Genomic DNA, 57,281 nt, shown 5'->3' with positions numbered 1-57,281 from the left:
GACTGCTCAGTCCCTGCAGCACTGGGTCTTCCCTTGGTGCCATTTGGTGAAGGAACCCAGCGTTTCCTTGACGGTCCGTCCTGCCCGGATGGGTTCATCTATGCCCTCCAGATGTTGCCCTTTCTACAGACGACTGCTGCGCCATCCGCCAAGTGGCCACGAAAGTGTAAGGCCGAATCGTCAGGCCGAGAATCCGCAACGCGCCTCCTCAAAACGAAGCGGGGAACGCGCTCAGGGGCAGCTGCCTGTCCGAACCCTGATGTTGGCTGAATCACTCACAGCAATACCGCGCCGCGCCAATGAGGGCAAGGTCCACGACCTGATGAAGAGGTTTGGACAGCTGCGCAAGGGGCAGGACGGTGTTGAGCCTGAGCCGAGGCAGGAAGGCCGGCCCGTTCCGCAACAACACCCAGTACCTCTAGAGCGCCGGCAACTGAGCGCGAGCTGGCGGGTCAGACCTTGCTGGCTGCCCCGTCTTCGCCAAAGCGAAAAAGGAAGATGATCACCATGAACAGCATTGCGCGACTTGCCACTCTGACTGAAGTTCTGGAAGGGTGGGCAGACGGAATTCGAAGACACCAACCAGAACGAGTTGCCTCCTACTTCACCCAGGATGCACTGTTCCAAGGTTTCGACAAGAAGCACACGATCGGCAGGCCTGGCATCGTCAGGTATTACGACAAGCAGCCCGTGGGCGTCCGTCCCCAGTTCCAGATTATGGAACACCGGCAGCTCGGGGATGATGCTCTCATCGCTTATGTCGATGTCGTCTTCATTCGTCCTGAGGGCATCATCGTTCCGGTACATCTAACGGTTGTCCTGCAGCAGGTTGAGGGTTTGTGGCTGATACGCCATTACCACGTTTCGAAAATTGACTAGCAACTGCCGCCTGATCGCAGGGGGCAGCAATGCCCCCGGTTGTGTTCTGGCGATCGAGCGGACCCTTGGGTACTCGTTCGAGAAGCTGGTTGTCGGATACGTGACCCGTTATGGCACCCACTCCGCGGGCCGGAGGAGATCACTGCGGCAATCCTGTTCCTTGCCTCCAACGACGCTGCTGGCTCCGTCAAGGAGAAGAAGTGTGAGTCCTCGGATCCCGGTGTACTAAGCGAGCCGGCTCCAGTGCCTGCAAGACCCGGCCTGTCCGGAATCTGACCGGGAGGGCTATCTGTTGAACTCTTCAGGAAAGCGCTGTCTCGAGCGTCATGACAATGTCATCCACGCCCAGAGAGGTAGTCAGTACTTCCCGGAAGTTCCCCGGGACAAGCTCAAGCCCGACAGAGGCAGAAGCCAGTTGTGACCTGAGGCTGACTCGATACCTGCTGAAGGGGATACCCGCAGGCCGTCTGCCTACAGCCAATCGGGAGATCGATCCAACAGCGTCACCAGTAAACCCAAGTTCGGCCCCATGGAAAGCGACACTTCCGATCTGCTTTCCGTCGACCTTGATAGATCACGTTTCGGGCACCGGATTCGGGAACTACCGGAGCCTTCAACTATTAACGAGAGCATGAATGGAGCGAGCATGAAAACGTTTGTCCTCGGCGGAGGCTGCTTCTGGTGTCTCGACGCCGTCTACCGGAAAACCAAGGGTGTCAGCTCGGTCGTATCGGGTTATACCGGCGGCCATGACCCCAACCCCAACTACCACTCCCTGTCCTCCGGGACCACCGGCCATGCCGAGGTGGTGGCCGTAACGTTCGACGAGGATGTAATCCCGGCGGCAGTGATTCTGGACATGTTCTTCGCCCTCCACGACCCCACGACCCTCAACCGCCAGGGCTACGACGTCGGAACGCAGTACCGCTCCTCGTTTTTCTACGAAACGACGGAGGAAAAAATCCTCTTTGAGGAAGCAATCGAGCGTAACCAGGCACTCTGGTCGCACCCGATCGTGACCGAGGTCAGCCAGCTGTCGACGTTCCATGTCGCGGATGACGTCCACCAGGACTACTACGCCAAGTACCCGGAACAAGGCTACTGCCAGGTGATCATCAACCCGAAGCTCGCCAAGGCCAGGAAATATTTCTCTGCATGGCTTGCTTAGCTCGGTCTGCGCCCGCTCTTTAGGCTAGCCTCAATGTCCCACTTGGGAGACGGGACCGCACCCGTTTGCAGTGGATACCGACGGCAGGGCGGTGGGAGTCCTGACGCTTCAATCCGAAGCGGCGCCTTTGGCCGATTAGCCAAACGAGGACTCGGTCTGGCTTCTCCGCGGTTTCCTGATCGACCGCTGGCAGCAGGGCAAGGGCTTCGGGACGCTGGCCGCACCCGCTGCCGGCGGGCGGGGCAAAAACTCGCGGCGGCGCTGGCGGGGAACAGACCGGCGTCGTGCTCTCGGTCAATGAAACCAAACCGGCCGGGCTCTCCGCTTACTGGAAAGCCAGCTGCGAGGACCGCGGGCTGTACCTCGGCGGCGACGCCGGGCACCAGTGGACCTGTTCCGGGCATTCTGACCGAACATCAAAGTGTCAGGCTGCTCAGCTGCGCCGTGCTGACCACGACGGCCCACGACATCTTGGGCCACGGAACGCGTCCTGACGGAGTTGATTTGGCAGTGGCCAAATCAACTCCGTCAGTTACAACGGCCCTGAACTCGTGCAGCAGCAGCGGTAACGGTCCCGCAGCCGGCCACCGCCGGAGGATGGTGCTCGTACTCGTTCCAGTGTTTGCAGCGGAGACTTCGGCGTAGGCAGAGAGGTCAACCGGACCTGCTCGTTGGGTAGTCGCCCCATGGCCTGGGGTTTTGCGCGTCTCTCCGCCCGGCAGATGGCCCATGCCGCGTTGGTAAGCCCGATGTGGCTGAAGGCCTGGCGAACTCTGGCCGGCCAGGGCCGAGACTTGGGCGGGCCAGAATGTGCACAGAGGAAAGCTTCCCTACTCGCCGCCCAGACCTGCACCACCTCCCAGCATGCGCGCGAAAACGGAGGGACTTTCAAACCGGGGAAAACACAGTCACTCAATGGACCCGGCGCTGTTGACCAGGGCCGGGTCAGTGCCTGTGGAGAGGAGCGCGTAGTCCGAAATGGGTAAGCTGCTCACCGCAACAAACCTCAGGTCCGGCCGTATGGCCTCAGGTGGTTGTCCGGCATCGCAGGTCACCGCGCCGGTGCCGGGCAACGACGTTCTTGAATCGGGCATCACTTGGACCTCCTCATCATCAGCACGTCCCGCTAATCACAAAACGCCTTCTGATGACCTGCACGCCCGTACACTCCGGCGGGCCGGGTCCAGCAGGGGATTTTGCCTGGTTTTGGGCATTTAGCGAAGAGACCGGAAGCCTTTGCGCATTTCTTCTACGAAGATTTTCGGTTGCTCCCAAGGCGCGTAGTGTCCGCCCTTATCGACCTTGTTGTAGTGGATGAGGTTGGGAAACCCCTGCTCTGTCCAGCTTCTGGGGGCTGTATATATCTCGTCGGGAAAGACGCTCACGGCAACCGGAATGGAGATGCCTTTGACAGCGAAGAAAGGGGACCGGTTTTCAGCGTAGAGGCGGGCGGAAGAAATCGCCGTGTTCGTCAGCCAGTAAAGCGTGACGTTATCGAGGACATCATCCCGCGTGAGGCCTTCGGACCCTCCGGCAAAGGCCCGGGAAATCATCTCCAAGCTGCGCTCCTCAAGGTCCATCTGAAATGCTGCCAGACCCACAGGTGAATCGGAGAGTGCCATGAGCGCCTGCGGCCGCGACGCCATTATGTATGCGTAGTAGACGTGATCGAAAACGTTTCTCAGCTGTTCAACTGCGTGGCTTTCCTCATCCGAGAGTGCAGGACCCTCCGGCAGCCGGTTGCCGGACGCGAGTGCCTGGTAGATGTCGGGGGGAACTACCGCCGGCATGTTGGAGTGCATGCCAACGAGTTCCGGAGGTGCCAGCAGGGCCATGTGTTCTGTGATGATCGCACCCCAGTCACCGCCCTGGGCCACATACCGCGTGTATCCAAGCCGCTTCATCAGCTCGATCTGGGCAGTTGCGATGCGCTCGGGTCCCCAGCCGGTCGTGGTTGGCTTGCCCGAGAACCCGTAACCGGGCAATGACGGAAAGACCAGGTCGAAGGCGTCCGATGCGTCGGCACCATGTGCGGTGGGATCAGTGAGCGGTCCGATGATTTTCAGCAGCCCGATAATCGAATAGGGCCATCCGTGCGTAACGATGAGCGGCAGGGCATCTTCATGCTTGGATCGGACATGGATGAAGTGGATGTCGAGTCCGTCGATCTCAGTGATGAAATGCGGCAAAGCCTTCAGCGTCGCCTCGGTCTTGCGCCAGTCATAATCTGACGCCCAATAACGCGCGACCTCCTGCATCGTCGCCAGGGGCGGGCCCTGGGACAGATCCTGGACCGTCTCCCTCTCGGGCCAGCGCGTGGCTCTGATCCTCGCACGCAGGTCCTCAAGTTCCGCGTCCGAAAACTCGAAAGTAAATGGCCGAACCATGGACTTTTCGGTTAATACAGACATGGGAATATCCTCTTTATCAGCTTACGGCGTCGTGGTCTGGACGGCGCGGAGCATGTGCTTTCGTAAGAGAGAGCCGCTCTGTTCAGATGCTGCGTTGAGGGCTGCAATGGAGGGCACGCTTTCCTGCATTGACCGGCTTATCAACGTCCGCCGCCGGCGCCTTCCTCTGGATCGGTCGCTGCCACCCCGGTCATTCCCGGCAGGCCGAGTGGCTCCGAGTTGAGCCACCCGGCCCCGTCCCAAAGCCATGGGCAACTAGACCCCGCCCTGGAACACGGATATTTAGCGAAGCGACCGGAAACCTGTGCGCAACTCATCCACGAAAATCTGCGGCTGCTCCCATGCCGCAAAGTGCCCGCCCTTGTCGACCTTGTTGTAGTGAATGAGGTTAGGATACGCCTGCTCTGTCCAGCTTCTGGGGGCTGTATATATCTCGTCAGGAAAGACGCTGACCGCGACAGGGATGGTTACTCCTTTGACGTCAAAGAAGGGGAACGTGTTTTCCCCGTAGAGGCGGCCCGAAGAAACAGCCGTCGTAGTCAGCCACGTGAGCGTGGTGTTGTCAAGGAAATCGTCCCGCGTGAGGCCTTCGGGCTCTCCTGCAAAAGACCGGGAGATCATGGCCAAGCTGGCCGCATCATGGTCCATCAGGAACGCCGCCAGACCGACTGGTGAATCCGTGAGTGCCATCAGCGACTGCGGCCGCGTGGCCATGATGTAGGCGTAGTAGACGTGGCTGAACAGGAATTTCAGCTGTTCGATCGTCTCCTGTTCCTCGTTCGAGAATGAGAGGCCCTCCGGCAGCGGATTGCCCTGAGCGAGCGACTGATAGACGTCTGGTGGAACGACCCCGGGCATGTTGGTGTGGATGCCGACAAGTTCCGGAGGCGCCTGCACGGCCATCAGGTCCACGATGAGCGCACCCCAGTCACCGCCCTGGGCCACATACCGCGTGTATCCAAGCCGCTTCATCAGCTCGATCTGGGCGCCTGCGATGTGGTCTGATCCCCAGCCTTTCGTGGTTGGCTTGCCCGAGAACCCGTAACCGGGCATCGATGGAATGACAACGTGGAAAGCGTCCGATGCGTCGCCGCCATGTGCGGTGGGGTCGGTGAGCGGCTCGACGATTTTCAGCTGCTCGATGACCGATCCAGGCCATCCGTGGGTAACGATGAGCGGCAGGGCGTCTTCATGCTTGGAACGAACGTGAATGAAGTGGATGTCGAGCCCGTCGATCTCCGTGATGAAATGCGGCAAAGCCTTCAGCGTCGCCTCGATCTTGCGCCAGTCATAATCTGACGCCCAATAACGCGCGACCTCCTGCATCGTCGCGAGCTGCGGGCCTTGGGACTGATCCTGGACCGTCTCCCTCTCGGGCCAGCGCGTGGCTCTGATCCGCGCACGCAGGTCCTCAAGTTCCGCGTCCGAAAACTCGAAAGTAAATGGCCGAACCGTGGACTTTTCGGTTGATACAGACATGGGGCATTTCCTTGTTATCAGCTTCCGGCGTCGTGGTCTGGACGGCGCGGAGCATGTGCTTTCGTAAGAGAGAGCCCCTCTGTTCAGATGCTGCATTGAGGGCCGCACCTCACAGCGCAGTGGCCCCTGTTTTTAGGGCAAAGTTGCGGGGAATCAGAAGGCTGTACTTGCTTTTGACAGCCAGTCCCTCTGTTCTCAAGGCCCGCCCCACAATCGGAGGGAGGCGAGCCCCTGCTCAGAGAAGCAAAAAATTGAGGGCTATATCTCGTCTGAGCTGCTTGTGCGCCGAAATGGTAATTGGCCCTCGTTTATTAAGTTCAGACGCCTCAATGCCGCGCCGCACCTCGCAATTCTAACGCCGAAAAATCACCAATTCCAGAGGCCGCCAAACGACCGACATTTCAGTCTTGGGGCCCGCTCTGTAATTACTGGCGGATAAGTCGAGCGCTACATAAGGCAGGCTAGCGGCAGTAGCACAGCAAGTTGCTAGGCAATTAGGAACCGCGCTGAAAGGGCGGTTCCCTGCCGCGGCGCAGCTTCTTGATTAAACCTTGAGCTTGGCGCTGCTGAGGCGCGCTTCTTCCGCTGCGGCGATGACCCGTTTCAGCCCCGCGAGGACCTCGTGCTCGGGGGCACCGGCGTTAACAATAGTGAAGTCAGCGAACTCGGGAAGGGAACGGTAGGCGTCCCGCAGCGAGGTGAGATCGGCCAGGGATTCCTCATCGGTGCCGCGAGCCACGATTCTGTCATGGGCCTGCTGCGGGTCGATGTCGAGGTGAATCACGAGGTCAGGAGTCGGCAGCTTCCGCAGAAGCCAGGGGAGTAGGCGGCCGCGCGGCAGGCCCCTGGCCTCCCGCAGTGCCAGCTGGCAGTGCAGGTGGCGGTCCATCACCGTCAGGCCGCGGAAGCGCCGGGCCCGGACATGGGAGATCAGGACGTTGGCAACACGGATGGTGGTTTCGACGGCGTCGGCCAGCCGCGGCGGAAGCTGCACGCCGAACCGGGCGGCGAGCAGCGACATCCGGCGCCGGCCGGCGTAATTGCTCAGAAGCAGTGCATTTTTGCCGTCGGCAAGGGACGACGACGCCAGCGCCTTGGCGGCGGACGTCTTGCCGGAGCCGTCGATACCTGTCAGCACAATCAGCACGTTGCCCTCCTTCCGTTTCCATCGCCGGTTTCAACATCGGGCGGCCCCCACCACCGGGGGGCCCTGCGATCGCCCCGGCGCGGGCTGGTGGCCTTCGAGCCTGCGCAACATCGCTGGACAAAAGCTGAAAGTACAAAGAGGAGGACGACGGCGGCACTCAGCTCCCGCCGTCGTCCTCCGTCCTGCTGGAGGCTCCCGGCAGCCTAGCCGCGGCGGGTGTAGCTGCCTTCGGTCTCGTCCAGGGGCGTGGTGTGAAGCGTCACGTACCGGCCCCGGACTTTTTCCCCGTTGCCGGAATGCCCGCCGGGCAGCGAGACGTAGGCCCCCTCGGTGCCGGGTGCGTCGTCCCGGTTTCCGGGCACGGTGACGTAGCTGCCGCCGCGCGGTGCCCTGGTGGTGAGCGTGGCGGTGCTGTTGGTGAGTGTTGCGGCGCCCTCGCGGGTCGCAGTGTGTTCGGTCTGCAGGGTCATGATGTTCTCCTGTTGTTGGTCGAGATGGATGGGGCTGTACCGGTTGGTACCTGCTTATTGCCGCCAGCGACTGCTGGCAATTCCTTGCTGGGATTCCGGCCGCGGATCGCGAGGAGCTGAATGCATGGCAGTGGACTAATGCACGGCAGTGGACTGCGGAGGCAACACGACTGCTCTGCTGAAGCCGGAATACGTGGAACTGGGCCGGAGACGGTGGGACTGCTTGGGGAGGGAGCGCGTTCACGCCCGCGGGGTCGCGGCAAGTGCCGGTCGCGGGGCAATTCGGCGTCCCGTCCGCCGCCGCCTCGCCCGCAGCTGGGTTTTTCACCCGTGCGGCACCCAAAGGGCCTGTTGGGCAACTGCCTAATGCCTGGCGAGTGCTTCGATGACGATCCTTTGAACTCGCGTCCGGTCTTGGAGGTGATCCAGTCGATAACGTCCTGCCGGTCGGCGCGGGGGAGGAGAAACCCGGTTCCCTTGCATGCCTAGCTGGTTAGAAGGCGGGGATGGTGAGGCCAAGGAGCGGCGGCCGAGGGGGCTGCGGCCTGCGTGCACCAGTATCGCGTCCACGGCCAGGGTTGGGTGTTGAGCAGAACGCTTACGAAGCGCTGAATCCGGCGGAGGGATGCCGGTGGGCGTCCCTCCCGATTAATGTCCTCCATGGTGGTGCCCGGAATGCGGCGGAGCCGCTCGGTTTCCTCCGTCCGCTCCCGCAAGCGGAGAATGAGGGCGTCTGCACGGGCGAGCATTTCCTCATGGTCTGGGGTAACCGCTAAGGGGTGCAGGGCTGAGGTTGACGGCGCAGGCGAGGCCGTCCAGGAAGATCATCATGCGGGGGTCCTGTCGCGTTAGGCCGAGGTGGGGAGGTTCAGCGTGTGCGCGGTGTGGTCGCGCTTGGCGGCGAGGTAGCGGTGGTTGGCTGGAGACAGGTGCAGTCCAGTGGGGATCTGCTCGGTGACGTCGATGCCCAGGGCGGTGAGCTGCGCCGTTTTGTCCGGGTTGTTGCTCAGCAGGCGGACTGACGTGGCCCCCAGTGTGCTCAGCATCTGGGCAGCAGCAGTGTAGTCGCGCTCGTCCTCGCCGTGGCCCAGGGCCACGTTGGCTTCATAGGTGTCCAGGCCGGCGTCCTGCAGGGCGTAGGCATCAAGCTTGGGGTACAGGCCGATGCCCCGGCCTTCCTGGCGCAGGTAGAGCAGGAACCCACCGGTTGCCGCGATCTCCTGCACCCCTTCGCGCAGCTGCGGCCCGCAGTCGCAGCGCTGGCTGCCGAACACGTCTCCGGTCAGGCATTCGCTGTGCAGCCGGACCAGCGGTGCCGGATGCTCCGGCCCCTGCTGGAGCGCCCGTTCCCACTCGCCCAGGGCAAGCACCAGGTGCTCCTTGCCGTCAGTCAGCCCATGGAAAGTCAGCACGTCAGCTGCAACCGTGAAGCCATCTGGGAAGAGCAGCGGGACGCTGACCTGGCTGCGGACGCTAGCGGTGTCAACAGCGGCGTTGACAAGTCTCTCAGATACAACGGTCATTTCGGGTCCTCATGGTATTCGATAGTGGGCGGCGGGCGGCGGACAGGAACTGTGTAGGCTTCGGCGTCACCGGTTCAACTGGTAACGATATTGGCATGCTCTACTGTCACCTGTCAAGGAGGTGACCAAGCCGTTCGGACCGTTGGTGGATCTCGCATGCCCGTCGACGGCAACGCCGGGAGTGGCAGGGGCCCATGACGGCATAGGGCATCCTGACACATTTGTAGTAAGCCCGAGTCTTCTAACTACTAAAGTTGGAAGTCAGAAGGTAGGGCTGGATTGGCAAAACAGTCTCGACGTCTCATTCGAACTAGCCCCGCCGTCGTGTCTTTCACATGCGGTGGCAGTCCAGGCCGGCACCCCGTTCCTGCGGGCAGACGAAGCTGTGACGGAAGCGGTGCATCGGGCCGCCCTCTCCTCTGCTGCGTCTACGACGGGCCGTCACGAAGGCCTTCTCCGGGAGGTAAGCGCGGAGGCCCGTATAACGACTTCACGAGGCAGCACGACCTCGGGGCGCCTTCGGATACGGAAATTCATCACCTGACCCGTCCTGCGGGCCGCGGCAGCCCGGGCGGGTGATACCCATCGGGTTACCCTCTGGGCGGGTACCGGATTTGATCGCTCCATCGTCGGTTCAGCCCGATCCATCCTCGCCCGGCTCGCCACCGAGCGCAGGAAGCGTTTCGGATCCCTTTGCGTCGGTGCCTTAGCTTCGGTGCTTCCTCCGCTGAAGCGTGGCCGCTATTTGCCGGCCGCAGGAACCAGCTTCTCTTCTCGTTTTCGGGCACGATAGGCGGCCGCTTTCATCCTGTTGCCGCACGGGTCCATAGCGCACCACTCCCGACGTTCTCCCCGGGACCGATCGATGTAGATGCGGCTGCACTCGTGGTTCGCGCACTTCTTGAGCAGCGGCGCGTCGGGTCCGCTGAGGAGCTCGATGGCGTGACGTGCCACTGTCGACAGCGCCTGGGCCGGGGTCGCTTCGGTCTGTCGACCGTCCGGTGTGAGCTGCTGAAGGACGGGCGGTGTGCGGGCCGCATCGTTCACGATGGAAAGAGCGTCCCCGTCGTAGGCACTCCCGGTCATCTTGGCGTGGACGAGTGAGTAGATGGCATCCCGTATCCGGATTGCCTTTTCATGGTCTGCCGGTCGAAATTTAGTGTCCCCGTCCACGATCCCGGACTCTCGGAACCAGGAGTCCAGACTCTCCGGTGACGGGAACAGTTCGACAGGCACCCCAAGCCGTGAGCCAAATGTTCCAGCGAAATCGAGGGCCGGATTGCCGCAGACAAATGAATGTTTCATATCACCAGTTTGACAGGTGACGACTTTTAGGGCAACCTGCTAAACCGCTAACAGATACAAGCAACGTTCGCCACCGTTGGCGTCTCCACCAGTGATGGTTGACGAGAGTCCCCAATGGCCTGGGAGCTTCATGGGCCGTCCCGCGAAGGCCTGCGCTTGACGACCATCGGATCCCCGTTTCGCTTCACCCCTTCCACGAAAGGCAGCAATGCTTACCGTGCAACTTGACGCCCGGTGAGATCAATCTCCGCGACCTGCCCACACCAGTACCTGGCCCCGGCATGGTACTTATTCGATTCGAGGCATCGGCCATCAATCCTGCCGACTGAAAGATCCGTAACGGCTATCGTTCCGCTAAGCGGCGGCTATCCCTTCATTTTGGGCTGGTACCTGGTCGGCAGGTCGGGGGACTGGATGCAGAAACGGTGGGCCCGCCGAAGCCACTCGGTGCTGGGCATGCCCAACATGGCAACACCGCCCGAGGCGCCTGGTCGTAGTATGGCGTTCGCCAGCTTCGACCATAACCCCGGTCCCCGAGGGCAATGAACCGACCGTGCTTGCCCAGTTGCCCGTGTCAGAGTTACTGCACTCAAGGCTGTAGAGGAGTTTGGCCCCCGCCGCAGGACATCGGATTTTTGGTGGTCGGAGCGGCAGGGGCCGTGGGTAGGATTGTCGTTCAACTTCTCCGGAACCGGGCCTTCAGGCTCACGGTCGTGCCCAATGAGGCACAGGTGGAGCGCCTGCGTACCGGTGAGGTCAGCGACGACCCTGTGGACGATGTGCCCTCGAATTCCTTCAACCGGATCGTTGACACTGCCGGCATTCACACCGCCAAGGCGCTTCCCCCAGACGGAATCTAGGTTTCGGTTAGCGCCGGGGACAGACCGGGAGCCGCCGCGATAGAAGGCACGACGGGAACAGTGGCAGAACGCGCAAGGATTCAGGGCAGGACGAACGCCTGGCAGGCTCCAGCGAAAACATCAGGGCCGCTCAGTTTCACGCAGAAGCCGAACTCGAAGACAAAGTCGGCGCCGCGACGTGGAAGCCGACAACCTCCGGCCCGCGCAGCAGACCGAGGAAGCAGGCGCTACTTGCGATTCCGCAGAAGCCGGGAGGCCATGGCTAAGATGCTTGACGATATTGCAGACCGGGAAGCAGCGCAGGCCAGACTCAATGCCGACCGGAACCAGGCAACCCGCCGGCGGCGGCCGTGGCATCAACACACAGCAAGGCCCCCAAGGCCCGAAAACCCGCACTGCCTAAGGAGCCTCTCGACACCTACGCAGAGAGGAGACCTGACTCGCTGCTGAGAGCCGATGCCCGTCTAGGTTCCGACGGCTCCGTTGAGCCGTCCATCCTAGGGAGGGCTGGCGACCAAAGGATGCTGCTCCGCGATGCAGCGGTAAGCCGCTGGGGCGCGAGGTCTTCCTCCAAACGGATGTGACTTATATAGTCAACGCGCATCGACGACATCACCAACGCGCGCGGCGAAAAATTTCACAATTGAGTAACCCTGACAAAAAGCCCGGGGATAGTGAGGCATAGCACTTGTGCATCACTGATCCAGAGTGGAGCACCAGCGATAGGGTCTCTGGCGGCTAGGCTCACCTCCTGCCCACCGACTAGCAGGAGAAAGACCATTGAACGATAATCAGCATGTGGATATATCCAACAGTCCTCATGCCGGCACTCCCGGCATGCTGCTCTCCCTGGAAACCAGCTGGGCTCAGGTGTTCGGTTGCAGGTGCCGGAAGTCGTCACCTGCACCGGTCCCAGCCGTGCCCGGACCCTGGTCATCGACGGCCCGTCCGCTGGCGTTCCACGATGGTGGCACCGGCCCGACAGCTCATCTCTCTCCTTCGGCATCCCCATCACACTCCCCGGAAGGATCGCTTCATGTCCCAGACGCCCGGATATATCTATGGAGATCGAAATCTGGCTAAGAGTCCTGTGTCACTGGAGGACCTCGCCAAGCTCAAGGCCACGGTGCTGTGGAGCGATAAGGACCATGCACTGCTGAAGCGGGCAGGGGAAGTTCTCGTTCCACGTACCGACCGCGTTCTTGACGTCTGGTATGGCTTTGTTGGAAATTTGGACCATCTTCTTGTGAGCTTCTCCGACCACCAGGGCACTCCCAATGCCGACTACCTTGCCGCTGTGCGGCGGCGGTTCGCGGTGTGGATTGCCGATTTGTGTGCGCGCGAGTATGACCAGGAATGGCTCGATTACCAGAACGAGATTGCCCTCAGGCACACCGCGGCTAAGAAGAACGAAACTGACGGAGTCGACTCAACCAGTGAGATTAATCTTCGTTACATTGTGGCCTTTATCGTTCCGCTGACGATCACCATCCGTCCATTTCTCGCTGAAGAGATAAGCGACCCGGATGAGTTGGATGCGGTGTACCACGCATGGCTGAAAGCCGTAACCCTGACCGCCACGCTGTGGGCCCAGCCGTACAGCCCTTCCTGGTAGTCGTGCGGGACGGCACACCGCCGTCGTCCGATGGTGCCAACAGTTAGGCAAGCCCGGGAATGGCCGAAGCCATGATTGAGTTTCAGAGCGTCACCAAGCAGTACCAGGGCGGACAGCCGGCGGTGGATAACCTCAGCATGTCCATCGACCAAGGCTGCATCACGGTGCTGGTGGGACCGTCAGGCTGCGGCAAAACCACATCGCTGCGCATGATCAACCGGATGGTGGAGCCGACGTCCGGAGCCATCACGGTGGCCGGCAAGGACGTCACCACGGTGCCGGCCGCGGAGCTCCGGCGGTCCATGGGCTACGTCATGCAGTCCTCCGGACTCATGCCCCACCGTTCGGTGCTGGACAACATCGCCACGGTGCCGCGCCTGAATGGCGTTCCCAAGGGGCAGGCACGGAAGCGCGCCGCGGAACTGCTTGACGTCGTCGGGCTGGACCCGGCGCTGGGCAAGCGGTATCCGTCCCAGCTCTCGGGCGGCCAGCAGCAGCGCGTCGGTGTGGCGCGGGCACTGGCCGCGGATCCTCCGGTGCTGCTCATGGACGAGCCCTTCAGCGCCGTTGACCCCGTGGTGCGCGAGGAACTCCAGCAGGAGCTCCTCCGGCTGCAGCGGGACCTGGCCAAGACGATCGTTTTCGTCACGCATGACATTGACGAGGCCACCGTGCTGGGGGACAAGGTGGCGGTCTTCGCCGTCGGCGGCAAGCTGGCGCAGTACGCCACCCCCGAGGAGATCCTGCGGGCTCCGGCGAACGAGTTCGTGGCATCCTTCGTGGGCCGTGACCGGGGGTTCCGCCACCTTGGGTTTACCGCGGCCGACGGCGTGACCATCCATCCCGTCAAGACCGTCACCAGGGGCGGTGCCGCCGATACGGGCATGTCCGATCACGGCGACGGCTGGCGCCTCGCTGTGGACGGGGAGTCACGGCCGCTGGGATGGGGGGCCCCCGGCCCACATTCCGGACTGGTTCCCGGCGGCTCACTGTTCCGGCCCGGAGATACCCTGCGCCGCGCCCTTGACTCAGCACTGTCCTCCCCCTCAGGGCTGGGAGTCGCGGTGGACAGCGACGGCAGGGTACTCGGCGTGGTGCGGGCAGCGGAAGTGCTTGCCGTCATCGAATCGGCCCGCCGGGTGCGGCAGGGTGCCCTCTGATGGACTGGTTCCTGGCCAACATCGGCATGGTTGCCGGGCTCGCGGCGCAACACATGGTGCTCGCGCTGATCCCGATGATCCTGGGACTGCTGATCTCCATCCCGCTGGCGCAGGCCTCCCGCCGCCACCCAGCGCTGAGGTCCCTTGTCGCCACCGTCAGTTCGCTGCTCTATACCATCCCGTCACTGGCGCTCTTCATCATCCTGCCTCCCTTGCTGGGAACCCGGATCCTTGACCCTCTGAACGTCATCATCGCCCTGACCATCTACGCGGTGGCGCTGCTGGTGAGGGCGGCCATGGACGCCTTCGACTCCGTGGACGATGACCTCAGGCAGGCGGCGGTGGCAATGGGCTACAAACCCGCGGCCCGCTTTTTGCACATCGACCTGCCCCTCTCCCTGCCGGTCCTGTTCGCCGGCCTGCGCGTGGTGTCCGTCAGCAACATCTCGCTGGTGAGCGTCGCCGCGCTGCTCGGCGTGGGCAACCTGGGGATCCTCTTCACTGACGGGCTGCAGCGGACCTTTGTCACGGAGGTGGTGGTGGGCATCCTCGCGATCCTGCTGCTGGCACTGCTGATGGACGGCGTGCTCGTCCTCATGGAGCGGCTGCTCACGCCCTGGACCCGGGCGACTGCAGGATCAAGCCGGGCCGAGTCGGTGACGAGCGCGGAATACATCGCCGACACCCACGTCCATGCGGGGGCGCAGCCATGAACCTCTTCACCGAAACATTCGCCTGGCTCGCTGACCCGGCCCGCTGGCGGGGGAGTTCCGGCATCGCCGCCCGGCTGCTCGAGCACCTGCAATACAGCGGCCTGGTCCTGCTCATTGCCGCCGCCCTCGCCGTGCCCGTGGGGCTCTACATCGGACACACCGGGCGGGGGAGGGTTGCGGCCGTGGCCGTGGCCGGTGCCCTGCGCGCGCTGCCCACCCTGGGCCTGCTGGTGCTCTTCGCGCTGATCGCCGGCAGCGGCCTCATGCCGCCGGTGTGGGCACTGGTGATCCTCACGGTTCCGCCGCTGCTGGCAGGGACGTACGCAGGCATCTCCAGCGTGAACGAAACGGTGGTTGACGCCGCACGGGCCATGGGCATGAAGGAACTGCAGATCCTGTTTCGTGTAGAACTTCCCAACGGCCTTCAGGTGATGTTCGGCGGCCTGCGCACCGCCGTGCTGCAGGTAATCGCGACCGTGTCCGTGGTGGCCTACCTGCCGCTTGGCGGTCTCGGCCGCTACCTCTTCGACGGGCTGGTCCTTCAGGACTTCCCCCGCATGCTGGCAGGCTCGCTCCTCATCGCCGCCCTGGCGATCGCCGTCGACCTCGTCCTTGCGGCCGCGCAGAGGCTGCTCGTTTCCCCCGGGCTTACCACCGGTCCCAGGGGCGGCCGCAAGGCCGCCGCCGATCTCTCAGCTGCCGCTGTTCAAGGAGGCACCTCATGAAGCATCCCACCCACTCGACTGTCACCCGCCGCAGCCTCGGCGGCCTCGCCGCAGGCGTCGGCATCGCCCTGGCGATTTCCGCCTGCGGTGGCGGCGGCGACCCGCTGTCGGGCCCGACCACCAGCGCTGGAAGCCCGGCGGCCGGGGGCTCCCTGGTTGTCGGGTCCGCGGACTTCCCGGAAAGCCAGACCATCGCCGAGATCTACGCCGGTGCCCTCGCCGCGGTGGGCATCACGGCCACCACCAAGCCGAACATCGGCTCCCGTGAGATCTACTTCAAGGCCGTGCAGGACGGTTCCGTGGACGTTGTTCCGGACTACTCCGGCAACCTGCTCTCGCATGTGGACCCGGAGGCGCCCGAGGTCTCCGCAGACGATGTCTACAAGGCACTGCCAGAGAAGCTCCCCGAGGGCCTCGGAGTACTGGAGCCGGCCAAGGCCGAGAATAAGGACGCCATGGTGGTCACCAAGGCCACCGCCGAGAAGCACCAGCTCAAGTCCATCGAGGACCTTGCCAAGGTGTGCAAGGACTTCACCATCGCGGCGCCGGCCACCTTCGAAACACGTTCCGCCGGTTTCCCCGGCCTCAAAAAAAATTACGGCTGCGAGCTCAAGGCCCTCAAGCCCTTTAGCGACGGCGGAGGCAACCTGACCCTGCAGGCACTCCTGAAGGACGAGGTCCAGGTCGCCGACATCTACACCACCACGCCCTCCATTGCGGACAACGACCTGGTGGTGCTGGAAGACCCGAAGAGTAACTTCAAGGCACAGCAGGTGCTGCCCCTCTACAACAGCGCCAAGATGACGGACAAGGCCAAGGAAGCCCTGAACAACGTGTCCAGGATCCTGACAACGGAGGACCTCATCAGCCTCAACCGGGCAGTCAGCGGCGATCAGAAGCAGAGCGCGAAGGACGCCGCCGCAGGGTGGCTCAAGGAAAAGGGCATCGTCAAGTAAGGCCGGCTGGATAACTTCGGGAAACCCGCGGCGCAAGAAAGTTTGGATAATTCCAGGCCACTTCTCGGTGATTCTTAATGCCGGTAACCGCGATTCCGTAAAGCTAACCCCTGCGCCTGGCGTAGGGGCAGCGGCAGAGCGGAAACCCTAAGTCGGCTGCCTGGATATTGAAAAAGGCTGCGAAGATGGGCTCGAATCGACCGCGGCGATGATGATGGAGGACCTGGCGGTCCCGACAAACGAGCCATCGGGCAGCGTCGCCGCTGAGCCTGTTCCCGGAAGGTCCTGCGGTTGTCGACAATCCTTGATGCTGCCACCTACTACAGGCGTCGCGATCTCCCTTCCTAGGCGAGGTCGTCTCATCCATTCGTCTGCGAACATCTTCAAGTACGCCCGCCAGAATCGGGGACGAGGAAGTCGTTTTCGAGGAGCTGAAAACTCATCCGAACGGCTTCGCCTCCTCAGTGAGGAAATTGATTCGGAGAGTGGCGAACAGCTCGGCAACTTCCCCCAAGCTTTCAGCCACATCGGGCTCGTCAACGCGGCATGGACCACTCATCAGGCGGAGGGACGCATTAAGCGCCAGGCGCTCAGTGGCCAGCGGCTGGCACGTGACTGATAGCCCCTTCTGCAATCTTCAAGCCTGGCTCGCGGTAGGCATGCGCGAAGCTCTAGATCGCTGGCAGGGATGCCTCCCGCCGCGTCTACAGGGAAACTTGCCGTTCTTTTCTCTTGCGGGCCCGGTAGGCGGCCGCCTTCATCCTGTTGCCGCATGGCTCCATGCTGCACCACTCACGGCGGCCTCCACGGGAGCTGTCGATGAAAACCCGCCTGCACTCAGGGTCAGCGCACTCCTTGAGCAGCGGTGCATCCGCTCCGCTGAGAACCTCGATCGCGTGGCGGACAACAGTGGACAATGCCTGGGACGAAGTCGCTTCGATATGCCGGCCGCCAGGCCTGAGCTGCGGGACGGCAGGCGGGGTACGGGCCGCGTCATTCACCGTCGAGAGGGCCTCGCTGCTGTACTCTTCTCCACCCATTCGGGCGAGAACCAGAGAGTAGATGGCCTCCCGGACCGACACCGCCTGCCGAACGTCCGCTGGTTTACATCGGGTGCTTTCATTGACGATCCCGGACTCGAGAAACCAGGAATCAAGGCTTTCCGCGGAGGTCAGCATCTCAAAAGGTGCCCCGCGCCGTGAGCGGAGCGTCGCGGCGAAATCAAGCGCCGGGTTACCGCTGAGGAAGGAATGCTTCATGTCACCACTTTGACAGGTGATGCATTGATATGCAAAAATCATAACCTGCTTAACAGGTGACGAGTTGGCTGCCGAAACTTAGCCCGTTCCGGCAGGCCCTGAAGGCCGCGACGTTCCGACGCCCGCTTCTGCACCATCCGTCCCCTCGGGTGTGCACGTGATTCCCTGGACCGGATTGCCTGAACGATGCCCTCTTCGGGAGTTCACCCCCACGAATAAAGGATGATCAATGACTCAGCACGTAGAAAAGGACGACCGCATGTTCGAACGCGGTTTAGAACCGCATTCCGGCCGTCCAGGCCTTTGTTTCATGGCGGTCATGGGAGGGCTGGCCTTGCTGATCCTTCTGTTGGATTTGTGGCAGCAGGTTCAGCTGCAAAACATCCTGATCATTGCATTGGGCCTTGCCGTGATCATGTCAGGAGTCCGGTATCCAGCGATACGCGGCGTACTGAGCCGAAGGAGGAAGCCGGCCAAGACACCCGTCGTATCCAGGGCTCGCCAACTCAGCACCAGAATGGTTGAGCAGCCACATAGGCTCCGAAACGGCGAAGGTACTCCCCACTCCCACCTGTGGTGGTTTTAGCTACCCTGCTTCGGCTCCGGGCATGACTCTGCCGTCGCTCCTAGAACTGCAAGCCCGGGGTGAGGCTCAGTGACTTGGACGTACGCCGGTACAAACCCGGGGGAATGCCAATGGCATGGATAGCTTTTGTGGTGCGGGTGAGGCGGTACCTGTCCCATCGGTGCTGCATGCCAGCGCCAGTCCGGAGATCTGGGATGCCAAGATCTGGAACCTGAGAGCGTACGCACCCTCTTGCGTATTGAAAACGACCGGTCGACTCAAGTGTCCCTCTTGACCCAATACACAACATGGCCCCTCCTTCGCTGGCGACGGGTAGCTCGTCACCGCGAACCAGCCTGGCCCGACCATGGCACCCATAACCGAACAACCACCAGAAATTAGGAACATTCCCATGGCATTTCTTAACCGTTTCCTCGGCCGCGCAACCGTGCGCGATCGCGAAACCCCAGCCCGCACGGAGGATGAAGTCGCCGTCGAGCGGTACCAGCAAGTGCTAAGTAACGCACCGACCGAAAAAATCGAGCAGGTGCACGTTGAGGCGTTCAGCAAGCTCACACCGGCCCAGCTCGATGTCCTCTTCGAGCGCTTCACGCAGAACGCTCCCACAACGGACGATCGCCCTGCGGATGCCCAGCCCGCAACCCTGGCCAAGACAGCGGCCCGGGCTGAACGACACCAGCCCGGCGCGCTCACCCGCACCTTGGGGGAGGGCGGGAGCGGAGCCGACTCCCGCTCGGTTCTCGGAACCGTCGCCGGGTACGTCATAGCCTCGGAAATCGTTAGCGCCTACCTTTGGAGCGGTTTGTACGCTGAGGCTGCCGGTGACGGCTCGACCGAGGCCTTTGGCGGAAGCTCGGCCGAGGAGACCACCAGACACTACGACGGAGGCGACTACGCCTACTAACATGCCAGGCGAGTCAGCTGGGAGGCCCTGCGCAGCGTGATCAGAAAGGGACAAACAAATGCAAAACGGTTCCGAGCGAGAAACTGCGGCAGCACTCCGCTACCGCCAACGAAACGAGCACCGCAGTTGAGAAAAACTAGTACCCGGGCCAGCGTGGGCGCGCTTGCCACCGCCCCGCGGTAGCTCCGCCGCCGTGAAGGCGCAAACGATTACCGGAGCGACCCCCGAAGCCCTCGTAACTGCTGTGGCGCGACGCCCAGGGGCTGCTGCGTCTGTCATGGCCTAGGTGTGTACTGAGTCAGAACGTTCGTTACACCTTCCTGGACCCGTACCGAGCGGCCGTTCCTCAGGCATTCAACGGGGAAAGAATCCCTATGCCGGACTACCCGGAAGAAGGAGTACTGCGTAGCGGTCCCATTCCCCCGCCCGGAACGTTCCCTAGGCTTGCGTCGACGCCGAAGATGCACCTTCAAGTCCCGCACCGAGCTCGAAACGCTGTACTTGAACGAAGTCACACGTTGGAACTGCCCCTATCGCCGGCACCACCTTCGTCAATTCATACGACTCCCATAGGTGACGACGCCCTGACAGCCGTAGCCCTGCTTTGGCTTGGAGGGACCGGATGACGGGTGGCGGAGAGACCGACATTTCCCGCACGCACACCCTCAGTCCTGAGACGCCCCATCCATCCAGGAAGGGCACTGCCTGATAAGGCCACTGCAAACCAATTCAAACTACTCGCCGCAGCGGACTTGCGGTTAGCGAAAGAAGGACCAGATGCCCGATCTTGTTAAATTCGTTCTCGCCAAGAACTGCGGCGCTGGGCCGTGGGAAGAGGCCACGACTAACTCCCCCAAGGATACTGATACGCCAAAAGCCACGATCCGGGGACTGCCGGATGACGACGCGGCCTCGTCAGCCACCGAGATGACCGCACTCGTAACCGGGTCGCGTGGCCACTTCGGCGGTCCTCGGCGACCCCGGGCAGCAAGGGCGGCTGTTGCATTGGCTGGGGTTCCCGTCGCACACACGGACCCTAAGTATCCAGAGCAGGAGGAACAAGGGCCGGTAGGCCCCAACGGCGGCGGTGACCATCGCTTTGGATCCATGCTTGCGGCCGGTTTTGAACCATTCCTGCTCCAGGGCATTGCGTCCTGATGGATCCTTCTCTTGCCCTGGTGGGCCTGCTCGGAGGACTTATCACAGGCATTTCCCCATGCATACTGCCGGTTCTCCCCGTGCTTTTCCTGTCCGGTGGCGCCCGCGGAGCTCGTCTTGCCCAAGAAGGAAACGAGCCGGCAAGTGGCGGCCGCCGACCGTATCTCGTCGTCGCCGGCCTAGTGCTCAGTTTCAGTGTCTTCACCCTGGTGGGTACGTTGGTATTGTCTGCGCTCCCCATCCCAGAAACGGTCATCCGCTGGTCAGGCATCATCGCATTGGCCCTGCTTGGAATCGGAATGATCTTTCCCAGATTCGAGACAATTCTGGAAAAGCCCTTTTCTCGGATCCCTCAACGTCAAGTTGGAACCGATCGAGGCGGGTTCGTGCTCGGACTCGTACTGGGTGCCGTATATGTGCCATGCGCGGGACCGGTGATTGCAGCCATTACGATCGCCGGGGCAACCGGAAGCATTGGCTTCGATACCGTGGTCCTGACCACATCATTCGCCGTTGGAACAGCGATTCCCCTTCTGGTCTTCGCCTTAGCCGGCCGCGCCGTTGCCGAACGCACGGCGGCTTTCCGCCGCAAACGGCGAGCCTTGAACGTGGGGGCTGGCATTGCAGCCATCACGCTGGCCGGCGGGCTGACATTCAATCTGACCGATGCACTTCAGCGCGCCATCCCCGACTACACCACAGCCATCAGTGAGAGCATCGAGAAAACGATCCCCGCCCCTGTCATCGCCCCGGACGGCGCGGCAGTCAGCCAACGCCTTACATCATGCGTAGAAGATGCCTGGACTGGACAATCCGGCGAGCAGGACTGCGGGCCCGCGCCACAGCTTACGGGTATTCAGCAATGGCTCAACACGCCTGGTAACACCAGTCTTGACCTGCAGTCGCTGCGGGGAAAAGTGGTGCTCGTCGATTTCTGGGCCTTTTCCTGCATCAACTGCCAGCGGACCATCGAACACATCACCGCTTGGCACGACACTTACCAGGCTCAGGGATTCGAAGTGATCGGAGTGCACACCCCTGAATACACGTTCGAACGCGACACCGGAAATGTGATGGATGGAGCCGGACGACTAAACGTCGACTATCCCATAGCACTCGACAACAATTATTCAACCTGGACCGACTATGGCGTTTCAGCTTGGCCCACCAGCTTCCTGATCGACGCCAATGGCACAGTCCGGCAAGTCACCATCGGCGAAGGCGGTTACGAGACGACCGAAGAGCTCATCCAGACCCTGCTCGACGAAGCCGCCGCCAAGGACCCGGGGCGAAAGCATTCCTGAACGGTTAACAATCACTGTGCGGACCCTATCCCAACTTTGGTAGCACTATGCCCAAGCAGTGGAAGCAGATGGTTTAACCGCGCGCAAAACAGGCAGCTCTGAATGATCGTGTGGGCAACGTATCAACAGTTCGGGACTTTGGGTGTTGGACGGTGTCGCATGATCCGCCCATGCCACCGGCTTTGAGACCCCGCTCATTTTCAAACGCCGATAAGGGATCTTATGACAAGCTAGGATTCAGAAGGGGCCGGCATCCTGCGTGTCCTGGCCCGGACCGCCAGCGTCAGGCGGGACGCAAACCCAAGACAGCGGATGAACCGCGGTCCAATCCGGTTCAGCGTGTCCGGTCGGCACTCTGTGAGTCTGCAAGCGGGAATTCGCCAGATCGCCTGGGGTAGGTCGAAACGGGCGCCCCGACGGCGCTGCCGCCCGCGTTGCGGCCTGACATCACCTCTTTCCGCCATTGATTTGATTTTTAAGCACATTCGAATGTCTCAATTGATTGGAGTTGTTCCCGAATTAGTTAAAGCCGATACCGGATTTGACTCCCTCAGCAAGTGGTAATCTGTCCCGTATGGCAAAACGAGTAATAACCACACTTGAAGATGATCTTGACGGTTCCGAAGCGACTGAAACAATCACTTTCTCTATCGACGGTGCTGAATATGAGATTGATCTCAATAATGCCCACGCCAGCGAACTGCGTGAGGCGATGAACAGATTCACTGCCGTTGCGCGCAAGGCGGCGGGACGCGCCAGGTCAGCAGGACGACCCAGCGCGGGCGTCAGCGATACAAAGGCTGTCCGCGCCTGGGCGATTGAGAACGGAATTCCTATCAGCACTCGTGGCCGGATTCAGGCTGACGTGATGGAGCGCTACTCAGCAGCACACTAGGCAATGAGGTCAGGAGTAGTTCCTCCCGTATAGCGTCAGAGCATCCCTCAGCCCTAACAATAGGAATAAACACAATCAGGACTGGAAGCTAATCTGCTTCCAGTCCTGACTATTTTTCAATTGAGCGGTACTTAAGGCCAAGCCAAGGGTTTAGAGAGCGACGTGGACGTGGATCATTTGTTCTGCGGTGGATCCCACGGAATGTACTCCACATTCCGCCGCATTGGCGGCACTCCCCCGGTGCTCAAGAAGCGTCCCAAGGTTCCCGCTCGTCGGTGGCGTGCAAACCCAAAAATGGAGCCGTATCCGCTCCAACCAAATCAGGGGTTGTGCCGGACCTCTGACGAGTCTGCCTCAGCGTTCCAGGCTGACCAGTCGTCGGGGTCCACGGAGGGCCGGCCCAGCAGGTAGCCCTGGCCCATGACCATGCCCATGTCTATCGCCGCCGCGAGTTGCTCACGGCTTTCGATGCCCTCGGCGGACAGCACCGCCCCGGCCTGCCGGGCAAGATCGAGCATGTCCGGAAGTGGGTCCGTCGGCTCTGTTGGTTCCAGGACACTGTCGAGAAAGTTGCGGTCGAGCTTGATGATGTCCGGAACAAGCTGAAGAAGCTGCTTGGCTGAAACGGCGGCGGGGCCCGAACCGTCCACGGCTAGGCGCAGACCCCGCCGGCGCAATGATTTCATGGCGTCCGTAAGGGCGTTCAGTTCCCCGGCCGGTATCTTGCCCATGATCTCGACGATGATCCTGTCCGGGGCGACGCTCCCCTCAAGGAGGAGCGGTGCAACACGGGGGTCTGCGCAGGTGGCCGGGCTGAGGTTGAACGCCACGAACAGGTGCGGCGGGATCTGGCCTGCTGCCGAAAGAGCACAATGCAGGGCGGCGACTTCAAGGTCCGGACCCAGTCCCATGGCTGCGGCCCCCTGAAACCAGGCGTCAGTGCTGGCCCGCTCCCCCGTGACGAACCGTGCCAGCGCCTCAAATCCGGCCACCTTGCCGGCCGGAAGTTCCCTGATGGGCTGGAAGGCGGTCAGCAGCATCCTGTCATCCAAGGCGGCTTCGATGGGCTTCTCGCCCGACCGGTCAACCAATACGGGCAAGCTCTGAGGTGTTGCGTGGTGGTCGCCTCCGACGGACCAGGCACTGCCGGCAGCCGATGGATCATCGTGCGGGTCGTCCGTGAGGTTCCTGCTGGCCATCAGGTGCTGGAGCAGGGCCTGTTCTGGCTCGTTCGGCTGAGCCGCGAGCAGGGCATGCAGCTGGGCCCTGGCCCGCGCCTTTTGCGGATCGGAATCTGCCAGGACATCGCTGATGATCTCCAGCACCTGACGCCGGAGAGTGACACCGTCCACTGCTTCATCCGGCGCCACGTGTGCCGGTTCGGCGGGACTGGCTGCTGGAAGAAATGTCTCGTCCTCGGGCATCGGATCTTCCTTCACTGGCGGGGTATCGGCTGAGTCCCGTACCCGTCATGAGCACGTATCCGCCTCGCGGGTGCGCCCTGACCTGCAAAAGACTACATGGAGCGGTCCCCTCGGAGCACGAAAACTCACCGATAGCCGGCGTTATGTAAAGCTACGGTCAGAAGGGGTGGAAAGAGGGCTCGAAGAAGAGTGTGTATTTGCAGGACAAAAGCTGATGAAGGTGCCTTAGCCTTCGCACTCGGGCAGTATGAATGGCCGTTGCTCTCCCGCGCTACCTGCGACCTGTGCCGGACGAGGAAACAGGAATAGCAGGTGAACTCGTCCGCGGCCTGGGGAATCACTTGGACGATGAGCTCGTCGGAGATGATTTCGCCGCCAGGTGTCAGTCCCTCATCGAGGGCATCGGCCTCGTCCAGCTCGGTGAGAACAACAGACAAGACGTTTTAGATCCCAGCACACCAACGATAGTTTTTCCGGGGCTCGTTAGACTCCTCCCTGTCGCGCCCGGGGCTGTTGACGGTCAGTTGTCAGTCTGCTCGCGATAGAGGCCGTCCGCGGAGGATCTCAAGCGCTGTATGGCCTCCGCAAGAACCTGCGAATTGTCTCGCGATTTCCATGTAACAATTTCCGCCCCCGCCTTACGAGCTTCCGCGACGAAAGACTCCTTTAGCCGAATGGGGGTAACGATGAGAAGAGGCGTGTCAGGGCTCTTCCTCCTGAACCGTCCGAGGATCGACCGCATCCTATTATGGGCATCAGCCTGTTTCACGGACAAAAGCATCCAACTCACTTCGACTGCCACTCTCCTGCCCTCAAGCGTCATTGATATATCACCACGGTCGGCGGCTGAATCCCTCGATCCTCGCCAAATGGCACAACCCGCAGGCAGCACTTCCTTCAACCCGTTGTAGACCGACTTTTCGTAGGATTCTGCCATCGACAGTGTTCGCCCTTGAGCCGAGATGTACTCTTCGCCTGCCTCTGACTTTGCCGGCGTATTCGACGTCGCCTTAACATAATCACCGAGGGCCTTTTCGGCTTCCTGGCGCGTAATCTCTCTTAGAATGAACCCTTCAATCAAAGCACCGTTGGTCTCTGACGACCATCGCCGCCTGGGCTTCTGCTCGTTAGTATCGGCAGGAGGTTGTGCTGATTCTTCTACGGATTCCTTTTCTTCTTGATCGCTATCTTCAACCTCTATAGGCGTACCTTCCTTAGCGGTGGCTGCAACGGAACCCGCAGTGTCCAAGGCAGCGGATAGTTTCGCCGTAAGCATCGTAACGAACCCCCCACATGCCCTCTGCTGCAGCTCGTTGTCGGCCGTCTCTTGAAGTGAGTTCAGAATGTTAATCGACAACGCGAGCGGGAGAGCCTCATCCTCTGCTTTCGAAGGGACGGCCCTCTCAGCGACCCATTCAAAGCTATCCCACCATGACTGTGTCTTATCTTTCATCTTGGTGTGAGCTAATTGCACATATAAGGCTCGTGCTGCAATGCTCGCCGCGCAGATGGCCGCGATACCCGCTCCTCCCGGGCTGGAGAGGAAGCGCCCTACCTCCGGGGCCCACATTTTGGCGTCAAAAGTCGAGAACAATATCAGCGCAAGCAGTACACCTGTTGCAGTGACGGTGACCAATTGGATAAACCGCGATAGGGAAGCCCGATTTTGATTCACGAGACAATGTTGACATGTCGGCAACAGGCGGGCTTACGCGACACTTCCAGAACACTGCATTAGGTGAGAGGGCTTGAGTCGCGAAAGATCAACCCTGGCTTCTCTGCCAGGCCAAACTCGCGGAGGCCCGCCTCGCTCTGACCTGCGATGCGACACACAATCGATGAGAATGCGTCAGATGTAGTGAATCTGCGTCAACTTAGTTGGAAGCGGACAATAACGGAGAGGCCTAATATTGGCCTCTCCCCCGCCCATTTTAAAGAGCCGATAACGGATCTTACTTCAAGTAGGTAACTTGAAGCTTCAACCAATCCGTTGTTTTGAGTTCACTACGCCGATGCATGTGCGGTCTTACGATATCGACAGCTTTCTCATCAAGCTGTCAGGGTGCGGATTTGCGAGTCCGTCTCACATGTAAGATTCGGGTGATGCCGGCGGTTCCTCGCAGGGTCAATTGAGCACGCCGAAATCCCAAGGAGCTCCAGTTCTAGAGTGGAGAAACCGCGGACTAATTTCGGCGTGCTGTGCACACAATGAGCTGGCAGGGGGGCAGCATGGGCGACGAGACAACCACGGCTATAACGACCGTGATGGAGGAGCTTCGTACTCTTGAATCTTTTGGTCCAAAGGCCGTCGATCTCCTCCTGAAAGTCGCCCGTGAGGAGCTCACCCGGTTTCCTTCCCTCACCTCCGACCCTGCGTCGACGCACGAGGATTACGCATACGACTTCTTCCTGGACCGTGGCAAGGCGCTGACGACGGCGGCCCAGCTTCAAGCGGAAGACGACGATGCATTGGGGCGCATGATCCGCCGATGGTTGCGCAACTGGCTTGTTGACCTCCACGCCCGTTCAGCTGTGGGTTCGCTGCGGGATCGCTTGGAAAAGCGGCTGGAACGTGATGGGAGATTCGATCGTGCGCCGGCCCAGCATTTCTGGCGTCTTACCGACGGCGCCGCACAAGCAGGGGCTGCCGATCCGGCTGCGTTGGCTGCGGTGGCGCGACGAGTGCATGTTACGTACTATCCGGAGCCTCCGGGAGGAACGCGTCGTGCGCAACTTGGGAGGTCCGGCGAGCTTGAGGCCTTGCTTGAGGAGCTCCTCCGCACAGCAAAGGGGAGCCTGCACATCGCTACTCTGGTCCACGTTGTTGCAAACCGGTTCCCGCACATCCTGGACCCCCTGACGGTCTCGACTGAAGAGGAAACAGCCGACGAAGTTCCGGCATGTGCGCCGTCTCCTCTCGAGGAGATCCTCGGGGACGAGGATCAACAGCATTTCGAGACGCTTTCCCAGGAAGTCTTCGATGCGCTGTCCGCCGAGGAACGCAGTCTCGTCCTTGTTCTCGATGACCCCAAGGCGGCAGCGAATATGCTAGGTCTTGGCAGGAGTGCAACAGCCTTACGAATTCGCTCCCTCAAATCGAAGCTCATTGAAATCTCTGGTGATGAGATGACTGCTCCTGAGGTAGTGCGCCGAGTACTCGCCCGCTGCCAGGGAGAGCTTAGAAGGGCCACTGAACCAGTGGCTGAGGACGGGCCAGGCTTAGTCCCGTCAGTCAAGGATGGAGGACAAAACCAATGACCAAGACCCATCCTGGAAAACGAGCCCGACTGCTGGAACTGGCAAGCCAGACCAAAACGCCAACCGCGGTACGCTTCGGGGCGATGAAGGCCTCAGATGTGGATTCGCCGGACTTCGATGTCCGGAAGAACTGCCTCTGGACGGCGCGATGGTCAGGATCCACCATCTTGCTCCTCATCATTCACGAGTCCTCCGACCCTCAAAAAGTCTTGGCCGCACCAGTGACCATCGAACCTGGATTGCAGGATCAGGAATCAGTCGTGGTCGATGCCTCAGCCAATGACCTCGGAGTACCGGTCACGGTCTGGCTCGGAATCACGCGAGAGGTGCCAATCCAGACGCTTGAGCGCCCACTCGGCGGGCTCCCACCCGAGACGCTCGAGACGGCGAGCCGCGCAAGCAGGTCACATCCCCTCCCCGATGCCGAGCATGCTATCCAGCAATTGACATCTACAAGTGCCGAGCAGCGGGCGGAGATGGAGGACATCCTGGACCGCTGGATCGAGGATCTCCAGCCTTTGCCTTCCGAGACCTCAGAACAAGTAACAACTCAGGGACCAATTCAAGGAAAGCCCTCAATCACCCTGAAGCAGGTGATGGACGCACTCCATGTCCCTCAGCGCATGGCGATGAACATCGTTCGGGGCAACTATCAGCTCAGCCCCGGGGAAGCCAGGCAACTAGCCCTGCATATCGGATCTTCTCCGGATGCCCTAAGTTCCATCGCCGAACCCTTGCCGAACGAATTGCTGCTTGAGCTCCAAAAGCCCCGCTGGAGACTCCTCGTTCGCTCAGAGGCGGAGCGACTGAAAACCGACGAGCCCGCGGCACGGCTCAGCGTTGCCCGCGAGGCGTTCGGTTTGGCGGCGCGACAAAGCGGCCGTGACGAGGATATGTGGAGACAGCGGCTGCGGACCATTGCCCTAGGACGCCTCAGCGGCGGCACGAGCGAAGGAAGATAGCCAATGCCCAAGCTATTCGAGGGGACGGCTAGGCAAGTTGAGGGCATGCTGTCCGTCCTCGAACAACGCTGGCCCGGAGCTGCGGCGCGGCTGGCGCAAGACCCCTTCTCCGAGATCGGTTCCTGGAAAGATCTGACTATCGCGCCGGTCCCCGAAGAGAGCAATGTCCCCGACGGCTCCAAACGAGGATGCTCAGTCGCCGGCGGCTACCTCTGGCAGACCGAGCCTCCGACGCTTGTTGTCGCGGAGTCCCTCTCAGCACGCCGCCAACGCTTCACCCTGCTGCACGAACTCGGTCACCACATCCAGAGCATCAACCTCGAACTCGGGGACGCCCTTATGCAGGCCGAGGACTCCGAAGAATTTGAAGACGCCGCGTGCGATGCTTTCGCAGCCGATCTGCTCCTACCCTCGACGCTCGTCCGGCAAGTGGTACGAGCTGGGCCAACCGTCGAGAGCGCGCTGGAGCTGTTCCGTCGATCCAAGGCCTCCCGTGCCGCAATCTGCGTTCGCCTCGCCGAAGAGCTCAGGAGTCCAGGCACGGTTGCCGTCTTGGACTCCGAAGGAACCGTGAGCTTCGCGGCTTCGCGGGGGCGAATTTTTCCCCCAGCCCGCGGTTCAGACCAGTCCGCAAACCCCCTGGTTGCGGCATCGTTGGCCGAATCTCGCGCAGACCGCGTCATCCAACGTGACGACAGTCGGATTCAATACTCCACCGGGCACACGTCGGACCGGCTCTATGGCCAGATCGCCTGGTGCGACGGGCTCTATGTCGCGGTGATGGTCGAGTACGGCGCCGCATGGAAGCGCTTCTCCCCGCCCCAGGACGGGACAGCACTGTCCTCATCGGCAAGCAGATGGGAGGACTGCGAGACATGCGAAACCAATTTCGTTGTCAAGAGCATATGTTCCCGCTGCCGGGAGCCCCGCTGCCCCAGAGGACACTGCGGATGCACGAGAGCCGCGGAACGTCAGTGCCAGCACTGCTTTTATCTCAAGGCCCCATCCCAGTTTAAAGACGCCTCCAAGGTCTGCATCGAGTGCTCCTCCTGACCGCCGGACAGATCGGACGTTGTCCCGTCAAACCTAAGTGAGACAGGAAAAGGTCCTGTCCTTAGCACTTAGGAGAATGCCCGTGAACAGTCACGAGACCCCAGCCGAAAAAGACCACAGCCGCAACATCAAGGTTATCGTTGTCCACGAGGACAGCGGGCGAGAAGTCGAACTCCAAGCCGGTCCTGGCACCCCGGTGAGAACGATGATCGAACGAGCCTACTCGGAACTTGGACTCGGGCGGAATCCGGCCGATCGCCTGCGCGTGGAGTCCACAGGAACGAATGTCTTCGAGCACCAGGACCAGCATCTCGGAGACTTCCTGAAGCTCGCCGGCAACGACACTGTCTGGCTTCTGGCCGGCCCCACAGGAGGTGCGTAGAGTGCCCGCGGTTCCGCTTGCCGACGCCGAGTACGCTGCTCTGACCTTCGCTGCGCACCTGGACACTTTCTGGGCAAGTGGTCGGCCAGAACGCTGGGGATGGAGCTACACCAAGCTCGACCCGCTCCACGCGTGCATTCACGCGGCAGCCGTTGCGGCGAATGGATCGGTCGACGACTACTGCATCCTGCTCGACGCTCGGAGCTACGATGAACTGCCTCCCGGGGTCTACTTCGTTTCGCCAACAGATCCGCAAGGTCCCAAGCCCCAGCCGGGGAGCCGATGGCTGCCCTCCTACACCAATGTCCCCTTCGGGTTCGCCATCCATCCATCATTCAGCTACCCCGACGGCTCGGCTGACCAATTGGTCTGCTTTTCGCAGTCCCGCGACTACTACATCTCCAACCACACTCCCCTTCCGGGCGAGAAGTGGCAGCCGGGAGCTCATACCCTGGCCGCAACACTGAACCGTCTGCATGAGATCCTCAGTCCGCCCTACTACCTAGGTCGAGCCGGTGCTTTGGATTCCTGAAACCGTCTGGCAAGGGCTCCTGGAGAATTTCAGTCGCGCCCCCGAAGGCGTCGAGAGGGTCGCTTACTTGGACGGAGTGCCCGTACCGCCCGGTCGTGGCGGCGTGGTCACCACGCTCACCGTTCCAGCCGCAGCCCTCTCCCCCGGCAGCTACCGAATCGGTGCAGACGAAATGAGCGCCGCGGGCAAGCACCTGAGGTGCCATCGCCTGCAGCGGCTCGCCCAAGTGCACACGCACGGAGGCACTTGCACGACCCACTCAGCTACCGACGATGCCATGGCCTACTCACAGCACGTTGGAGCAATCTCCGTGGTGCTCCCTGAGCATGCCCGAAGGGATCCAAACCCATGGGATGGGACAGTTCATATCCGGGGGGCGGCCGGATGGACAAAGCTGAGCCGCGACGAAGCCATCTCATTGATCCGCATAGTTCCACTTCAAATCGACCAGAGCCAATATCCTAGGGAGGCTGCAAAATGGAAGCCATCGCGAACCGGCATTCCGGCACGGCTGGAGGCACTTTGGTCGCGCATGACCAAAGCAAGCCCTTGAACGTTCATGTGTCGATTTCTGCTTCGGCCGCCTCCACAGCGGCCGGCCAGAGGGCCCTGTGGATGCTGGTCAACCTTCTCGCACGATCGGTCGGCGCAGTCGCCCGAATCACGGTGGCCTGCCCGGAGGCAAAGCTGCATCCCGCCGTGGCGCCGGGCTACAGCGCCGGGTCATCACTTGTGGCGGCGATTCTCGAATCTGCGAAGGCAATCGGGGCGATACCCCCAAGGCTCGCCGCGGGGACACCGGAACAGAGCTTCGTCCTCGGCATCGGTCGCGTCGATGACGCCGATCTGACCCTGGTCTTCGGTGACTGGTGGGGCGGGCTTGACTACACCACGTCCGATGCCGGGACGGAGGTTACCCTTCCCTTCGGTCCATACATCGCGGCAGCCCACGCCGCCGGTCATGTCTTCCGGGTATCCCGTGGACTCGTCGAATTCGTTCCCTTCGTCTACGACGCCTGGAAGCATGTCACGGCCAGCGAAATTCCGCCCAATCCCCCGCCAATGCCAAAAAAGCTCGCAGGCGACTTCCTTCTCGCCGGAGTGGGCGCAGTCGGAACAGCCACGATGCTCACTCTCTGGGCAACGCCAGGGCTCAAGGGCAGGGCCCAGATCGCAGACGCGGATACCGTCGACCTGACGAACCTCAACCGATGCGTTCTCTTTGACGCGTCCACGGTTGGTCTGCCGAAGGCGAGCACGGCGGCCGAAGTCCTTCAGACCGGAGGAGCGGGGTCTCTGGTGTGGGACCCCCACGACGGTATTGCCCAGGAGCACCCTCGACGCCAGCAACCCTTGCAGCTCCTGTTATCAGCCGTGGACAAGAACCGTTCGCGGCTGGCGATCCAGCGGCTGATCCCAACGATGGCGCTAGGTGCATCAACCTACAATCTCCGCTCCAGTCTCATGCGTGCGGGCCCCCTTGGTGCGAGAGCCTGCCTCGTGTGCCACAATCCGCTGGAGCCGGAGATTAGCGACCCCGAATTACGTGAACGCTATTTGGCAGCAAACCAGGAAACACAGGCGCGGCTCGCCGAATCCCTCCAAATATCGAGATCGGAGCTTGATTCCTGGGCGCGCACAGCACGTTGCGGAGAACTGGACAACCGTGCGCTCCCGCTTTTGGCAGAGGAACTTGATGCCAAGCCGCACCAGTTCTCGGTCGGCTACCTGAGTGTACTGGCTGGGGTGCTCCTTGCGGCTGAAGCCGTCAAAGAGAGAACTTCCTCGACTAGGGCGCTGGACGACGACAAGAATCATGTGAGCATCCAAACGCTCACCCCGTGGTCATCGCGTAACAACGCGACAAGATACCTGAGACAAGAGGACTGCATCTTCTGTGGGCCGGCCGGCTCTGCCACCTTGCAGAGCATGTGGGCCGATCGATTCAGTCATCGTTAGCGACAGCCGCGGAACCTGCGGTGTAACCGCAAGGCCCCCGTCCATCCTGAGATCGCGGAGGGACGCCATGAGGATCTGCGCCAACTGCAGCAGCGCAGCGGGAACGAAAATCTAGCTCCTGCCGCGCAGATGTACACCCCAACCTGTCGTCAGGCAGCAAGGAAAAGAGCGTCAGAATAGGGTCCGGAAGGCAGTTCCTGCACATGCCCGGCGAACAGTCTCAGATCCAAACCTGACAGCCGACCCCGCTGATGAGCTTGCGCGGGTGGGCGCTCGGCAACTGTGCAACATCCTGTTGCACAATTGTCCAGAGACTGTCTGGACAATCAGTTCCGCTGCCCACAGCCGGGGACAATCCATGAGGCAACGACGCACCCTTCCCCGTGGTACTGCAATGGGGCAACAGGTCGTCAGTCGTGTCGTCTCCCGGATGGCGCACTCGCCGCGGGCTGGTTGCTCGAGGTCAGGTTGCCGAAATCTCGTGTGGCCGTCCTCCGGGAGTCCATTCTTTGGCCAATCTCTTGCCCGCCCCACTGCTCGCACGTAGGCTCATGGTGTGAGTGGCGGGGACGGCAATCCGAAAAGCGGATCCGGCCCGCGACCCGTGAAGGAAACAAGCATGGCAACAGGTACAGTCAAGTGGTTCAACGCCGAAAAGGGCTTCGGTTTCATCGCCCCCGACGACGGAAGCGCTGACGTGTTCGCACACTTTTCGGCAATCGCATCCAGCGGTTACCGCTCCCTCGACGAGAACCAGAAGGTTCAGTTCGACGTGACCCAGGGCCCTAAGGGTCCGCAGGCGGAGAACATCCAGCCGCTCTAAGCGGTTGCTAAGAAGCTGGCCGGCACATGCCGGCCAGCTTCTTTTTGTTCCCTCAACGCCAGGTCTGCCTCGTCGTTCAAATCGCGCTCTCTTTGGTCCGGTAAGCCCGGGACCCTTGAAACGTGGTTGCCCCATCGGACTTCGCCTAAATGCTAAAAGCTGAGAGCCGACGTTATGTGTTCGCCCGTGCCCGCCATTGCCCCATGAGGTAATCGTTAGCCCTCTCCTTGGCGGGCGATGAAGGCCGCCATCCCCGGAACAGTGAACTGTATGGATCCGTATTCGGGCGCGTAAATGACACCTTTGGCGATGAGCCGGGATCGAATAACCGCCAGTTTGCTGGTTGATTTTCCAAGCCGTTCCGCGATTTCTCCGGTTGAGGACGGGTCGTCACGGTCTTGGGCCATGGCTCTGAGGTACAGGCGTTCTGCGTTTGTGGCCCGCTGCCACCTTGCTTCGAAGAAGCCGTGGTCCAGGTCGCTTGTGCCTAGGCGTACTGCTACCTGGGCATCCTCCGCGCTGATGACCTTTTCCGACGCCGCTTCCCACACTGACCGCCCATAGACCTGGAGGAAGAAGGGGTAACCGTTCGCGGCCGACAGCAGCAGTGACAGCGCGTCAGGTGCCAGTGAGGCGCCGAGCCTGCTGATAGGCAAGGCGAGGGCTTCTGAAGCGGCCTCTTCGTTGACTTGGCCAATGGATCGGTAGAGAAACAGCCTCTCTCCGTACGTTCTGGCTTCAGAAATCTTGCCGGGGAGGTTGGGCAGGCCGGCTCCGATGATGTAGAAAGGCCAGCCGCGTTGCCCCGCGAGGTGCTGGACGGACAGCAGCACGGTCAGCAGCTCCTCATCCAAGTCCTGCATCTCGTCAATGAACAGGCCAAACCCGGCTCTGGCTTTGCGCATCGCCAGCGAAACGTCCTCGACCAGTTCTTCGAGGTCAATGTCCAGGTTGCCCGAGTCGGCCCGCCCTTGCTGTTTGGTGGTGACGGAAGCCGAAACACCCGTCACTCCCAGACTGGCTGAGATGTTGCCGATGCTGGCCATGGCGTTCTGCAGGAAGCTCCAGGCCGGCTTTCCCCGGAGCCTTCTGGCGCCCAGTTCCAGTTCACGCGCGAGCTTTGCCCGGGTGGCCTTCTTGCCGGCCTCGCCTGGTTGGGCCTCAAGCTGGATGACCAGCCAGTCGTTGCGGCGGGCGTGCTCCGCAAACACGTTGAGCAGGACGGTCTTGCCGACCCCGCGAAGCCCGGAAAGTACCATGCCCCGGTCCCCCACAGTGTTGGACTTCGACCGGGCGACCAATAAATCGAAGGCGTCAATTTCGCCGTCACGGCCTACAAGCTCAGGTGGGCGGACGCCAGAGCCAGGGTTGAAAGGGTTCAGTGCAGGGTCCATTCACCCGATGATAGCGACTTCTAACAACTTATAACAACTGCTGTTATAAGGCGCTATTTTTCGTTAGAGTAGCTACAGCGTTCGTACACTGAGCTGATGTACCGTGCAGTCGCCCAGCCTTCGCCGCCACCGCATAGTCAGACACTTACCGTTCTGGCGGGCACGGATTGGAACGAGCTTGGAACAACATCCTGCGCTTACTTTCACCTGACGCCGGAGCCGCGATACCCTGCCATCTCCCGCCGCCATCACCGCAGCGCTCGAGCACAACCGGACATGCCCTCTCCCATGACGCCTGTCGGGGCCCCTGTGCGAACTCTGGTAAGCACAACGGCCACCGTTAGCGAAGCCCTGTGGGCGTCGCTGTAGGGGTGATTGTGCCTCTACTGGTGCCGGTGACGGCTGTTGCCTTGAGCGATTGCATCATCACCTGAACCTGTGTGTGCTCACCCGATGAGGTGTAGGCCTTCGCTTCGGTCATCGTTTCGAAGTACCGGTCGGCAGCGAAAATAATCGGACGAATAGGGCTGCTGGGTGACGGAACGTCAATGCCCGCACGAGTAGTGAAGTGGAAAGGATCTTCTGCCTGGGTTGTGGAAGGGTTGCCAACTACTCCTACAATCAGCCGAACGTTGCCCTCCCACCTGTTCGCCTTCTGAAGATCCTCCCTTGAAGTAAGGTCCATGGACTTGGTTTGGACTGCGTATGATTTCTCGCCCAGCATTCCCTGCCCGGGGACTTCTCCGAGGTAGCTGACAGCCATGTCGCCGCACACTCCCCGGCAAGGTTCAACCTCGAGATATGGCTGAACCACTAGGGAGGCGACTTCGACGCCCGCTTCATTAAGGACCACGAAGGGACCCCCCTCTTGGTTGGGCGGACCAGTATTTGTCACGGTCCACGTTGCGGGGTAGTCGAAGGAAAAAGCTACATCAAATCCCACGCCGTTGAAGGTCGCGTTAGAAGACGTCCGCGCGGGGTCACTCTTTGTGGGCTCCGGCGACTCTCTTTTGGTCGGCTCTGCTGATCTTGTCGTGGAACTTTCGGAGGGCTCTGGCGCTGGCCCTGCAGTACAGGCTGTCAGAGATGAAGTTAATGCCAAACAGAAAACCACGACTTTCATGGCCGCGGGCATCAACCCGGTTCGTTGTACAGTCACAGCGCCTCTTCCGTAAACCGTCGGTTCCCCCTTGAATAGCATCTACCTACTCTTGGCTTCTCGGCCTAACCGCCACGCGTGACAGCTAACGTTCGAGTCCTCCGCGTTCCAGGGTCCTCCCCTGGCCCACTTGCTTCGCCATCTTTGACGTCTTAGCAAGAGACGGCTTTTGAGCAACGGCGGCAGTCGCCGGCGTGCCCTGGTGTTTGTCCGCGAGGAGTCGGGAGCTGACCGCTTCACGGTCGCCCTTGCCCTCGAGGCTTTCCGCCAGCTGCTGACGCCGCTCCGCGGAGTCGTAACCTGGTTCGTCCTGTGCCTTTTGCGCGGCGGCGTCCTGCTTGTTGGCGCCCGCCACCGCAGCTCCGGCCACCACTTCATCAGTGCGTGCAGCAGAGGCTTTGGTCTCTTCTTTTTCGGCTTCGGTTCGTGCTTGCTGTGCCCGATTGAGGGCGGCCGCGGAAACGGACGCTTCGTCCGCTCCTGTGTTGTTGACGTCGATGCCGTACCGTGCCTGTACCTGGTCGCGGATGTGTTCTGATGCTTTGGCCGCTTCGGGGTCGTATGCCTTCCACGCCGTAGCTGTTTGATGGGCTTGTTCGATCATGCTGGGTGTGGCTTTGTCCCACCAGTCATCACGTGCCGTAGGTGAGAGCTGTGCGCGCGCTGCTGCGCGTTGGGCGTCGAAGCGCTCCTGGAGCTGGCGTGCGCGTTGCTCTTCTGCGGCGGCGATGTTGCGTTGCTCTTCTTCTCTAATTCGTGCCAGTTGTTCGCCTATTCGTGCGGCGACCATCAGCCCTGTACGCATTGCACCGTCTACTGCTTCGTCCATTCCGTCTGCTTCGCTCATGCTCTTCCCTATCGCTCGATGCCTGGTTTCGGATGGTGGTCTCTGTTCGGCTCACCGGGCCGTTTGGGCCCGGCCTGCTGCAGTGTTCTTTCTGCTCTGGTGAGTGTCGTCGGGATGGGTGAGCCGCCGCGTGACCGTTCGGCGATGAGCCGTGCCCAGAGGGCTTCTTCGCTGGCTCCCGGGTGCTGTTCCCGCAGTGCTTCCATGGTGATGGGCTGTGCCGTGATGGTCTGTGTTGTGGCGCTGGCTTCAACGGCTTTGCCGGCGGCGGTCACGGCTGCGGCGAGGCCGCTGACGCGTCGCAGGTCGTCGGTGGCTTTGTGCATGTCGTGGATGGCCCGGGCGGTCTGGGCAAGCTGCCGGAACATCAGGGCGTAGGCTGCCCGTTCGCTCTTGGAGGTCGCAGCCAACAGGATCATTGTCGCGCCACGAGCCGACGGCAGAGCGACCGCCGGCCGCTTCGGGTAGCAGCGGAGCTGGGCTGATTTGGCCAGCTCGCGTGCGGCGTCGGCCAGTGGTCCGGGGGTGGGTTCGATGCGCTTGGACCATGCACCGAAAGCGGCTGCGGTCTGGCGTGCGGCGTACGCCCAGGCGGCGTGGTCATTGTGTGGGGTGGTGGCCAGTTTTTCGCGGAGAGTACTGATGTCGTTGGCGTACTTGTTCCACAGTTCGGCCGAGGGCTGCAGGGTCTCCCGGCCGGGGCGTACCGGCCTGCGGTTGCGTGCTGCGGCGTTCCATTCCGCGACGGCGGCCGTGGCGGTTTCGGGGGTGCTGTCCCATTCGCTGCGGAGCCTGGGCAGGGCCAAATCACGGCCAAGCGAGTTGCCGCCGAACCAGACCGCCCGCTCCCCCGTCCTTGGGCGCACGGCCACGGAGTATCCGGTGACAACGTCGGTGCGACCGGCGGCGTAGCGGGGCCGGACCAAGAGGCCTTCCTGGCGGGCGCGGCGGACGAATTCTGCCTCATCGGTTGAGGCTGCTGCGCAGGTGCGGACCTTGCGTGCGAGGCTGTGGCGTTCGACTTCGGGGAGTCCCTGGCGGGTTGCTTTGGCCTGTTCCGCGGGTGTGTATCCGCGTTCGGCGCGGACAACGTCGAGTTCGTTGAGGCCGTATTTTTTCTCCAGTGCCCTGGCGACCTGTTGGGACTTGTACTTGCTCTTCCAGCTGTTCCATTTGGTGCCGTCGTCGCGGATCATGCTGGCCACGATGTGGATGTGGTCGTTGCCGTTCTTGCTCAGTCCGTGGCGGACGGCTACCCATCGGGCCGGGGCTTTTCCGCCGTCCTCGGTGAAGTCCATGTCCTTCATGAAGTCGTTGGCGATGGCGCTCCACTGGGCGTCGGTGAGCTGTCCTTCTTCTGCCGCCAGGCTGAGTGAGCAGTGGAAGACGTGGCCGCCGTCGACCTCGGTTTTGTAGAACTGTCGGGCGCGGTCCAGGGCGTTGGCCATGTCCAGGGCCGCGTCGCGGTTTAGTTCGTTGTCGTCGTGCCATGCCATGAGCGCGGAGTCGCCGGCAACGAGGTGAGGTTCCTCGTGTTCGTTGGCGCGTCCCGGGCCGGCGAGGTAGATCATCAGGCCCGCCATGCGGTCGCCCTGGGTGATGTTGGGAATCACGTCAGGATCACCGGCCGGCCATGTCGGCGAGCTGCCGGTCGATGCGGATGATTACGCTCTTGGCATGGGCGATCGTTGCCGCAGTTTCGGGTGGCACTTCGCCGGTTGAGTTGGCGTGCCGTGCGATCTGGTTGATGTTGTTCGCGACACTGCCGATGAGGCGCTGCAGGTTGGAAAGCTGCATGAACTGGTCCCGCCGTTCCGAGGGGCTTTCGCTGTCCTCGTTGAGTGCCGCTTCGATCAGAAGGCGCGGGATCGTCACGCGGTGCTTCTCCGCCAGGGCGAGAAGCTGGGCCTCCTCTTCGGGGCTGACCTTGACCTCGTGACGGTGCACCCTGCCGCCGTCAACGTTTGCCCGGCGGCGGCGGGACTTCCAACCGGCGAAGCCGTTGCCTTCACTCACCTCGTACCGCCCTCCCCTACCTTGCCAGCGCAGCGACCCGGAAAACCCGGGATCAGACACCAGTCTGCCGCGACCCGAATGACAATCCGGGCAGCGACACGAACTTAGCCCGGCTAAGTTCCCAGCTTGCTCCGGGCAGTCGGATTCCTCTCCCTTCCTCCGGTTGCTCGGTTGCTCGGTTGCTCGGTGGTTCCGGCAGGCCGGCTCCTCCGCTGCGCGTCGTTGCCGGCAAATCGTCGGTGGTCCTGCTTAGGGTGGGTGCATGGCAACGATCGATATTGAACAGACACGTAACCAGGCCCGCGCGCTCCTCGATTCCCGCATTGAGTCGGTGACCACCCTGGTCAAGACCCGCCAGCGGATCACCGATCTGAGGGAGCAGCTCGCCGAGGCCGAACGCGAGGACAAGCGCGCCTACGTGCGCGCCACCAAGGACGGCTGGAGCGCCGATGAGCTGAAGAAGCTCGGCCTCGAATCCGGCGCTGCAGCGCGCCGGCGCAAGCCGGCGAACCGCGCCGCCAGCGACTCCCCGGGCGAGGGCAACGGCGGCGGGTAGACGTTGCCCCACGCCCACCTGGGCACGGCAAAAGCTAACTCCTCCGGGCTTTTCCCGCACCCACGTGGACGACGGGACCCAACCGGCCGGCTGCACACCATCGCCAGGTCACCCAGGGCGCGCAGCTCACCGCCGGAGGCCGGCGATCGTGCACAGTCTCCAAGGCGGTGGTTCTGTAAAGCCGGCGGCCTTTCCCATGGTCCACAACAACGCTGCCGCCTCACCACCGGACGGGGTCGGCTTTTTTCAGCTCCGGACCACAAGAACAACGCCAGATAAGCACGCCCGGTCACAGGAATGGCCGTCATCGTTTGGGTGACGGCCATTCCCGTTGTTCATTTCCCGATGGGTCAGTCCCGGACCGCGTCGGGGTGCGTCTCGGGTTCTCGCAATGCTCGAAGCAACGCTGGCAATCACGTCCCCGCCCCCAGTCCTCAGGCCAACAGACCACACGCCAGTCAGCTCGGTAAGGTCGAGTCGGATGGCCGCTTCCAGCGCCGTGATCGCGTCCTCGTTGATACTCATGGTGGGGAGCTCCCCGGGGCGTCGCTGTTGGCACATGATGGGCCGAGTGTCTGTCCTCAGACGGACGCTGCGGAGAGCACGTAAGAGATTGGCCGCCCGACTTCTAGTCGTCGGCCTGGGCCGGCTCGACCTCGATGTTCCCCGCGGCGATGCGCTCCTGCGTCTCCTTGTAGGCGCGCTCCAGGTAGGCCGCGAGGTCCTCTTCGCTGACCCGCCACATACGCCTGCCTCCCAGCTGCACACCGCGCAGTTCCCCGGACGAGAGCAGCGCGTACAGGGTCGGCATCCCGACGTTCAGAATCTCCCTCACCTCGGAGAGGGTGAGCATCTTCGGGAACCTGGTCACCGCCGCCGGCGAATGCAACTGATCGCCTTCTTCTGTACGTTTGGCCATGGTTAGCTGTCCTCTTTCCGGTGCTGGAGTTCTTCCCTGGTGCGCTGCCCGCGGCGCATTCCGCCGGCCGGAACGCCCGGCCATTTCTTGCCGCCGTTGTATTTGCGCTGCAGGCGCTTCAGCTCTCGCAACGTGGCTCCTTCAACGAGGTCGGTGATGGACGCGTACCCCTCCAGGTGCCCGACGGCCTTGACGGCGGCGCGGATCTGATCCGTGTCCTCTTCCCTGAAGTACGGGGAGACGGACTTCTTCTTAGGCACCGGCGGGCACGGCCTTCCACGAACTGTGCGCCATCAGAACTCGCGATCTTCCGCGTCCAACTGGTTGCGCACATTGGACTGCAGCCCGGAGGCCTCCCGCGACCTTGGGCGGTCGGCCGGTGGCACTCTCCCACCGGGCTTCGACCAACACCGGATGGCCGAGCTGGCCCAGATCATTGCCTGCCGCGCGCTGCCGAAACAGTGCAGCTTTGACAGCCTGGACGTCGTCCCGATACTCCTGCCGCTGCGCCGGGAGTTCCTGCGGCGACTTGCCGGCGATTGCGCGGGCCGGGGTCCCGCCCGGGACGATCTTGTACGCCATGATTCCGCTCTCCTGTGCTGCCTGCCCGATGGGCCCGGGAAGGGTTGTGAAGTGGCCTCCCGGGGCCAGCCTATCGGCTGGCCCCGGGCACTGGTCAGAACGCCGGCTCAGCGTCCTGCACCGGAGTGTTGACCCGCCCGCCGGGGTTCGCCTGGACCCCGAACCACGGATCATCATCCGCGTACTCCCGAGGACTGATACTGAGGCTGTCCACCGGGTGAGTCCCGCCTTGCCCGCCGCCGGCCGCAGACCCCCGCGCGCTGCCCTGCGAACGCTGAACACTCGCAGTGGCGTACCGGAGGGACGGGCCGATCTCATCGACCTCGAGTTCGATCACGGTGCGCTTCTCCCCCGTTTTCGTCTCATACGTCCGCGGCTTCAGGATTCCGGAAACGATGACGCGCATGCCTTTGGTCAGGGACGCCGCGACGTGCTCGGCCGCCTCCCGCCAAACCGATGCGCGCAGGAACAGGGTCTCCCCGTCCACCCATTCGTTCTTCTGCCGGTCGAACGTCCTGGGGGTGGAGGCAATGGTGAAGTTGGCGACCGCGGACCCCGACGGGGTGAAGCGCAGTTCGGGGTCGTTGGTGAGGTTGCCGATCACGGTGATGCTGGTTTCGCCTGACATTGGTTGCGTTCCTTATCTTGCTGGTTTCGTATGGGCGGTGCTAGCTGGCGGCGTTGCTGAGTGCGTGGGAGCGGTTCATGTGGGCCTGGACGAGTTTGTCCCTGCGCAGGCCGGACCAGTGGTCCTGGTCGTCGGTGTTGTTCACGACGACGGGAGCCTGGGAGTAGCCCAGTTCCTGGGTGATGTACTCCAGGGCTGCCGGCACTTCGGTGATATCAACGGATGTGTAAGTGATGCCTTTGGCATCGAAGTAGTCCCTGGTCTTATCGCACTGGGAGCAGTCCGGCTTCGTGTAGACCGTGTAGTCGGTGGGTGAGGAAGTCATTTTCAGCACCTGGTTTCGTATCTCAAAGGTTTCGTTCGTCTGGCTGACTTGCTACTTCAATTCTAGCAATCATTCAACTGAATGAAAAGGCATCTTACCTCTTGTTCTAGGCATTTTCAGTAATTTTTCTGCGAGTTTCTGGGACCCTTCGGCACCGTCGGTGGGCCCGTCATGTCATTTTCAGAAGCTGACTGCACAGAATGCAGAAGTCCTCTGCACACCCGGCTTCCGGCTTCTATAGCAGCTGCCAAAAGTCCAAGGTTCCAGGAGGCGGAACCGCCTCGCTTGTTCTCGTTCCGATGCCCTCAGTCCAATGTTGCTCAGGACTACTCAGGACAGGCTCCTTAGCCGGAATCGAACATCCCTGTCGTGCTCCGCCAGAATCTGCCCGCACATCTCACAGGTGCGTTTTGTGCCGAAAATTATTGATCCCCCAAATCCAGTCCTCCACGGTGAGTGCACGTGGAACTCTGTGCCTCTGGCCTGTCCAGGCCAAGCGAAGTCAGTGACGCGGTTGCCCGCAGGGGTTTCGAGCCGACCGCAAAAGGCGACCTAACTCAGAGCGCCCAAAGGCGATTTGACGAGGTTTCAGGGAGTGGTTATATTTTTTTCTCGTAAGAAAAAGAGAACGGAAGTTCCCCCGCTTGAAGTAGCTGTAGTTGCCTGTTTAGGGGAAGCACCGTTGCAGTAACACCTGGTCGTCGGACAGCTTGAGACGGCCAGAGCAACACCAGCAACACCTGGTCGTCGGACAGCTTGAGACGGCCAGAGCAACACCAGCAACACCTGGTCGTCGGACAGCTTGAGACGGCCAGAGCAACACCAGTAACACGGGGCGGGCAAGTTGAGAGCATCGTTATGCATTCCTTGCCCGCCCCGTACCGTTCGGGTCTGCTGCCCGGGACAAGGATCCCATTTGTTAGTTGGGAGGCCCCGAATAGACATCCGCAACCGGCACTGCAGTGCCCGTTGATCCCGGTCTATAGGCGGTGCTGCTCCATGACCACGGCCGGGTAGCATGACTGCATGCCTGCCCGGGACGAAAGCGAAGAGCCGCTTCAATCACTGCCTGCTGGGATGGCCCGGAGATATGCGGAGTACAAGCCTGCCACCGATAAACCATCGCCTCCGCCGACCAACGTCGGGGGCTACGACGAGCTCCTCGACTACTGCCGCGGGAAGGAGATGGCCCTTCCACGCTCGCGCAATGGCCTTGTCGTAATTGATTCCTTGATTGAGATCCCGGAGGCCAAGAGGGACCTAGCGGAATTCCCTACGGCCATCGGCATGTTCTACGGAGACGTTCTCACTCACACCATCTCGGGCTCCCACTGGGAAGTTGTCGAAGAGGGCTTCCTCATGGTCCGGATAAGCAGGAACACAAGCATTTCGGTTATCCATGTGGCTCAACGACGGCTTGACATGGGATTGCCGACCCTCGCGATGAATTACGATCACGCACTCGACATCATTGACCGAGACAGACGAGGCAGCTGAGGCACAGCGGGTGTCTAGGACCGCCACTTGGCAATGCGGCCGCAGTGGTGAGAGATCGGTTTACGAGCGTCCGGTGAAGGATCCCCTGGCAGGCATATGCGCGCTTCTCCTAATCCGAAGCGATATGTCTCATAACCTAGACGCCTCAAAACACTAGGGTTTCGAGGCATGTCTGTGCATTTGTGCATAGGAGTACCGAGCGAAAGGGAACTTGTGCATAGGAGTACCGGCCAGCCAGTGGTCACAAGCCGTCTGCACAAACCCTGATATTCAGGGGAAGTTTGTGCAGCCAGCTTCTGAAAACGACACTGCGGATGGTGATTACCGCCGCCGGCTACTGTGGTCATCCCCGCAGGTTCGCCAAAGCCGCAGCCCCCATGCGCCTGAGAAGTCCCTGCCCATTCCGGCTGACGTTATGCTCCCCGCCCGAGTGCCAGTGCGAATATGTGTCGTCCCTGCTGAAGGAAAGCCCACTGCAGCGGAATCGGTGGGCCGGCGGCGCAAGTCTTGGACCATGGGAAAGGGGGCCGTTGTCCAATATCCGGTTTGAAAAGTAAGCATGCTTTCTATTAGGTTTGGTGTCAGCTTCACCGCCTGTCCCCCATCAGGCGGAGTGGTTGCCAGGGAGGCCCCGCCACTGCTCGTGCGGCGGGGCTTTTCGCTATCCGCATCTGGGCAGCAGGTGCCAGGGAACCGAACGGCAGAAGGAGTGTGCAGTGGCTCAGGGTGACATCGAGACGTACTACGAAGACGGCCATTGGAAGAACAAGCGCGAGGGCGCTGACCGCGCTTTCGGTGCCGGCTACGGCACCAAGGACGCAGCGGCAGCTGTCGGCCGGGATACTGCGAAGGCGGACAAGGTCGAGCACGTCATTAAGAACCAGGACGGCCAGATCGGCTCCAAGAACAGCTATGGCAACGACCCCAGGAACGTCCCGGGCTGACCCAACAGTCCATGCCCTGGCATCACAGTGCCGGTGGAACAACGAAGGGCCGGCTCAATATATGAAGCCGGCCCTTCTGTGTTCTCTCTGCAGTAGCTCTACGGGTTCCGTGGCATAGTCATCGTTCCCATCCCGGGCTCCTGTCGCGCAGCGGCTGGACGCTTCGCGTGTGTCCGGGGCTGACAGAAGGACCTGTGGTGCCGGGCCTGGAGGGGAAGCTGACGGCGAGCAGGCGCCTGTGCTTTTCCATTATTGGGTCTGGGCCGTCTGTCGTGGTGGGCTCTTGCTGTTGGGACGGCGGCTCGATGGATGCCTTGAGTCGTTCGTCCAGCTCTGCGCATTTTGCTCTCGCCTGGGTGAGTTTGTCTTCGTATTTGAAGGGTCTTCCGGCCTGCTTTTCCACGTCGGCGAGAACGGCGCTCTTCTCTTGAATGGTTTGGCGCAGCTGAGCCTCATAGTCCGGCAGCGCGGCGACCTTGTTTTCGAGTTTGGTGATGATTCCGGTGCTGCCTTCGAGCAGCTCCATCCGGGTCATGACCAGCGGTGGGGCGGGAACGTCCCTAATGGTGATGGCGAGGTCCTGGTAGGAACCGAGCCGGGAGTGCTCTCCTGCGTTGCGGACTTGCAGCTGGTGGCCGCCGAGTGTGGCCACTGTCCCGTAGTCCCGTTCCTGCCGGTAGTAATTGCCGTACTCGAGTGTGTGGGTGCGTACCCATTCGGAGATCGCTGCGACCGCTTCGGTGCGTTTGGTGTAGGTGCGCCCGTCGATGGCTGCGCTGAAGGTCTCCCCCGCGGTGGAGGTGATCAGGGGCAGTGCTGCCTGGACCGCGGGCAGCGCCGTCTCGGCCCTGGCGATGCTTGCCTGTGCGGAGGCTTTCGTCCAGCCAAGGGTGCTTTGGCCCTTTTCGTGGGCTCGTTTAAGGCGTTCGAGTTTGGTCCGCTCGGCGTCTGCTTCGATCTTTTCCATGACGAGCGGGTTGCCGCTGGTCGCTGCCTTGATTTGGGCAGCGTTCAGCGCCAAGTCTCCAACGTCCTCGATTTCGCGGATATCCAGGCGGCCGCGGAGGACCTGCTGGATCATGGTGGCTTTGCGTTGGATGCCGTCCCAGGCCGCGCTGTCGTAGCTTCCGACGGTGGCGTACTGGAAGTTGTGGACCTCGGCGTTAGCGTTGCCCTGGCGGACTATGCGCCCGTCCCGCTGGGTCAGGTCAGCCGGCCGCCAGGGGCAGGTGACATGGTGGATTGCTTTGGCGCGCAGCTGCACGTTGGTGCCGGTGCCCATCATGGCGGTGGAGCCGATGAGAACGGCGACTTCGCCGCTGCGACACTGGGCGAAAAGCAGGGCCTTCTGGTCAGGTTTTGGCGCTTCCTGAATAAAGCGGATCTGTTCGGGCTGGATCCCGCCGGCAACCAGCTGGTCTTTGATCTGCTGGTAGGCGGTCCAGACTGGTTTGCCGTCCGGGCCAGTGTCTTTGGATGGGGTTCCAAGGTCGCAGAAGATGATCTGCAGCGCGCCTTTGGTGGCTGAGGGGATTCCCGAATCGAAGCTGGTCTCGTACTCGTTGTCCCGGTTCTCTTCCCAGACTTTCAGGGTTTTGGCGACCACTTGGTCAATCTTCGTCCCGGAGTCTGGTTCGATGCCGACCATGCGCAGGTCGAGGGCTGCTTTGCGTCCGTCGTTGTAAACGTTCAGGGCGTTGTCCGCGCCCTTTTCCGCCCAGCCGGAGAGTGAGTCGAGACGGTCGGCGAGGCCTTTCATGTAGTCGGCCAGTTCGGGCGGCTGCGGGATGAGTACCAGTTCCGGCTGGCGTTCGCCGTCACCGGAACGGCGGGCGAGCTCCGGCTTTTCCAGGTAGGTAAGGTCTTCGGCGAGCTTGACGTCTGCGAAGACGTGGAAGCTGCGTAGCATTTCGGGGACGTTCTTGAACTTCGCGAAGCGTGGCTTGTTCTTCAGCCGTCCGCCGGCGTCCATTTCGATGGCGGTGACGGTTTCGCCGAACGTCGCTCCCCACACATCGAAGTTCTCCACTCCGGCGGCCTGGAGAAGGTCCGGGCGGAGGTAGCGCTGCATGACGTGGGCTTCGGTGATGGAGTTGGCGATTGGGGTTCCGGTGGCCATGGTGACAACGCGCTCACCATGGACGCGCCGCAGGTACTCAAGCTTCAGGTGCATGTCGGTGGCCCGCATAGAACCGGCGATTTCGGCGCCCTTGATGTTGGTGACCGTGCGCAGGTTTTTGTAGTCGTGGGCTTCGTCGACAAACAAGTAGTCGACGCCGGTATCTTCGAAGGTCAAGCCGGGATCCGGGGCGGTGTCCATAAGCCGCTTCATGCGTTCTTCTTCGGCCTGGAGCTTGGTTTCAAGCTTCTTTACCGTCGTACGGTCCTCCCCCTCGGCCTGGGCGTTGACGACGGTCTGCCGTACGTCGGCGATGATCGATTCCTGGTACGCCTCGATGGTTTCGGCTTTGACACCGATGCTCTTGAAGGCCTGCTGGGTCATGATGATGCCGTCCCAGTCGTTGGCCGCTGCCCGGGCGACGAACTGGCGGCGGGCGGTGAGGTCTCCGCTCTTGGTTTTGATGTCGTCGGAGCCTGCTGAGAGCAGCCTCGCCTGCGGGTACAGTTCCAGCCATTCGCGGGTGAACTGTTCAAGCATGTGGTTGGGCACGACGATCATCGGTTTGGCTGCCATGCCGAGGCGTTTGAGTTCCATGGCGCCCATGACCATCTCTGCCGTTTTGCCGGCGCCGACTTCATGGAACAGGCCAACGGCCGGTTCTGAAATGATCCGGGCGACGGCGGTGCGCTGGTGGGGGTGGGGCGTGAACGTCTTGGCCAGCCCGGGCAGGGTCAGGCGCCCGCCTTCCTTGGTGTAGTCGCGCAGGGCGAGGGAGTTGAAGCGGCGGTTGTACTCCTCGATCAGGCGGCTGGCGCGCTCGGGGTCCTCCCAGACCCACTCGGCGAAGCGTTCCTGCAGGGCTTCGGCTTTCTCCTGTGCCGCTTCGGTTTCTTCGAGGTTGGCGACGAGTTTGCCGTCCTCGTTTTTGTCCTCGACCTGGATGCTTTTTTGCTCCAGGATGCTTTGCAGCAGGTCCGGCGCGGGCCGGCGGCCTGTCCCCCATTCGTTGGTCGAGCGTACGGTGGCTCGGTTGGCTTTCACGCGCCAGATGCCTCCACCGACGCTGGTGACGCTGGCATTGGGATCGGCCAGGATGTCCTGGACGAAGCGCTGGTGTTCCTCGGGCGAGATCCAGACGGCACCCAGCCGGGCCTCGACGTCCTCCATGCCGACCTTGGGCGGCTGGACTTCTTCCAGGGCCTGGACGTTGACGTTCCACCGTTCGTCCTCGGCAGCGGCCGCGCGGGCGGCGTCGAGCTTGGTGCGGACGTTCCCGGAAAGGTATTCCGGGGCGGTAACCATCCTGCCCGTCTCGGGGTCATCGAAGACGAGGGTTCCGAGCTGATCCCGGGCTTCGTCTTCAGTGACGCCCAGCAGGTCTGCGATCTGTTCCAGGTCCGGGGACCCGTAGGTGTCGAGCGTGATGGCGAGGGCTTCGTCGACGTTCTCGGCGCCCATTGCCGGCTTACGGGCAACGACCTGGCGGTGTTGAAGCAGAGCGGCCGGGGTCGCGGTCTGCGTTTCGTCGTTGAAGTTTTCCAGGGCGCCGGGCAGGGACCCGAAGGGATCCCTTGAACTCAGGAGTCGGAACGCCGGCGACAGGCGGCGGGTGACGATGTCCTCGCCGGTTTCCTTGTCGGTCCGCACGGATTCGGTGTAGCGGTTCACCGGCCCGTGTTTCCGGACGAACGCGGCGTAGCGGGCGGCCAGTTCGGAGCGCAGAGCGTCCAGTTCCGGGGTGTCCTCGCTGTCGGAGGCTTCCATCTCCAGCAGCGACCGTGCGCCGTCGCGCAGTGCCAGCAGGTCCCGCAATTCGACTGCGTGTGCCTTTGGCACCGGTAGTTCTTCTGCCTCTCCCGCCCGGACAATGGTGAAGGACCCATCGGGCTGGGCGTTGATGGTGCCGTCCCACTCTGGGCCGGCCGCCGGCAGCAGCGCGGCTGCGGTCTTCCCTGGCGTGCGTTCTGCGGGGGCATGGCCCAGGTCGCGGTCCAGGGCGTCGGTGATGATGATGTTCAGCCGGTCTGCCAGCAGCTGGGGTACGGCAGAGAGGTCCTCGGCTTTGACGCTGACAGTCTCTTCGCCGTACATGCCATTGCCGACCACGATCTGGCCCAGGACGTTTTGGGGGTTCATGTCGAAGTAGGCGTTGATCTTGATGTTGCGGTCCCCGACGATCGCGGGGGTGACCCGTTCCCATTCGGTGTTCATCGGTTCGCGGCCAGGCTCACGCTTGCGCAGAAGCAGCAGGTCGGTGAGGGCTTCTGTGCCGGCGGCGCGGCGGTGGGCGCCGGTGGGCAGGCGCACCGCGCCCACCAGGTCGGCCATCGCGCTCATCTCTCGCCTCGAGGTGGGGTTGGCCGCGTCCATGGTGAAGCTCGACGTCAGGACGGCCACGTAGCCTCCCGGTTTCACCGCCGCAAGGCTCTTGAGGATGAAGTGGTTGTGCATGGAATGACGGGAATCGGCGTTGTGCGTCTTGTCGTACAGCGCGTTCTTGCTGAACGGGACGTTCCCTACGGCAAGGTCAAAGGAGTTTGGCTTGACCGGGGTGTCGGCAAAAGATTCGCTGCGGATCGTTGCGTGCGGGTAGAGCCCGAGGGAAATGGATGCGGTCAGCGGGTCCAGCTCGACGCCGGTCATGCTGGCAGACTCCGGCGCGAAGCCGATGAAAGTGCCGGCCCCGGAGCCGGGTTCCAGGACCTCTCCCCCGGTAAAACCGAGACACTCCACGGCTGACCAGATTTCCTTCACCAGGGCCGCGTCCGTGTAGTAGGCGTTGGTCGTGGTCCGGGAAGCCGCGGCGTACTCCCGCGCGCTCAGGACCTCACGGAGCTGTGAGCGTTCGGTAGCCCAGTCGTCCTTGTCGAACAGCTGCGGCACCGCTCCCCAGCTGGACCACTGCGCCAGGGCCCGCTGCTCGGCTTCGGTGGCGGGGCGTTGCTGGTCCTCGAGCTCCCGGACGATGCGGATGGCTTCAAGGTTCGCCGCGAAGCGGGCCTTCTGCCCGGACGGGGCGAGGTCTGCCTGGGACGCGGGACGGAACCGGGCGGCGGCCGCGGCCGCCGGCGCTTCCGACCCGCGGGCAGGTTCTAGCTCTCCTCCGCCTGCTGGCTGGGGAGCGGTTCCATTTCCTCCGGTTCCTGGGGAAGTCCGTCGTAGATCATCTCCTGGTACACGATCTCCCGTGCCCTCAGCTTGGCCATGTTCACCAAGCCCACGTACTCCAGCGCGTTCTCCTGCCCGCGGGGCGGTATCAGGTCCTCGCTCAACGACCAGATCCGGTCCTGAATCTCCCGGCCCAAAGTCGAAAAGTGTGTCTCGGGGTCCGCTATCTGCGCGTAGCTCTCCGGATCGTGATTCTTCATGGTTTCCATGGCGTGTCTGCCGTGCTCGTTCATTGATTACCTCTTCCGGTTCGGCCCACAAGGACTCCAGGCTCAGCTGACCCTCAATGTGGTTTTTCGATTTCCTCGGTGCCATGTGCGCCGCTCCCCCTCCGTTTGCCTCCACGCTAGCGAAGGCACCGATGGATTAACAGCCGCACCCTTACTCCTGCGGCTCCTGCAGACTCTTCCGCTGGCGGGCTAGCTCGCGGACGACGGTCGCTTCGCTGACATCGATGGTCTTCGCAATGTCACGGATAGTCCGCTTTTCGGTCCGCATCCGATGTGCCGTTGCTGCCTTATCAGCGGTCATTTTGGTGGGTCTTCCGCCAACGCGGCCGCGGGCTTTGGCTGCCGCGAGGCCAGCCAGCGTCCGTTCGCGGAGCCTGTTGCGTTCGTACTCGGCAATGGCCGAGAAGAAGTGGAACATCAGTACGCCCTGGGAGCTGGTGGTATCGAGCCAGGTCTCAGTCAATGACCGCAGCCCAACGTGGCGGTCCGCCAACGTCTTCACGATTCCGGCAAGGTCTGCGGTGTTCCTCCCGAGCCGGGACAGGTCATTCACCACCAGGATGTTGCCGGGCTGCAGATGGTCCAGGCAGTCCTGCCACTGTGGACGATCCGCAGTCGCGCCCGAGGCGTAATCCGTCCAGATGCGAAAGCATCCGACCGCGTTCAACGCATCCAACTGCAAATCTACGGACTGCTCCGTGGTGCTGACCCGGGCGTATCCCATGAGTGTTCCAGTCATTACAAGTCCGAGGTGGGCAAATCTGCGGTGAGTACCTGATGAGTGTTCGGCCCGGGTCTCCGGAATCGTTGGCGAAGGAGCCTCCTAAGGGCCCTTCGTCTCCGACTAACCGCCCTGGCCACCAGAAAGGATGAAACGGCACCGAGGACAATGAAAAACCATCCCGTCATCAACAAGGTCAGGGCCCCGGGGCCATCAGCTAGCTGGAAGACATATGGAAACTGCAATAGAGCGAGCCCGAAAATCAGGCACATGACGGAGTAAACAGTCGCGTCTATCCAGTTCCTGACTTTCCTGTTTGTGGACGCAGACAACAGCAAGTACCGCCGGGCTGCCTCGTTGCCGGAACGCAGCAAGTCATTCCGAAGGTAGGGAGCGTGTGCGCTACCAGCGTCACCAGGCCCGAGCTCGCCGATGGCTTTCGCAAGGGCGTAAGACTCGGTTGCGATAGTGTGCGCCCGTATTCTGCCATTTGACTCCCGGAACTTTAGAAACAAGGTAACCAGCGACACCCCGGGGGCGATGACGGCCGGCGCGACAGCCAAGGCGGTCTTACCCACGTCGTTCAAGTCCACCGTTCCTCCTGCTCCATTCACGTCAAAAACGGGGGTACCGTGTTTTTGACCCGATATGTTTTCGTAGTCGAGTTATGACAAGCGTAGACCATGGATTGGGCACGTGTTTTGAGGCCCGTCCATGGCACATGCACAAAGGGTCGTTTCTGACTCACAAGTCACCTCACTGCATCTAGGCGACCGGGGCCATGGAGCAGTTCTCCGACCGGCCCACACCATGGCCGAGGCGATCAGGATAAGGAAAAGGAGACCGGGCTACGTGCCCGGTCTCCCAATTTCCCTAGCGGGGAAGCAAATTCTATGTCGGGCCCCCGTGGTCGCCTATGGGTTTCCTGGTTGGGGGGCCGCCTGGTGTGCGCCCCACGTTCAGCTTCATAGGGTCTTGCGGGGTTTTCCGTAAGGTGGCGGCGTCAGGCTGTCAGTATCTGGCCGGGGAGTTAGACCCGTAACTGATTCCGGTCAGTGCGCCGGGCGTGGCAGCGCACCCCTCCTGTCAAAGCCAAGCCCGGCGGCCATCTCCCGCTCCAAGACGTGGCCCCACACCGGCCGTCCTCACCGGAGCGGCGTTCACGGATTGGACTGCGGAGATGCCCATCACCAGCAACGTTGCCTGGGACCGACGATTGGAAGCCTTCAAGGGCAGGGACACTGCTCAGTACATCGCGACGGTCATGGCCGTGGCCAGCCGCTGCGCGGCCTGCCAGCTCCCTCTTGGCCCCGGCGCTGCCTTGTCCCTGACGGTGGATATCACCGAAGGCTGCGACCTGGAGGGAACCGTGTGCCTGACCTTTGATTCGGTCATTTGTCATCTGCAGTGTCAGGAGCCCGGGCTCAGGGTGCGTGAGGCCACTGATGTTTCGGACGACTTGGCGACCGTCGGTGCGCGGCTGGTCCTGCGCAACAGGGGCGGGTCGCGGAGGAACATCGCTGTGCTGGCCTACACCCTGGTGCCGAGTCTCGTCTTCGGGGAGCCGGGCGGGGAGATGACTTCCGCGCTGGTCTCGGCCCTGCTGAACCATGGATTTCAGATGTCTTTCAGTGCCAGCTACACCGAGATCCTCCAGCGCGCCGTCCCCGTGCGGGAAACGTGCACGTGCACCGTGGCCGATGGCGGAGCAGTTCAACTGCATGTTGACGGTGCGCTGATGCATTCCCAGCAGTTGGACCGGCGGAATCTGGATGATGCCGCATGGCTGGAAGCAGCCAGGGCAGGGCGGGTCTTGGTCATCAGCGGCGACAACCTATTGTTCACCGATACTGACTTGGAGCTGACCGCGGCAGCGCGCCTTGGCACGCTGGTCACCGGAATCGTCCCGGCCTTTGTGTAACCCGCTCAGCGTTCCCCAAACGGGACCCCGAGCCCAAGACTCAGAGGGATGCAGACGACTTCGGAAACTGACATTTCACGATCGGAACCAAGTGAGTGTCGCTCTGTGCTGGAACGCAGTGCTTCGTCGGATCCTTGCTGGCCAACATGGCGCCCGACACATATTCTGTGCGAAGTGCGCGAAGCAATTGGTCAGTCAACGGGGAGCCATGAATCGAACGGGTTTTGCAGAGGCATGTGCGGTGTTGGCGGCCGGTATTCTCTTGGTTTCCTGCAGTCCTGGGGCGGGTGCCCCGGTTTCGTCCGCGACTTCTGTTGCTGTCGTTGATCGGGCTGTGAAGCAAAAGATAAAGAACGCGTGTATGGAAGCGCTTAAGACCCGCGCTTCCGGCGCGACGCCGTCACCTGGTGTGGTGCATCCCCAGAAAATCAGGCTTGTGAAGGTTGCCTTTCTCGGAGAGATGAAACAGGTGATGCTCGACGGGGATGTAACGGGGTACGAGCTGGGCATCGAGTTCTCGTATAAAGCTGGCCGCGCCGATTCGCGGACCGACAAGAGGCTTTGCACGATGGATCCGGCCTTTTCGAGCGTGGAGCTGACTGCCCTGGCCTGAGGCCCCTGCGCCGGCCCGTGAGGACCGGCGGGGCGGCGCGGGGTCTCATGGTCCCGAGTCTTTGCTGCAGGCCCGCGGGAAGGCGCTGCGGCGGCGCCCCGAACTCGGCGGCGGATGACTGTGAGGGCCGATAGACTTGGACGCACTATGGATGACCCTCCTTCACATATGCCCTGGCCCCTCGACGTCCTGACCGGTTCGCCGGTCATCAGCGGAGAGGGGCGCCCGAATGTATGAATGGATCATGATCGGCATCGGCCTGATCCTCACGGTCGGAACGGGGCTGTTCGTTGCCTCGGAATTTGCGCTGGTCAACCTGGACCGCAACGACCTTGAAGCGCGCCAGGCCCGCGGTGAGAAGCGCCTCGCGCCCACCATCAAGGCGCTGAAAATCACGTCGACGCACCTTTCTGGCGCGCAGCTCGGCATCACGCTGACCACCCTCCTTACCGGCTACACGTTTGAACCGGCCATCAGCAAGCTGCTGAGCGGGCCGTTGCTGTCTGCCGGCCTTCCCGAAGCCTTGGTGCCCGGCGTGGGCGCGGTGGCCGGCATCTTTATCGCCACCATTTTCTCGATGGTGATCGGCGAACTCGTCCCGAAGAACTTCGCGCTGGCCCTTCCGCTGGCAACGGCGAAGCTCGTGGTGCCGTTCCAGGCCGTTTTCACCGCGGTCTTCAAGCCTGTCATCCTGCTGTTCAACAACACGGCGAATTCGATTATCCGCTCCGTCGGGATCGAGCCGAAGGAGGAGCTCTCGGGGGCCCGCAGCGCCGAGGAACTCAGTTCGCTGGTGCGCCGCTCGGCCCTGGAAGGTGTTCTCGATCTGGACCATGCGGCTCTGCTGCACCGGACGCTGCGGTTCTCGGACCACAGCGCCGGTGATGTCATGACACCCCGTGTGCGGATGACGGCGGTCAATGCCGATGACACGGCCGAGCAGATCGTCGGGCTTGCCACGTCCACCGGCTACTCGCGGTTTCCGGTGATCGGCCGGGACCGGGACGATGTGCTGGGCGTGCTGCACGTCAAGCAGGCCTTCGCGGTCGCCCTGACAGACAGGGACGCGGTGCTCGCCGCGGACCTCATGATCAAGCCGCTCCGGGTGCCCGAATCGATGGGCGTGGACTCGCTCCTCGGCCTGCTCCGCAAACAGGGCCTGCAAGTGGCCATCGTCTCGGACGAGCACGGAGGAACGGCCGGCATCGTCACGCTCGAAGACCTCGTCGAGGAGATTGTCGGTGAGCTGGAGGATGAGCATGACCGCGCCAGGACCGGTGTGGTCAGGACCGGTCGGTCCATCACCTTTGACGCCTCCCTCCGACCGGACGAACTCCTGGACCGGACGGGCATCGCTGTTCCGGACGGTGAAGAGTATGACACCGTGGCCGGGTTCGTCACGGACCAGCTGGACCGCATTCCCGAACTCGGCGATGAGGTGGTCATCGACGGCGGAACCCTGCGGGTTGAGCGGGTAGTGGGCACCCACGTGGAGCGCCTGAAGTTCACCCCGGACGCCTTACAGGTCCCGCCCAAGAGCGCCCATGACCGGATCGTCGACAGCCTCACGCAGGAGCTGACCCATGAGTGAATACCTTCCGGGCATCATCTGGCTCGCCGTCCTGTTGGTGGTCAACGCCTTCTTCGTCGGCGCTGAATTCGCCGTCATCTCCGCCCGCCGCTCACAGATCGAGCCCAAGGCCGAAGCGGGCAGCAAAGCCGCGAAGACCACACTTTGGGCGATGGAGCACGCCACGCTCATGCTGGCCACGAGCCAGCTCGGGATCACCGTCTGTTCCCTGGTGATCCTGAACGTCTCCGAACCGGCCATCCACCACCTGCTGGAAATCCCTCTGGGTCTGACCTCCCTGTCCGGCGAGGCGATCGGCATCATCGCCTTCGTCACGGCACTCCTGCTCGTGACGTTCCTGCACGTGGTCCTCGGCGAGATGGTCCCCAAGAACATCTCCTTCTCTGTCCCCACCCGCGCCGCACTCATTCTCGCCCCGCCGCTGGTCATGGTCGCCCGAATCTTCAAACCGGTCATCTGGACCCTGAACGGAATCGCGAACTCGATTCTGCGGCTCTTCAGGGTGGAACCAAAGGACGAAGCCACCAGCGCCTACACCCTGGACGAGGTCGCCAACATCGTGGAGCAGTCCACGAGGGAAGGTGTCCTGACCGACGCTAGCGGCGCCCTCACCGCCGCCTTCGAGTTCACGGAGAAAACCGTGGCGGACGTCGAAGTTCCCATCGGGAAGATGGTGCTCCTGCCTGCGTCTGCCACTCCGGCGGACATCCAGCAGGCCGTGGCCGAGCACGGCTATTCCCGCTACATCCTCACCAATGACGACGGCGAGCCCACCGGCTACCTTCACCTCAAGGACGTCATGGACCTTACGGCTGCGGAGAAGTTCAATGAGGCAGTTCCCGCCAAGCGGATCCGCCTGCTGGCCTCGACGTTCCGCGGAAGCGACCTCGAGGACGCACTGGCCACGATGCGCCGCACCGGCGCGCACGTGGCCCGGGTCTTCGACACGCACGGAACTACCACCGGAGTCCTGTTCCTGGAGGACATCATCGAGGAACTGGTCGGCGAGGTGCAGGACGCCACCAGCACCTAGAGGGCGGGGCGGCGAACGTGACGGCAGGCCGATAGAGGCCACCTGCATCCTAACGACAGGAAGGGTGCGGCTCCCTCGGAGCCGCACCCTTCCTGTCTGAATGCGGTTAGTCCTTTTTGAAGGCGTCCTTGACGTTCTCGCCGGCCTGCTTCAGGTCAGACTTGGCCTGGTCGCCCTGGCCTTCCGCCTTCAGGCTCTCATCGCCGCTGGCCTCACCGGCGGCTTCCTTGCCCTTGCCGCCAAGCTTCTCGGCTGCGTTGCCGATCTTGTCATCCAAACCCATGGTTTTGCTCCCTACGGTGGCTGCCCGCCGACGAGGCTGCCGACGGATCCTGTCCTGCATCCTAAGCACGCCCACGCATCGGCGCACAAGGGCAAAGGTGGCAAACGCCGACGGGAAGGAAATCTGTGGCGCAGCGTCGTGGCTGCAGGTGTTGTCCGCGGTGGGCGGCCGTTCTTTCTTCGATGGTGGCACAGCGGGCTTGGTCTGCGTGGGCCGGCCGCGGCTTGGTGGCGTGCTCATGGGGTGTGGCGCGAACGGCGGTCTGTCGCTGGTGACCAGCTGCGTGCGCTGTCACGGACGGCGGCGGACCGCCCGACGTTTCCAAGGTTTGATGCCCTGGTGGGGTGAGTGCCCGGGCGGCGTAACGGGGGAAACGCCGCCCGGCACTCGTCTACCTTACTGGGTGTCTTCGGCCTGGGTTTGGTGCTTGTCGAGGATGAGCTGCTCGACCTCGCTTGCCTTGTATCCCCATGCCACGAGCTGGGCGAGGTAGGCGTTGTGGACCTCTCCCGCACTGCGCCATGAGTCTTTCTGGATGGTCTTCTCGTACCCTGCGCAGATCAGGGCCAGCAGTGCGAACTCGGGCCGCACGGTGGTCTTGGCGACGTGGTCCCGCAGGGGGTTCCAGCCCCATCGGTCGCTTTCCGCCCCGGTCCTGGCTCCGATCATCTCGGTGGCGACTTTACCGTCGTATCCGCTGGCTGTTTCGGGGTGGTGGGTGATGGCGTGGAGGGTGAAGTACTGCCACCCCTTGGGCGGGGTCTTGCGGGCCAGCAGGGTTTTGACCCATTCACGGCGGACCTTCGTGGCGGATTCCATGGCCTTGTTGTTGGCGATCAGGGTCTTCCTCTCGGCTTTCTGCTCCTCGGTCATCGGGCCTTTCTGCGCCTGGGTGCCGCCATCGTAGCGTTCGTACCTCGGGGTGAACCCGAGTTCCTTCCAGTCACTGATGACCGGCTTCGAGCTGTGATGCCCGCGGTAGTCGGCGCAGATCACGTAGGCGTTGGCGTCCTCGTCCGTGGCCGGTTCCCCGTCCGCCCGGTTGGCCGCTGAGACGTACAGGGCCTCGGACTCGGCGTAGTGTCCAGCTTCCTCCACGATGGCTTTGCCCTGGGCGATGAGCTCTTGAATCAGTGCGGAGAGTTGGGCTTTGGATTCCCGGTCGTCCCGGAGCTTCTGCGCGATGTGGTCGAAGTAGTCCGGTTCGTCCCGGATTACCGACTCGAGTTCCTCGATGGCGTCCTCGTCGCCCTCGAACTCGGCCAGCACGAGGGCCATGTCAACGGTGTAGCCGTTGTCCAGGGCTTTGGCTCCGGTGTTGGAAGCCTTGGCTTTCAGGGCGCTTTCCACGGTGGTCTTGGTCCGGCCGGTTTTTTTGGCGATGTCGGCGGCCGAGACTCCGATGAGCGAGAGCTGGTGGTAGGCGTCGGCTTCGTCGGCTTCGGTCAGTTCGGTGCGCTGGATGTTCTCCACGACCTGGGTGACGATGCGCTCTGCCTCTTCTGGGCTGGAAACGATCATCACCGGGATGGAGTCGCGCTCTGCTTCCACGGCGCCCAGGGTGCGGCGCTGGCCCATCAGGACGTGCACGGTGCCGTCGTCCTTGCGGTGGGCAATGACGGGTTCGAGCACGCCGAGTTCCTTGATGCTCCTGATGAAGTCGGCCTTCAGGTCGGCGGCCTTGCGGACGTTGATGTCGATGGTCAGCGTCTTGGGGTCCAGCATTTCGAGCGTGGGTGTGGCGTTCATGGTGTTTTTCGTCCTTTGCTGAGGATGTGGTGGGCGGGGTGCGGTCGGTGACCGGCCAGCTTCCCCTTCTCCC

Annotated in this window: 51 protein-coding genes and 1 pseudogene; 27 read left to right on the top strand and 25 right to left on the bottom strand. The window is 62.1% G+C overall.

Translation table 11 applies throughout. The features are described 5' to 3' along the window. The first annotated feature begins 507 nt into the window (after positions 1–507). Positions 508–879 (top strand): SgcJ/EcaC family oxidoreductase, encoded by a 372-nt coding sequence (locus CXQ90_RS19170; RefSeq protein ID WP_181038631.1) that lies wholly within the window; start codon positions 508–510, stop codon positions 877–879. A 646-nt stretch (positions 880–1,525) separates the two neighbouring features. Beyond that, a complete protein-coding gene (msrA, locus tag CXQ90_RS19165; RefSeq protein ID WP_104140943.1) occupies positions 1,526–2,047 on the top strand; it encodes a peptide-methionine (S)-S-oxide reductase MsrA in 522 nt (173 codons plus the stop codon). A gap of 1,214 nt (positions 2,048–3,261) precedes the next feature. Here the strand turns inward: msrA and CXQ90_RS19155 are convergent. From CXQ90_RS19155 to CXQ90_RS19130, 6 genes are all read right to left on the bottom strand, one after another. Next, positions 3,262–4,458, bottom strand: a complete 1,197-nt coding sequence (locus tag CXQ90_RS19155; protein ID WP_104140941.1) for an epoxide hydrolase family protein — start codon at positions 4,456–4,458, stop codon at positions 3,262–3,264. 282 nt (positions 4,459–4,740) lie between these two features. Beyond that, entirely contained in the window at positions 4,741–5,937 is a 1,197-nt protein-coding gene (locus CXQ90_RS19150; protein WP_104140940.1) for an epoxide hydrolase family protein, read from the bottom strand. A gap of 544 nt (positions 5,938–6,481) precedes the next feature. Beyond that, on the bottom strand, positions 6,482–7,084 hold the full coding sequence (locus CXQ90_RS19145) for an AAA family ATPase (RefSeq protein WP_104140939.1): 603 nt from the start codon (positions 7,082–7,084) through the stop codon (positions 6,482–6,484). A 203-nt stretch (positions 7,085–7,287) separates the two neighbouring features. Beyond that, complete coding sequence (locus tag CXQ90_RS19140; protein WP_104140938.1) at positions 7,288–7,554, bottom strand: hypothetical protein; 267 nt, start codon at positions 7,552–7,554, stop codon at positions 7,288–7,290. 848 nt (positions 7,555–8,402) lie between these two features. After that, positions 8,403–9,077, bottom strand: coding sequence for a GTP cyclohydrolase II (gene ribA, locus CXQ90_RS19135; protein ID WP_104140937.1), 675 nt, complete (start codon positions 9,075–9,077; stop codon positions 8,403–8,405). Between the two features lie 741 nt (positions 9,078–9,818). Beyond that, positions 9,819–10,382, bottom strand: a complete 564-nt coding sequence (locus CXQ90_RS19130) for an ABATE domain-containing protein (protein WP_104140936.1) — start codon at positions 10,380–10,382, stop codon at positions 9,819–9,821. Between the two features lie 713 nt (positions 10,383–11,095). Between CXQ90_RS19130 and CXQ90_RS22495 the strand changes: the two genes are divergently transcribed. The 7 genes from CXQ90_RS22495 (at position 11,096) to CXQ90_RS22700 (ending at position 17,030) form a co-directional block, all read left to right on the top strand. Continuing rightward, positions 11,096–11,242 (top strand): hypothetical protein, encoded by a 147-nt coding sequence (locus CXQ90_RS22495; RefSeq protein ID WP_181038630.1) that lies wholly within the window; start codon positions 11,096–11,098, stop codon positions 11,240–11,242. Between the two features lie 1,036 nt (positions 11,243–12,278). Beyond that, positions 12,279–12,857 carry a protoglobin domain-containing protein gene (locus CXQ90_RS19120; protein ID WP_104140934.1) on the top strand — a complete coding sequence of 193 codons (579 nt, stop codon included), beginning with the start codon at positions 12,279–12,281 and terminating at the stop codon, positions 12,855–12,857. 59 nt (positions 12,858–12,916) lie between these two features. Beyond that, positions 12,917–14,017: an ABC transporter ATP-binding protein gene (locus tag CXQ90_RS19115; protein ID WP_104140933.1), complete on the top strand. Its 1,101-nt coding sequence runs from the start codon at positions 12,917–12,919 to the stop codon at positions 14,015–14,017. Further along, positions 14,017–14,730 (top strand): ABC transporter permease, encoded by a 714-nt coding sequence (locus tag CXQ90_RS19110; protein WP_104140932.1) that lies wholly within the window; start codon positions 14,017–14,019, stop codon positions 14,728–14,730. The genes CXQ90_RS19115 and CXQ90_RS19110 overlap by 1 nt, the downstream gene beginning before the upstream one ends. Further along, entirely contained in the window at positions 14,727–15,455 is a 729-nt protein-coding gene (locus CXQ90_RS19105) for an ABC transporter permease (RefSeq protein WP_104140931.1), read from the top strand. The genes CXQ90_RS19110 and CXQ90_RS19105 overlap by 4 nt, the downstream gene beginning before the upstream one ends. Next, entirely contained in the window at positions 15,452–16,411 is a 960-nt protein-coding gene (locus tag CXQ90_RS19100) for an ABC transporter substrate-binding protein (RefSeq protein ID WP_104140930.1), read from the top strand. The genes CXQ90_RS19105 and CXQ90_RS19100 overlap by 4 nt, the downstream gene beginning before the upstream one ends. Positions 16,412–16,619: 208 nt before the next feature. Beyond that, the gene (locus CXQ90_RS22700) at positions 16,620–17,030 is read left to right on the top strand and encodes a glycoside hydrolase family 15 protein (protein ID WP_219816716.1); all 411 of its coding nucleotides are present in this window, start codon (positions 16,620–16,622) and stop codon (positions 17,028–17,030) included. Positions 17,031–17,115: 85 nt separating this feature from the next. Here the strand turns inward: CXQ90_RS22700 and CXQ90_RS19090 are convergent, their stop codons facing one another. Beyond that, the gene (locus tag CXQ90_RS19090; RefSeq protein WP_219816714.1) at positions 17,116–17,670 is read right to left on the bottom strand and encodes an ABATE domain-containing protein; all 555 of its coding nucleotides are present in this window, start codon (positions 17,668–17,670) and stop codon (positions 17,116–17,118) included. 229 nt (positions 17,671–17,899) lie between these two features. Here CXQ90_RS19090 and CXQ90_RS19085 point away from each other — a divergent pair, with 229 nt between their 5' ends. From CXQ90_RS19085 to CXQ90_RS19070, 4 genes are all read left to right on the top strand, one after another. Continuing rightward, positions 17,900–18,256: a hypothetical protein gene (locus CXQ90_RS19085; protein WP_104140927.1), complete on the top strand. Its 357-nt coding sequence runs from the start codon at positions 17,900–17,902 to the stop codon at positions 18,254–18,256. A gap of 391 nt (positions 18,257–18,647) precedes the next feature. Continuing rightward, positions 18,648–19,160, top strand: a complete 513-nt coding sequence (locus CXQ90_RS19080) for a hypothetical protein (protein ID WP_104140926.1) — start codon at positions 18,648–18,650, stop codon at positions 19,158–19,160. A 1,157-nt stretch (positions 19,161–20,317) separates the two neighbouring features. Continuing rightward, a complete protein-coding gene (locus CXQ90_RS19075) occupies positions 20,318–21,622 on the top strand; it encodes a cytochrome c biogenesis protein/redoxin (RefSeq protein WP_104140925.1) in 1,305 nt (434 codons plus the stop codon). Positions 21,623–22,196: 574 nt separating this feature from the next. Further along, complete coding sequence (locus CXQ90_RS19070; protein WP_104140924.1) at positions 22,197–22,517, top strand: Lsr2 family protein; 321 nt, start codon at positions 22,197–22,199, stop codon at positions 22,515–22,517. Positions 22,518–22,837: 320 nt separating this feature from the next. On the opposite strand, the gene CXQ90_RS19065 is transcribed toward CXQ90_RS19070, so the two are convergent. From CXQ90_RS19065 to CXQ90_RS19055, 3 genes and pseudogenes are all read right to left on the bottom strand, one after another. After that, a complete protein-coding gene (locus CXQ90_RS19065) occupies positions 22,838–23,941 on the bottom strand; it encodes an EAL domain-containing protein (RefSeq protein ID WP_104140923.1) in 1,104 nt (367 codons plus the stop codon). 242 nt (positions 23,942–24,183) lie between these two features. Next, positions 24,184–24,375, bottom strand: a pseudogene (locus CXQ90_RS19060) (DUF4193 family protein); the annotation flags it as partial. Positions 24,376–24,461: 86 nt separating this feature from the next. Further along, a complete protein-coding gene (locus CXQ90_RS19055) occupies positions 24,462–25,577 on the bottom strand; it encodes a hypothetical protein (RefSeq protein ID WP_104140922.1) in 1,116 nt (371 codons plus the stop codon). A 593-nt stretch (positions 25,578–26,170) separates the two neighbouring features. Between CXQ90_RS19055 and CXQ90_RS19050 the strand changes: the two genes are divergently transcribed. The 7 genes from CXQ90_RS19050 (at position 26,171) to CXQ90_RS19015 (ending at position 32,910) form a co-directional block, all read left to right on the top strand. Then, entirely contained in the window at positions 26,171–27,199 is a 1,029-nt protein-coding gene (locus CXQ90_RS19050) for a hypothetical protein (protein ID WP_146068938.1), read from the top strand. After that, positions 27,196–28,161, top strand: coding sequence for a hypothetical protein (locus tag CXQ90_RS19045; protein ID WP_104140920.1), 966 nt, complete (start codon positions 27,196–27,198; stop codon positions 28,159–28,161). Before CXQ90_RS19050 ends, CXQ90_RS19045 begins: the two co-directional genes overlap by 4 nt. Before the next feature lie 3 nt (positions 28,162–28,164). Continuing rightward, on the top strand, positions 28,165–29,214 hold the full coding sequence (locus CXQ90_RS22695) for an ImmA/IrrE family metallo-endopeptidase (RefSeq protein WP_219816712.1): 1,050 nt from the start codon (positions 28,165–28,167) through the stop codon (positions 29,212–29,214). 82 nt (positions 29,215–29,296) lie between these two features. Then, positions 29,297–29,596, top strand: a complete 300-nt coding sequence (locus CXQ90_RS19035; protein WP_146068937.1) for a hypothetical protein — start codon at positions 29,297–29,299, stop codon at positions 29,594–29,596. A 1-nt stretch (position 29,597) separates the two neighbouring features. Further along, complete coding sequence (locus tag CXQ90_RS19030) at positions 29,598–30,128, top strand: hypothetical protein (protein WP_104140918.1); 531 nt, start codon at positions 29,598–29,600, stop codon at positions 30,126–30,128. Between the two features lie 477 nt (positions 30,129–30,605). After that, a complete protein-coding gene (locus CXQ90_RS19020; RefSeq protein WP_104140917.1) occupies positions 30,606–32,087 on the top strand; it encodes a ThiF family adenylyltransferase in 1,482 nt (493 codons plus the stop codon). A gap of 619 nt (positions 32,088–32,706) precedes the next feature. Continuing rightward, positions 32,707–32,910: a cold-shock protein gene (locus CXQ90_RS19015; protein ID WP_104046164.1), complete on the top strand. Its 204-nt coding sequence runs from the start codon at positions 32,707–32,709 to the stop codon at positions 32,908–32,910. Between the two features lie 215 nt (positions 32,911–33,125). Here the strand turns inward: CXQ90_RS19015 and CXQ90_RS19010 are convergent, their stop codons facing one another. The 5 genes from CXQ90_RS19010 to mobC form a co-directional block, all read right to left on the bottom strand. Next, positions 33,126–34,304, bottom strand: coding sequence for an ATP-binding protein (locus CXQ90_RS19010; RefSeq protein ID WP_104140916.1), 1,179 nt, complete (start codon positions 34,302–34,304; stop codon positions 33,126–33,128). 340 nt (positions 34,305–34,644) lie between these two features. Then, complete coding sequence (locus tag CXQ90_RS19005) at positions 34,645–35,247, bottom strand: hypothetical protein (protein ID WP_258064605.1); 603 nt, start codon at positions 35,245–35,247, stop codon at positions 34,645–34,647. Between the two features lie 301 nt (positions 35,248–35,548). Next, complete coding sequence (locus CXQ90_RS19000) at positions 35,549–36,310, bottom strand: hypothetical protein (RefSeq protein WP_146068936.1); 762 nt, start codon at positions 36,308–36,310, stop codon at positions 35,549–35,551. 8 nt (positions 36,311–36,318) lie between these two features. Next, positions 36,319–37,923 (bottom strand): relaxase/mobilization nuclease domain-containing protein, encoded by a 1,605-nt coding sequence (locus CXQ90_RS18995; RefSeq protein WP_104140913.1) that lies wholly within the window; start codon positions 37,921–37,923, stop codon positions 36,319–36,321. A 7-nt stretch (positions 37,924–37,930) separates the two neighbouring features. Further along, entirely contained in the window at positions 37,931–38,326 is a 396-nt protein-coding gene (gene mobC / locus CXQ90_RS18990; RefSeq protein ID WP_104140912.1) for a plasmid mobilization relaxosome protein MobC, read from the bottom strand. A 262-nt stretch (positions 38,327–38,588) separates the two neighbouring features. Here mobC and CXQ90_RS18985 point away from each other — a divergent pair, with 262 nt between their 5' ends. Beyond that, positions 38,589–38,882, top strand: a complete 294-nt coding sequence (locus CXQ90_RS18985) for a hypothetical protein (protein ID WP_104140911.1) — start codon at positions 38,589–38,591, stop codon at positions 38,880–38,882. A 628-nt stretch (positions 38,883–39,510) separates the two neighbouring features. On the opposite strand, the gene CXQ90_RS18980 is transcribed toward CXQ90_RS18985, so the two are convergent. The 5 genes from CXQ90_RS18980 to CXQ90_RS18960 form a co-directional block, all read right to left on the bottom strand. Then, positions 39,511–39,801 carry a helix-turn-helix domain-containing protein gene (locus CXQ90_RS18980; protein ID WP_104140910.1) on the bottom strand — a complete coding sequence of 97 codons (291 nt, stop codon included), beginning with the start codon at positions 39,799–39,801 and terminating at the stop codon, positions 39,511–39,513. A gap of 2 nt (positions 39,802–39,803) precedes the next feature. Next, positions 39,804–40,061: a hypothetical protein gene (locus CXQ90_RS18975; RefSeq protein WP_104140909.1), complete on the bottom strand. Its 258-nt coding sequence runs from the start codon at positions 40,059–40,061 to the stop codon at positions 39,804–39,806. Next, entirely contained in the window at positions 40,054–40,383 is a 330-nt protein-coding gene (locus CXQ90_RS18970; RefSeq protein ID WP_104140908.1) for a hypothetical protein, read from the bottom strand. Before CXQ90_RS18970 ends, CXQ90_RS18975 begins: the two co-directional genes overlap by 8 nt. Positions 40,384–40,477: 94 nt before the next feature. After that, the gene (locus CXQ90_RS18965; protein ID WP_104140907.1) at positions 40,478–41,011 is read right to left on the bottom strand and encodes a single-stranded DNA-binding protein; all 534 of its coding nucleotides are present in this window, start codon (positions 41,009–41,011) and stop codon (positions 40,478–40,480) included. Positions 41,012–41,051: 40 nt separating this feature from the next. Further along, complete coding sequence (locus tag CXQ90_RS18960) at positions 41,052–41,336, bottom strand: glutaredoxin family protein (protein ID WP_104140947.1); 285 nt, start codon at positions 41,334–41,336, stop codon at positions 41,052–41,054. A gap of 1,026 nt (positions 41,337–42,362) precedes the next feature. Here CXQ90_RS18960 and CXQ90_RS18955 point away from each other — a divergent pair. Beyond that, a complete protein-coding gene (locus CXQ90_RS18955; protein WP_146068935.1) occupies positions 42,363–42,833 on the top strand; it encodes a DUF6278 family protein in 471 nt (156 codons plus the stop codon). A 716-nt stretch (positions 42,834–43,549) separates the two neighbouring features. Then, positions 43,550–43,777 (top strand): DUF2188 domain-containing protein, encoded by a 228-nt coding sequence (locus CXQ90_RS18950; RefSeq protein WP_104140905.1) that lies wholly within the window; start codon positions 43,550–43,552, stop codon positions 43,775–43,777. A gap of 118 nt (positions 43,778–43,895) precedes the next feature. Here the strand turns inward: CXQ90_RS18950 and CXQ90_RS18945 are convergent, their stop codons facing one another. From CXQ90_RS18945 to CXQ90_RS18940, 3 genes are all read right to left on the bottom strand, one after another. Continuing rightward, positions 43,896–48,782, bottom strand: a complete 4,887-nt coding sequence (locus CXQ90_RS18945) for a DEAD/DEAH box helicase family protein (RefSeq protein ID WP_258064604.1) — start codon at positions 48,780–48,782, stop codon at positions 43,896–43,898. A 209-nt stretch (positions 48,783–48,991) separates the two neighbouring features. Continuing rightward, on the bottom strand, positions 48,992–49,267 hold the full coding sequence (locus CXQ90_RS23070) for a TnpV protein (protein ID WP_258064603.1): 276 nt from the start codon (positions 49,265–49,267) through the stop codon (positions 48,992–48,994). A gap of 181 nt (positions 49,268–49,448) precedes the next feature. Then, positions 49,449–50,036 (bottom strand): recombinase family protein, encoded by a 588-nt coding sequence (locus tag CXQ90_RS18940; protein WP_104140903.1) that lies wholly within the window; start codon positions 50,034–50,036, stop codon positions 49,449–49,451. A gap of 1,162 nt (positions 50,037–51,198) precedes the next feature. Here CXQ90_RS18940 and CXQ90_RS18930 point away from each other — a divergent pair. From CXQ90_RS18930 to CXQ90_RS18920, 4 genes are all read left to right on the top strand, one after another. Then, positions 51,199–51,939: a hypothetical protein gene (locus CXQ90_RS18930; RefSeq protein WP_104140901.1), complete on the top strand. Its 741-nt coding sequence runs from the start codon at positions 51,199–51,201 to the stop codon at positions 51,937–51,939. A gap of 361 nt (positions 51,940–52,300) precedes the next feature. Next, positions 52,301–52,552, top strand: a complete 252-nt coding sequence (locus CXQ90_RS22205; RefSeq protein ID WP_146068934.1) for a hypothetical protein — start codon at positions 52,301–52,303, stop codon at positions 52,550–52,552. Positions 52,553–52,781: 229 nt separating this feature from the next. Beyond that, positions 52,782–54,143, top strand: a complete 1,362-nt coding sequence (locus CXQ90_RS18925) for a hemolysin family protein (protein WP_104140900.1) — start codon at positions 52,782–52,784, stop codon at positions 54,141–54,143. Further along, the gene (locus CXQ90_RS18920; RefSeq protein WP_104140899.1) at positions 54,136–55,176 is read left to right on the top strand and encodes a hemolysin family protein; all 1,041 of its coding nucleotides are present in this window, start codon (positions 54,136–54,138) and stop codon (positions 55,174–55,176) included. Before CXQ90_RS18925 ends, CXQ90_RS18920 begins: the two co-directional genes overlap by 8 nt. A 106-nt stretch (positions 55,177–55,282) precedes the next feature. On the opposite strand, the gene CXQ90_RS18915 is transcribed toward CXQ90_RS18920, so the two are convergent. Together CXQ90_RS18915 and CXQ90_RS18910 are read right to left on the bottom strand one after the other, a co-directional pair. Then, positions 55,283–55,459 (bottom strand): CsbD family protein, encoded by a 177-nt coding sequence (locus CXQ90_RS18915; RefSeq protein WP_104140898.1) that lies wholly within the window; start codon positions 55,457–55,459, stop codon positions 55,283–55,285. A gap of 396 nt (positions 55,460–55,855) precedes the next feature. Further along, on the bottom strand, positions 55,856–57,208 hold the full coding sequence (locus tag CXQ90_RS18910) for a ParB/RepB/Spo0J family partition protein (RefSeq protein ID WP_104140897.1): 1,353 nt from the start codon (positions 57,206–57,208) through the stop codon (positions 55,856–55,858). Positions 57,209–57,281: the final 73 nt, after the last annotated feature.

This window comes from Arthrobacter sp. ZGTC131, from assembly GCF_002929275.1.
In the GTDB taxonomy this organism is placed as follows: domain Bacteria; phylum Actinomycetota; class Actinomycetes; order Actinomycetales; family Micrococcaceae; genus Arthrobacter.
This window is presented reverse-complemented; position numbering and strand designations above follow the sequence as displayed.

Bases quoted from the DNA above. Each gene is read 5' to 3' on its own strand.
- CXQ90_RS19115 (WP_104140933.1), top strand. From the start codon at position 12,917: ATGGCCGAAGCCATGATTGAGTTTCAGAGCGTCACCAAGCAGTACCAG.
- CXQ90_RS18910 (WP_104140897.1), bottom strand. From the start codon at position 57,208: ATGAACGCCACACCCACGCTCGAAATGCTGGACCCCAAGACGCTGACC.
- CXQ90_RS19110 (WP_104140932.1), top strand. From the start codon at position 14,017: ATGGACTGGTTCCTGGCCAACATCGGCATGGTTGCCGGGCTCGCGGCG.
- CXQ90_RS19155 (WP_104140941.1), bottom strand. From the start codon at position 4,458: ATGTCTGTATTAACCGAAAAGTCCATGGTTCGGCCATTTACTTTCGAG.
- CXQ90_RS18965 (WP_104140907.1), bottom strand. From the start codon at position 41,011: ATGTCAGGCGAAACCAGCATCACCGTGATCGGCAACCTCACCAACGAC.
- CXQ90_RS18925 (WP_104140900.1), top strand. From the start codon at position 52,782: ATGTATGAATGGATCATGATCGGCATCGGCCTGATCCTCACGGTCGGA.
- CXQ90_RS18920 (WP_104140899.1), top strand. From the start codon at position 54,136: ATGAGTGAATACCTTCCGGGCATCATCTGGCTCGCCGTCCTGTTGGTG.
- CXQ90_RS19150 (WP_104140940.1), bottom strand. From the start codon at position 5,937: ATGTCTGTATCAACCGAAAAGTCCACGGTTCGGCCATTTACTTTCGAG.
- CXQ90_RS19140 (WP_104140938.1), bottom strand. From the start codon at position 7,554: ATGACCCTGCAGACCGAACACACTGCGACCCGCGAGGGCGCCGCAACA.
- CXQ90_RS19020 (WP_104140917.1), top strand. From the start codon at position 30,606: ATGGAAGCCATCGCGAACCGGCATTCCGGCACGGCTGGAGGCACTTTG.
- CXQ90_RS23070 (WP_258064603.1), bottom strand. From the start codon at position 49,267: ATGAAGAATCACGATCCGGAGAGCTACGCGCAGATAGCGGACCCCGAG.
- ribA (WP_104140937.1), bottom strand. From the start codon at position 9,077: ATGACCGTTGTATCTGAGAGACTTGTCAACGCCGCTGTTGACACCGCT.
- CXQ90_RS22695 (WP_219816712.1), top strand. From the start codon at position 28,165: ATGCCCAAGCTATTCGAGGGGACGGCTAGGCAAGTTGAGGGCATGCTG.
- CXQ90_RS18980 (WP_104140910.1), bottom strand. From the start codon at position 39,801: ATGGCCAAACGTACAGAAGAAGGCGATCAGTTGCATTCGCCGGCGGCG.
- CXQ90_RS19045 (WP_104140920.1), top strand. From the start codon at position 27,196: ATGACCAAGACCCATCCTGGAAAACGAGCCCGACTGCTGGAACTGGCA.
- CXQ90_RS19085 (WP_104140927.1), top strand. From the start codon at position 17,900: ATGACTCAGCACGTAGAAAAGGACGACCGCATGTTCGAACGCGGTTTA.
- CXQ90_RS22700 (WP_219816716.1), top strand. From the start codon at position 16,620: ATGATGATGGAGGACCTGGCGGTCCCGACAAACGAGCCATCGGGCAGC.
- CXQ90_RS19000 (WP_146068936.1), bottom strand. From the start codon at position 36,310: ATGAGCGAAGCAGACGGAATGGACGAAGCAGTAGACGGTGCAATGCGT.
- CXQ90_RS18915 (WP_104140898.1), bottom strand. From the start codon at position 55,459: ATGGGTTTGGATGACAAGATCGGCAACGCAGCCGAGAAGCTTGGCGGC.
- CXQ90_RS18985 (WP_104140911.1), top strand. From the start codon at position 38,589: ATGGCAACGATCGATATTGAACAGACACGTAACCAGGCCCGCGCGCTC.
- CXQ90_RS19050 (WP_146068938.1), top strand. From the start codon at position 26,171: ATGGGCGACGAGACAACCACGGCTATAACGACCGTGATGGAGGAGCTT.
- CXQ90_RS19015 (WP_104046164.1), top strand. From the start codon at position 32,707: ATGGCAACAGGTACAGTCAAGTGGTTCAACGCCGAAAAGGGCTTCGGT.
- CXQ90_RS19120 (WP_104140934.1), top strand. From the start codon at position 12,279: ATGTCCCAGACGCCCGGATATATCTATGGAGATCGAAATCTGGCTAAG.
- CXQ90_RS19170 (WP_181038631.1), top strand. From the start codon at position 508: ATGAACAGCATTGCGCGACTTGCCACTCTGACTGAAGTTCTGGAAGGG.
- CXQ90_RS18960 (WP_104140947.1), bottom strand. From the start codon at position 41,336: ATGACTTCCTCACCCACCGACTACACGGTCTACACGAAGCCGGACTGC.
- CXQ90_RS19065 (WP_104140923.1), bottom strand. From the start codon at position 23,941: ATGCCCGAGGACGAGACATTTCTTCCAGCAGCCAGTCCCGCCGAACCG.
- CXQ90_RS19105 (WP_104140931.1), top strand. From the start codon at position 14,727: ATGAACCTCTTCACCGAAACATTCGCCTGGCTCGCTGACCCGGCCCGC.
- CXQ90_RS19075 (WP_104140925.1), top strand. From the start codon at position 20,318: ATGGATCCTTCTCTTGCCCTGGTGGGCCTGCTCGGAGGACTTATCACA.
- CXQ90_RS19080 (WP_104140926.1), top strand. From the start codon at position 18,648: ATGGCATTTCTTAACCGTTTCCTCGGCCGCGCAACCGTGCGCGATCGC.
- CXQ90_RS18955 (WP_146068935.1), top strand. From the start codon at position 42,363: ATGCCTGCCCGGGACGAAAGCGAAGAGCCGCTTCAATCACTGCCTGCT.
- CXQ90_RS19070 (WP_104140924.1), top strand. From the start codon at position 22,197: ATGGCAAAACGAGTAATAACCACACTTGAAGATGATCTTGACGGTTCC.
- CXQ90_RS19090 (WP_219816714.1), bottom strand. From the start codon at position 17,670: ATGAAGCATTCCTTCCTCAGCGGTAACCCGGCGCTTGATTTCGCCGCG.
- CXQ90_RS18940 (WP_104140903.1), bottom strand. From the start codon at position 50,036: ATGACTGGAACACTCATGGGATACGCCCGGGTCAGCACCACGGAGCAG.
- CXQ90_RS19100 (WP_104140930.1), top strand. From the start codon at position 15,452: ATGAAGCATCCCACCCACTCGACTGTCACCCGCCGCAGCCTCGGCGGC.
- msrA (WP_104140943.1), top strand. From the start codon at position 1,526: ATGAAAACGTTTGTCCTCGGCGGAGGCTGCTTCTGGTGTCTCGACGCC.
- CXQ90_RS22205 (WP_146068934.1), top strand. From the start codon at position 52,301: ATGGAAGCGCTTAAGACCCGCGCTTCCGGCGCGACGCCGTCACCTGGT.
- CXQ90_RS19010 (WP_104140916.1), bottom strand. From the start codon at position 34,304: ATGGACCCTGCACTGAACCCTTTCAACCCTGGCTCTGGCGTCCGCCCA.
- CXQ90_RS18970 (WP_104140908.1), bottom strand. From the start codon at position 40,383: ATGGCGTACAAGATCGTCCCGGGCGGGACCCCGGCCCGCGCAATCGCC.
- CXQ90_RS18930 (WP_104140901.1), top strand. From the start codon at position 51,199: ATGCCCATCACCAGCAACGTTGCCTGGGACCGACGATTGGAAGCCTTC.
- CXQ90_RS19130 (WP_104140936.1), bottom strand. From the start codon at position 10,382: ATGAAACATTCATTTGTCTGCGGCAATCCGGCCCTCGATTTCGCTGGA.